This window comes from Microbulbifer aestuariivivens (genome assembly GCF_039545115.1).
GTDB classification, from domain to species: domain Bacteria; phylum Pseudomonadota; class Gammaproteobacteria; order Pseudomonadales; family Cellvibrionaceae; genus Microbulbifer; species Microbulbifer aestuariivivens.
This window is the reverse complement of sequence record NZ_BAABRT010000023.1, coordinates 1-56,108: the sequence shown is the minus strand read 5'-3', so window position 1 is coordinate 56,108 and position 56,108 is coordinate 1. Positions and strand designations below refer to the sequence as shown.

Annotated in this window: 50 protein-coding genes, 7 tRNA genes and 1 pseudogene (1 of these 58 running past the window's edge); 19 read left to right on the top strand and 39 right to left on the bottom strand. The window is 60.7% G+C overall.

Features of this window, described 5'->3' with window-relative positions:
* Positions 1-427, bottom strand: the 5' portion of a protein-coding gene (locus ABEA58_RS12935) for a nitroreductase family protein (protein WP_345552121.1). 140 nt of this gene lie to the left of the window's left edge; the window shows 427 of its 567 coding nt (coding positions 1-427); its start codon is at positions 425-427; the stop codon falls past the left edge of the window.
* Between the two features lie 249 nt (positions 428-676).
* Here ABEA58_RS12935 and ABEA58_RS12930 point away from each other — a divergent pair, with 249 nt between their 5' ends.
* Entirely contained in the window at positions 677-2,071 is a 1,395-nt protein-coding gene (locus ABEA58_RS12930) for an adenylate/guanylate cyclase domain-containing protein (RefSeq protein WP_345552120.1), read from the top strand.
* Positions 2,072-2,263: 192 nt separating this feature from the next.
* Here the strand turns inward: ABEA58_RS12930 and ABEA58_RS12925 are convergent, their stop codons facing one another.
* The 12 genes from ABEA58_RS12925 to msrB all read right to left on the bottom strand — a co-directional run bounded on the left by ABEA58_RS12925 (position 2,264) and on the right by msrB (position 8,216).
* Positions 2,264-2,800: an HdeD family acid-resistance protein gene (locus tag ABEA58_RS12925; protein WP_345552118.1), complete on the bottom strand. Its 537-nt coding sequence runs from the start codon at positions 2,798-2,800 to the stop codon at positions 2,264-2,266.
* A 198-nt stretch (positions 2,801-2,998) separates the two neighbouring features.
* Positions 2,999-3,826: an NADPH-dependent 7-cyano-7-deazaguanine reductase QueF gene (gene queF / locus ABEA58_RS12920; protein ID WP_345552116.1), complete on the bottom strand. Its 828-nt coding sequence runs from the start codon at positions 3,824-3,826 to the stop codon at positions 2,999-3,001.
* 12 nt (positions 3,827-3,838) lie between these two features.
* Positions 3,839-4,612, bottom strand: a complete 774-nt coding sequence (locus tag ABEA58_RS12915) for an ABC transporter permease (RefSeq protein WP_345552114.1) — start codon at positions 4,610-4,612, stop codon at positions 3,839-3,841.
* Positions 4,612-5,544, bottom strand: coding sequence for an ABC transporter ATP-binding protein (locus ABEA58_RS12910; RefSeq protein WP_345552112.1), 933 nt, complete (start codon positions 5,542-5,544; stop codon positions 4,612-4,614). Before ABEA58_RS12910 ends, ABEA58_RS12915 begins: the two co-directional genes overlap by 1 nt.
* Positions 5,545-6,009: 465 nt before the next feature.
* Positions 6,010-6,085 (bottom strand) — tRNA-Gly (locus tag ABEA58_RS12905).
* 40 nt (positions 6,086-6,125) lie between these two features.
* A tRNA-Glu gene (locus tag ABEA58_RS12900) sits at positions 6,126-6,201 on the bottom strand.
* Between the two features lie 127 nt (positions 6,202-6,328).
* Positions 6,329-6,404: transfer RNA gene (locus ABEA58_RS12895), tRNA-Gly, on the bottom strand.
* 40 nt (positions 6,405-6,444) lie between these two features.
* Positions 6,445-6,520: transfer RNA gene (locus ABEA58_RS12890), tRNA-Glu, on the bottom strand.
* Positions 6,521-6,645: 125 nt separating this feature from the next.
* Positions 6,646-6,721, bottom strand: a tRNA-Gly gene (locus ABEA58_RS12885).
* A 2-nt stretch (positions 6,722-6,723) separates the two neighbouring features.
* Positions 6,724-6,799, bottom strand: a tRNA-Glu gene (locus ABEA58_RS12880).
* Between the two features lie 184 nt (positions 6,800-6,983).
* On the bottom strand, positions 6,984-7,736 hold the full coding sequence (locus ABEA58_RS12875) for a DUF1499 domain-containing protein (protein WP_345552111.1): 753 nt from the start codon (positions 7,734-7,736) through the stop codon (positions 6,984-6,986).
* A gap of 54 nt (positions 7,737-7,790) precedes the next feature.
* Positions 7,791-8,216: a peptide-methionine (R)-S-oxide reductase MsrB gene (gene msrB, locus ABEA58_RS12870; protein ID WP_345552110.1), complete on the bottom strand. Its 426-nt coding sequence runs from the start codon at positions 8,214-8,216 to the stop codon at positions 7,791-7,793.
* Between the two features lie 83 nt (positions 8,217-8,299).
* Between msrB and ABEA58_RS12865 the strand changes: the two genes are divergently transcribed.
* Both ABEA58_RS12865 and ABEA58_RS12860 read left to right on the top strand, forming a co-directional pair.
* Positions 8,300-9,514: a pyridoxal phosphate-dependent aminotransferase gene (locus ABEA58_RS12865; protein WP_345552109.1), complete on the top strand. Its 1,215-nt coding sequence runs from the start codon at positions 8,300-8,302 to the stop codon at positions 9,512-9,514.
* Positions 9,515-9,574: 60 nt separating this feature from the next.
* A complete protein-coding gene (locus tag ABEA58_RS12860) occupies positions 9,575-9,994 on the top strand; it encodes a hypothetical protein (protein WP_345552107.1) in 420 nt (139 codons plus the stop codon).
* 66 nt (positions 9,995-10,060) lie between these two features.
* Here the strand turns inward: ABEA58_RS12860 and ABEA58_RS12855 are convergent, their stop codons facing one another.
* The 5 genes from ABEA58_RS12855 to ABEA58_RS12835 form a co-directional block, all read right to left on the bottom strand.
* Positions 10,061-10,996: a class I SAM-dependent methyltransferase gene (locus ABEA58_RS12855; RefSeq protein WP_345552105.1), complete on the bottom strand. Its 936-nt coding sequence runs from the start codon at positions 10,994-10,996 to the stop codon at positions 10,061-10,063.
* Between the two features lie 70 nt (positions 10,997-11,066).
* The gene (locus ABEA58_RS12850) at positions 11,067-12,203 is read right to left on the bottom strand and encodes an ATP-NAD kinase family protein (protein WP_345552103.1); all 1,137 of its coding nucleotides are present in this window, start codon (positions 12,201-12,203) and stop codon (positions 11,067-11,069) included.
* The gene (locus ABEA58_RS12845; protein ID WP_345552102.1) at positions 12,194-13,363 is read right to left on the bottom strand and encodes a 4-phosphoerythronate dehydrogenase; all 1,170 of its coding nucleotides are present in this window, start codon (positions 13,361-13,363) and stop codon (positions 12,194-12,196) included. Before ABEA58_RS12845 ends, ABEA58_RS12850 begins: the two co-directional genes overlap by 10 nt.
* Positions 13,360-14,307, bottom strand: coding sequence for a 5'-3' exonuclease (locus ABEA58_RS12840; RefSeq protein WP_345552101.1), 948 nt, complete (start codon positions 14,305-14,307; stop codon positions 13,360-13,362). Before ABEA58_RS12840 ends, ABEA58_RS12845 begins: the two co-directional genes overlap by 4 nt.
* Complete coding sequence (locus ABEA58_RS12835) at positions 14,304-14,864, bottom strand: elongation factor P hydroxylase (protein ID WP_345552122.1); 561 nt, start codon at positions 14,862-14,864, stop codon at positions 14,304-14,306. The genes ABEA58_RS12840 and ABEA58_RS12835 overlap by 4 nt, the downstream gene beginning before the upstream one ends.
* A gap of 528 nt (positions 14,865-15,392) precedes the next feature.
* On the opposite strand from ABEA58_RS12835, the gene glsA reads away from it, so the two are divergent.
* The 3 genes from glsA to ABEA58_RS12820 all read left to right on the top strand — a co-directional run bounded on the left by glsA (position 15,393) and on the right by ABEA58_RS12820 (position 18,687).
* A complete protein-coding gene (gene glsA, locus ABEA58_RS12830; RefSeq protein ID WP_345552100.1) occupies positions 15,393-16,340 on the top strand; it encodes a glutaminase A in 948 nt (315 codons plus the stop codon).
* Positions 16,341-16,480: 140 nt separating this feature from the next.
* Positions 16,481-17,779 (top strand): APC family permease, encoded by a 1,299-nt coding sequence (locus ABEA58_RS12825; protein WP_345552099.1) that lies wholly within the window; start codon positions 16,481-16,483, stop codon positions 17,777-17,779.
* 221 nt (positions 17,780-18,000) lie between these two features.
* Positions 18,001-18,687 carry a hypothetical protein gene (locus tag ABEA58_RS12820; protein WP_345552098.1) on the top strand — a complete coding sequence of 229 codons (687 nt, stop codon included), beginning with the start codon at positions 18,001-18,003 and terminating at the stop codon, positions 18,685-18,687.
* A gap of 48 nt (positions 18,688-18,735) precedes the next feature.
* On the opposite strand, the gene tusA is transcribed toward ABEA58_RS12820, so the two are convergent.
* On the bottom strand, positions 18,736-18,969 hold the full coding sequence (gene tusA, locus ABEA58_RS12815) for a sulfurtransferase TusA (protein ID WP_345552097.1): 234 nt from the start codon (positions 18,967-18,969) through the stop codon (positions 18,736-18,738).
* Positions 18,970-19,121: 152 nt separating this feature from the next.
* Between tusA and ABEA58_RS12810 the strand changes: the two genes are divergently transcribed.
* Positions 19,122-19,412 (top strand): antibiotic biosynthesis monooxygenase family protein, encoded by a 291-nt coding sequence (locus ABEA58_RS12810; protein ID WP_345552096.1) that lies wholly within the window; start codon positions 19,122-19,124, stop codon positions 19,410-19,412.
* Here ABEA58_RS12810 and ABEA58_RS12805 read toward each other — a convergent pair.
* The 3 genes from ABEA58_RS12805 to ABEA58_RS12795 form a co-directional block, all read right to left on the bottom strand.
* On the bottom strand, positions 19,384-20,037 hold the full coding sequence (locus ABEA58_RS12805; protein ID WP_345552095.1) for an alpha/beta family hydrolase: 654 nt from the start codon (positions 20,035-20,037) through the stop codon (positions 19,384-19,386). The two genes, ABEA58_RS12810 and ABEA58_RS12805, sit on opposite strands and share 29 nt — an antisense overlap.
* Positions 20,030-20,254: a YheU family protein gene (locus tag ABEA58_RS12800; protein WP_345552094.1), complete on the bottom strand. Its 225-nt coding sequence runs from the start codon at positions 20,252-20,254 to the stop codon at positions 20,030-20,032. Before ABEA58_RS12800 ends, ABEA58_RS12805 begins: the two co-directional genes overlap by 8 nt.
* An 84-nt stretch (positions 20,255-20,338) precedes the next feature.
* Positions 20,339-21,316, bottom strand: coding sequence for a class I SAM-dependent methyltransferase (locus tag ABEA58_RS12795; protein ID WP_345552093.1), 978 nt, complete (start codon positions 21,314-21,316; stop codon positions 20,339-20,341).
* Between the two features lie 507 nt (positions 21,317-21,823).
* Between ABEA58_RS12795 and ABEA58_RS12790 the strand changes: the two genes are divergently transcribed.
* From ABEA58_RS12790 to mnmC, 4 genes are all read left to right on the top strand, one after another.
* Positions 21,824-22,354, top strand: a complete 531-nt coding sequence (locus ABEA58_RS12790; RefSeq protein ID WP_345552091.1) for a glycine cleavage system transcriptional repressor — start codon at positions 21,824-21,826, stop codon at positions 22,352-22,354.
* 156 nt (positions 22,355-22,510) lie between these two features.
* Positions 22,511-22,981: a tRNA (uridine(34)/cytosine(34)/5-carboxymethylaminomethyluridine(34)-2'-O)-methyltransferase TrmL gene (trmL, locus tag ABEA58_RS12785; RefSeq protein WP_345552089.1), complete on the top strand. Its 471-nt coding sequence runs from the start codon at positions 22,511-22,513 to the stop codon at positions 22,979-22,981.
* Between the two features lie 54 nt (positions 22,982-23,035).
* On the top strand, positions 23,036-23,560 hold the full coding sequence (gene fldB / locus ABEA58_RS12780) for a flavodoxin FldB (protein ID WP_345552087.1): 525 nt from the start codon (positions 23,036-23,038) through the stop codon (positions 23,558-23,560).
* Between the two features lie 26 nt (positions 23,561-23,586).
* Complete coding sequence (mnmC, locus tag ABEA58_RS12775; RefSeq protein WP_345552085.1) at positions 23,587-25,629, top strand: bifunctional tRNA (5-methylaminomethyl-2-thiouridine)(34)-methyltransferase MnmC2/FAD-dependent 5-carboxymethylaminomethyl-2-thiouridine(34) oxidoreductase MnmC1; 2,043 nt, start codon at positions 23,587-23,589, stop codon at positions 25,627-25,629.
* A gap of 10 nt (positions 25,630-25,639) precedes the next feature.
* On the opposite strand, the gene ABEA58_RS12770 is transcribed toward mnmC, so the two are convergent.
* Positions 25,640-26,272 carry a DUF502 domain-containing protein gene (locus ABEA58_RS12770; protein ID WP_345552083.1) on the bottom strand — a complete coding sequence of 211 codons (633 nt, stop codon included), beginning with the start codon at positions 26,270-26,272 and terminating at the stop codon, positions 25,640-25,642.
* A gap of 10 nt (positions 26,273-26,282) precedes the next feature.
* Here ABEA58_RS12770 and ABEA58_RS12765 point away from each other — a divergent pair, with 10 nt between their 5' ends.
* Positions 26,283-27,173 (top strand): glutaminyl-peptide cyclotransferase, encoded by an 891-nt coding sequence (locus tag ABEA58_RS12765; RefSeq protein WP_345552081.1) that lies wholly within the window; start codon positions 26,283-26,285, stop codon positions 27,171-27,173.
* Here ABEA58_RS12765 and ABEA58_RS12760 read toward each other — a convergent pair whose 3' ends face one another.
* The gene (locus tag ABEA58_RS12760; RefSeq protein ID WP_345552079.1) at positions 27,174-27,602 is read right to left on the bottom strand and encodes a hypothetical protein; all 429 of its coding nucleotides are present in this window, start codon (positions 27,600-27,602) and stop codon (positions 27,174-27,176) included.
* A 178-nt stretch (positions 27,603-27,780) separates the two neighbouring features.
* Here ABEA58_RS12760 and recQ point away from each other — a divergent pair, with 178 nt between their 5' ends.
* Complete coding sequence (gene recQ / locus ABEA58_RS12755) at positions 27,781-29,628, top strand: DNA helicase RecQ (protein WP_425563535.1); 1,848 nt, start codon at positions 27,781-27,783, stop codon at positions 29,626-29,628.
* A 527-nt stretch (positions 29,629-30,155) separates the two neighbouring features.
* A complete protein-coding gene (locus ABEA58_RS12750) occupies positions 30,156-31,652 on the top strand; it encodes a CoA-acylating methylmalonate-semialdehyde dehydrogenase (protein WP_345552075.1) in 1,497 nt (498 codons plus the stop codon).
* Between the two features lie 162 nt (positions 31,653-31,814).
* Here ABEA58_RS12750 and ABEA58_RS12745 read toward each other — a convergent pair whose 3' ends face one another.
* The 6 genes from ABEA58_RS12745 to ABEA58_RS12720 form a co-directional block, all read right to left on the bottom strand.
* Positions 31,815-32,639, bottom strand: coding sequence for an OmpW/AlkL family protein (locus ABEA58_RS12745; protein ID WP_345552074.1), 825 nt, complete (start codon positions 32,637-32,639; stop codon positions 31,815-31,817).
* A gap of 640 nt (positions 32,640-33,279) precedes the next feature.
* The gene (locus ABEA58_RS12740) at positions 33,280-33,588 is read right to left on the bottom strand and encodes a BolA family protein (protein ID WP_345552073.1); all 309 of its coding nucleotides are present in this window, start codon (positions 33,586-33,588) and stop codon (positions 33,280-33,282) included.
* Between the two features lie 144 nt (positions 33,589-33,732).
* The gene (gene djlA, locus ABEA58_RS12735; RefSeq protein WP_345552071.1) at positions 33,733-34,515 is read right to left on the bottom strand and encodes a co-chaperone DjlA; all 783 of its coding nucleotides are present in this window, start codon (positions 34,513-34,515) and stop codon (positions 33,733-33,735) included.
* A 236-nt stretch (positions 34,516-34,751) separates the two neighbouring features.
* Positions 34,752-36,065 (bottom strand): sodium ion-translocating decarboxylase subunit beta, encoded by a 1,314-nt coding sequence (locus tag ABEA58_RS12730; protein WP_345552069.1) that lies wholly within the window; start codon positions 36,063-36,065, stop codon positions 34,752-34,754.
* Positions 36,066-36,086: 21 nt separating this feature from the next.
* Positions 36,087-37,877: a sodium-extruding oxaloacetate decarboxylase subunit alpha gene (oadA, locus tag ABEA58_RS12725; protein ID WP_345552067.1), complete on the bottom strand. Its 1,791-nt coding sequence runs from the start codon at positions 37,875-37,877 to the stop codon at positions 36,087-36,089.
* Between the two features lie 65 nt (positions 37,878-37,942).
* Positions 37,943-38,179, bottom strand: a complete 237-nt coding sequence (locus ABEA58_RS12720; protein ID WP_345552065.1) for an OadG family protein — start codon at positions 38,177-38,179, stop codon at positions 37,943-37,945.
* Positions 38,180-38,454: 275 nt separating this feature from the next.
* On the opposite strand from ABEA58_RS12720, the gene ABEA58_RS12715 reads away from it, so the two are divergent.
* The 4 genes from ABEA58_RS12715 to ABEA58_RS12700 all read left to right on the top strand — a co-directional run bounded on the left by ABEA58_RS12715 (position 38,455) and on the right by ABEA58_RS12700 (position 41,247).
* Positions 38,455-39,408 (top strand): tRNA dihydrouridine synthase, encoded by a 954-nt coding sequence (locus tag ABEA58_RS12715; RefSeq protein ID WP_345552063.1) that lies wholly within the window; start codon positions 38,455-38,457, stop codon positions 39,406-39,408.
* Between the two features lie 101 nt (positions 39,409-39,509).
* The gene (locus ABEA58_RS12710; protein WP_345552061.1) at positions 39,510-39,710 is read left to right on the top strand and encodes a hypothetical protein; all 201 of its coding nucleotides are present in this window, start codon (positions 39,510-39,512) and stop codon (positions 39,708-39,710) included.
* Positions 39,711-39,751: 41 nt separating this feature from the next.
* A tRNA-Arg gene (locus ABEA58_RS12705) sits at positions 39,752-39,828 on the top strand.
* Between the two features lie 546 nt (positions 39,829-40,374).
* Positions 40,375-41,247, top strand: a complete 873-nt coding sequence (locus ABEA58_RS12700; protein ID WP_345552059.1) for a M90 family metallopeptidase — start codon at positions 40,375-40,377, stop codon at positions 41,245-41,247.
* Positions 41,248-41,299: 52 nt separating this feature from the next.
* Here ABEA58_RS12700 and ABEA58_RS12695 read toward each other — a convergent pair.
* The 5 genes and pseudogenes from ABEA58_RS12695 to ABEA58_RS12675 form a co-directional block, all read right to left on the bottom strand.
* Positions 41,300-41,794: pseudogene (locus ABEA58_RS12695) on the bottom strand (nucleotidyltransferase family protein); the annotation flags it as partial.
* Between the two features lie 126 nt (positions 41,795-41,920).
* Positions 41,921-45,745: a translocation/assembly module TamB domain-containing protein gene (locus ABEA58_RS12690; RefSeq protein ID WP_345552057.1), complete on the bottom strand. Its 3,825-nt coding sequence runs from the start codon at positions 45,743-45,745 to the stop codon at positions 41,921-41,923.
* 325 nt (positions 45,746-46,070) lie between these two features.
* The gene (locus tag ABEA58_RS12685) at positions 46,071-47,852 is read right to left on the bottom strand and encodes an autotransporter assembly complex protein TamA (protein WP_345552055.1); all 1,782 of its coding nucleotides are present in this window, start codon (positions 47,850-47,852) and stop codon (positions 46,071-46,073) included.
* Positions 47,853-48,050: 198 nt separating this feature from the next.
* The gene (locus ABEA58_RS12680; RefSeq protein ID WP_345552053.1) at positions 48,051-48,422 is read right to left on the bottom strand and encodes a hypothetical protein; all 372 of its coding nucleotides are present in this window, start codon (positions 48,420-48,422) and stop codon (positions 48,051-48,053) included.
* A gap of 232 nt (positions 48,423-48,654) precedes the next feature.
* Complete coding sequence (locus tag ABEA58_RS12675) at positions 48,655-50,628, bottom strand: acetoacetate--CoA ligase (RefSeq protein WP_345552051.1); 1,974 nt, start codon at positions 50,626-50,628, stop codon at positions 48,655-48,657.
* A 163-nt stretch (positions 50,629-50,791) separates the two neighbouring features.
* Here ABEA58_RS12675 and ABEA58_RS12670 point away from each other — a divergent pair, with 163 nt between their 5' ends.
* Positions 50,792-51,673: a LysR family transcriptional regulator gene (locus ABEA58_RS12670; protein WP_345552049.1), complete on the top strand. Its 882-nt coding sequence runs from the start codon at positions 50,792-50,794 to the stop codon at positions 51,671-51,673.
* A gap of 10 nt (positions 51,674-51,683) precedes the next feature.
* Here the strand turns inward: ABEA58_RS12670 and ABEA58_RS12665 are convergent, their stop codons facing one another.
* The 4 genes from ABEA58_RS12665 to ABEA58_RS12650 form a co-directional block, all read right to left on the bottom strand.
* Positions 51,684-52,160, bottom strand: coding sequence for a Dps family protein (locus ABEA58_RS12665; protein WP_345552047.1), 477 nt, complete (start codon positions 52,158-52,160; stop codon positions 51,684-51,686).
* A gap of 295 nt (positions 52,161-52,455) precedes the next feature.
* Entirely contained in the window at positions 52,456-52,872 is a 417-nt protein-coding gene (locus ABEA58_RS12660) for a c-type cytochrome (protein WP_345552045.1), read from the bottom strand.
* Positions 52,873-53,491: 619 nt separating this feature from the next.
* Entirely contained in the window at positions 53,492-54,859 is a 1,368-nt protein-coding gene (gene safD / locus ABEA58_RS12655; protein ID WP_345552043.1) for a sulfoacetaldehyde dehydrogenase SafD, read from the bottom strand.
* A 5-nt stretch (positions 54,860-54,864) separates the two neighbouring features.
* On the bottom strand, positions 54,865-55,632 hold the full coding sequence (locus ABEA58_RS12650; RefSeq protein ID WP_345552042.1) for a TSUP family transporter: 768 nt from the start codon (positions 55,630-55,632) through the stop codon (positions 54,865-54,867).
* Positions 55,633-56,108: the final 476 nt, after the last annotated feature.

Sequence of the window (56,108 nt, the reverse complement as noted above, 5' to 3'; positions counted from 1 at the left end):
GATTGTAGGCGAGCGGGCCGGTGCGCCAGTAGGCGCCGATGCCCTGGGCATAGGCGGCGGTGAGCATGGCCTGCACTGCGCCGGCGGTGGACAGGTGCTGTTCGTGGTGGGGGACCTTGGGGTGGCTCTGCAGCCGGGTGATGGCCACCAGCACCAGGGGCGCCCGCAGGGGCATGGCGAGGGTTTTGTCGCGCTTGGCTTCATCCAGCGCGCCGCCCTGCTCGGTTTCCGCTGCCCGCAGGAGGAGTTCCCCCAGGTGGCGGCGTGCCTCGGCCTCGATTTGCAGGAAGCGCCAGGGGCGCAGACCGGCGTGGTCGGCGGCGCGCAGGGCGGCGCGGAAGATATTTTCGCGCTGGCTCTCGCTGGGGGCCGGTTCCGTCAGCTTGCCCACGGATACGCGGTTATGAAGAGCTTCCAGTGCATCCATTGGTCCTGTCCTCCGGCCTCATATGCTGGTTATCAGGGGCGGCATTCTAACCCATGGGCGCGCCACCCTCATCGCCCTGCCCGCTTTGGGACTGAGCGTCCAAGCTGTCGCATTATCATCCCGCCAGGAGTAGACTGGTACGGAATTGTCTGTGAAGAGCGCCACAAGAATAAATCGGGGTGTGACCCCACCGAAGGCGCCAGACGTCCATCAATCGCCGTACTTACTCTTGGACAAGCTATCAAGCCCATGCAGGACCATCCAGAGCAATCTTCCGAGTGGGATATCGACTCCCGTTACCCTTCGTATTTTCGCGCTCTTGTCTGCTTTACTGCGGCGAGCACCCTTGTCAATGGCGCTAACTGGTCTGCTCCCTGGGGAGATCTGAGCAAGTCCTTGCCCCTGGGCGCGGCCTTGCTGCTGCTTTGTTACCTCGGCATCGCTTTCCTGGTTTCCAGCCGCGCCACAGAGGAGCAAGAGGCGCCGCTACAGCGCAGGCTCTCTTTTATCGACGCGACGCTGATCGGTGTGGCCATCGCGCTGACCAATTTCAGCCTTCTGCCTACCCTGCTGCTTGTGACCATGGTGCAGTTCAATGCCCTGGCTGTGGGTGGCGGCAAGCGCTGGTTTGAACACAACACCGGCCTGCTGCTGGGAGTCGGCGTCGGCTACATGATCCACAAACCGGCCCTGATGGTGAATGTGGACCTGAGCATCAGCGCGGCGAGTCTGATCGGCGTATTCACCTATTTCTGCGCTTATGTCTTTTATACCCACAAGCAGGTGGCAAAGCTCAGGGCGGAGAATCAGGCCCTGGCGGCCAAACAGCATGTCCACAAGATGCGCACTTATACGCTGTCCAAGTACCTGCCCCAGCGCCTGTGGCGGGCGGTAACCAACGGTAAAGAGAATAAGCTGGTCACGGAGAGAAAGCTGCTGACAGTATTCTTTTCCGACATCAAGGATTTCAGCCAGCTGACCGAGGAGCTGGAGGCCGATACCTTTACCGAGCTGCTGAATGGCTACCTGTCGGAGATGGCCCGAATCGCCGGCCAGTATGGCGGCACCATCGATAAGTTTATTGGCGATGCGGTGATGGTGGTTTTCGGCGATGACGAGAGCAAGGGGCCAAAATCAGACGCCCTGCGCTGTGCCGCCATGGCTCTGGCGATGCGCCAGCGTGTGCGGGAGATGCAGCAGGAGTGGGTTAGCAAAGGCATTACCCGCACCCTGGAAGTCCGCATGGGCATCAATACCGGCTACTGCACCGTGGGGATTTTCGGCACGGTCAACTACAAGTCCTACACGGTGATGGGCACCCATGTGAATCTGGCCGCGCGCCTCGAAGGGGCGGCCGACCCCGGGGAGATTCTGATCAGCCACGAGACCTGGTCGCTGATTCAGCATTCCGTCATGTGCCGGGACCGCGGCCTGGTCAACCTGAAGGGGGTCAGCACCCCGGTGAAGGTGTACCAGATTACTGACCTGCGCAAGAACCTGAGCGGGCAAGGCACTTACCTGGAGGAGCACGCGCAGGGCTTTTCCATGCATGTGGACCTGGAGAAAATCCGCAATTACGACCGGGAAAAGGTGTTGCGCTCACTGGAAAAGGCTGTTGATCGCGTCAAGCGGAAGGTGATGTAACTAGGAAGGTGATGCAACCAGGGAGGTGATGTAAGCGCCGTCCCCTTCTCCTTCCGCTCTACTCCTGCACCGACCCGACCCGCCCCGGCATCATGGCCGGGAGCGCCCAGCGCTCCCATCTGTACAGAGCCATTACCAAACTCCGACCACCTTTCACGTTCGGGAAAACGGAGCTGCGGACAGCCCTGTGCCTCAGGCCCGCAGCGCTCTGCCGCCGGCAATCATGATCATGCCGACAAAAAAGAGCTTGATGCCGAACAGGATGCCCAGCGCCCAGATACCGGAAAAGGGGAACTGCATCCACAGCATCACACCGAGCAGGATGGAGACCACACCGCCAAACAGCAGCCAGCCCCGCCCCCCGGAACTAGCGCCAGTAGTACCAAAGCCGGCCGCCAGCTCGGCGATACCGTCGACGATGAAATAGAGCGCGAGCACAACCGTCAACACCCCGGACAGCAGCACCGGGTTAAACAGCAGAACCAACCCCGCGAGGATGGTCAGCAGGCCCAGCCCTGCCCCCAGCAGCCCCTTGCCGAAACTGCCCGCCTGCAATGCCCAGAACAGCCTGAAAACGCCCCCGGCCAGCACCAGCATGCCGATCAGCAGCGCGATCGAAAAGCCGGTGAGGTTCGGCACCAACAGGGCGAAAATCCCCAGAATGATCGTGACCGCGCCAAGGATGGTCATGGTTTTTCCGGAAGCCTTTGCCGACTTTGCCTTCGCCATTAGCGTCACCTCGTATGCAAACTACAACTGCTGTCTTTTACAAGCCTAGTCGCTGCGGCGCCGGGAGCGATGCGCCGGGGGATTAAGCGGCAAGGGCCAGCGGCGGTTGATGGGGGAGCAGATGAGGCCAGCGCGGAGAGATTGACGGGGCGGCGGAAAGGAAAAGCCAGCGCCTGACAGGCGCCGGCTCGCTACCGGCTACTGGCGGGCGAAGCGGGGCGGCAGCCCCATGTTTTTGCCAGTGGTTCGCAGCGGGTTGATATCCAGGCCACCGCGCCGGGTGTAACGGGCGCAGACAGTCAATTCCCCAAAGGTGGCCAGCTTCTGCAGGTCACAGAAGATCCGCTCGACACAGTGCTCGTGAAAGTCCTGATGCTCGCGGAAGGAAATGACATAGGCGAGCAGCGCCTCGCGGTCCAGCGCGGGGCCGCGATAATCGATGCACACCGTGGCCCAGTCCGGCTGCCCGGTCACCGGGCAGTTACTGCGCAGCAGGTGGCTGTAGAGCTGCTCGGCCACCTCGCCGCCGGCGGGGGCCAGTTTCAGCAGCGAGGCATCCGGCTGGTACTGGCGCGCCTCGATATCCAGCTGGTCGAGACAGAAACCCTGCGGCTTCTGCACCGCCAGCGCGGCGTCCTCGACGCCATAGAGCGCCACGGACACAGGCCCACCCGCAGCCGCGCTGAGATCCCGCTGCAACATGCCGCGCACTGTCTCCCAGTCGGCAAATTGCGTCTGGTTGAGCGAGTTCAGGTAGAGCTTGAAGGATTTCGACTCCACCATCGCCGGACTGCTGTGGGGGAAGGTAAAGCGGCCAACGGCCACCTGCGGCACGCCTTTGGGGTTGAGCCAGGAGAGTTCAAAGCCCCACCACTCGTCCACGCCGGCAAACGGCAGGCTGTCGCCCAGCCCCAGATGCGCCCGCGAAATGGCACGGGGAATAGGCTGCAACAGGGCGGGGTTGTAGTTAAATTCGTACTCGGTCTCCTGCCCCAGGGGCAGGCCCTTCCAGTCGTCACGTTCCATCAGGATTTCCGCTCAGTGGCGCAGGCGCTTGCCGTGGCTCATCAGGTGCAACCCCCAGCCCGACAGCAGCGCAATAAAGACCAACACGCCCACAAAGGCCCAGGCGACGTTGATATCCGAAACACCCAGTACGCCATAGCGGAAGGCATTCACCATATACAGCACCGGGTTGAGCTTGGAGAGCCCCTGCCAGAAGGGCGACAGCAGCTCAATGGAGTAAAACACCCCACCGAGGTAGGTGAGCGGCGTCAGCACAAACGTGGGGATAATGGAAATATCATCGAAGCTGTTGGCGAATATGGCATTGATAAAGCCCGCCAGGGAAAACAACACCGCCGCCAGGAAGACGATCGCGATGGTCAGAGCCAGGTGCTGCACCTCCAGGGCGGTGAAAAGCAGTGCGATGATCGTCACCACAAAGCCCACAATCAGCCCCCGGGCCACACCGCCCAGTACATAGCCGGCCATGATGACCCAGTTGGGGATTGGGGCTACCAGCAGCTCCTCGATATTGCGCTGGAATTTGGCGCTGTAAAAAGACGACGCCACATTGGAATAGGAGTTGGTGATGACCGCCATCATGATCAGGCCCGGCACCACGAACTCCATATAGGAGAAGCCGCCCATCTCACCGATGCGCCGGCCAATCAGTGAACCGAAGATCACAAAATACAGGGACATGGTGATCACCGGCGGCACCAGCGTCTGCGGCCAGATACGGGTAAAGCGGCGGACCTCGCGGCGGAAGATCGTGCTGAACGCAATCCAGAGTGTGCTCGGGCTCATCACTTATCCCCCTCTTTCTTGGCGTCGGCCAGCAGGGAGACAAACAGCTCCTCCAGCCTGTTGGCGCGATTGCGCATGCTCACCACCGCAACCCCCTGCTCGCCGAGACGGGTAAACAGGTCGTTGAGGGACTGCCCTTTCTCCACGGTCACTTCGAGGCTGTTTTCATCCACCAGGCGGCCGTCAAAACGCCCCAGGTCCGGGCAGGACTGCAGCGCATCCCGCACATCGAGAATAAACACCTCCCGGTTCAGGGTTTTCAGCAGCGAGCGGATGGAGGTGTTCTCGATAATGTCGCCCTTGTCGATGATGGCGATATTGCGACACAGGCTCTCCGCCTCTTCCAGATAATGGGTGGTCAGGATAATGGTGGTGCCCTGGCGGTTGATCTCCTCCAGGAAAGTCCACATGGAGCGGCGCAGCTCAATATCCACCCCGGCGGTAGGCTCGTCGAGAATCAACAGTTTCGGCTCGTGAATCAGCGCCCGGGCGATCATCAGGCGGCGCTTCATTCCGCCGGACAGCATACGCGCCTGTACAGCGCGCTTGTCCCACAGACCCAGCTGCTTGAGGTACTTCTCGGTGCGCTCCTCCGCCAGCTTGCGGGGCATGCCGTAGAAACCACCCTGGGTGGCAACGATATCGAAGACTTTCTCGAACTGGCTGAAATTGAATTCCTGCGGCACCACGCCCAGCATCTGCTTGGCGGCGGCAAAGTCCCGGTCGATATCGATCCCGAAAATCGACACACTGCCGCCGGTCTTGCGCACCAGTGAGCAGATAACACCGATGGTGGTGGATTTGCCGGCGCCATTGGGGCCCAGCAGGGCAAAGAAGTCCCCGGGCTGCACCTCAAAACTGATGCCTTTCAATGCCTGGAAACCGTTCTCGTAAGTTTTCTGCAGGTTGCTGATGGAAAGCGCTGCTGTCATCTCTTCCTCCGGAGTTGAGGCCGCATATTCAACGCGCTTGCCCCCCATATTGCAACCGGACAAATCATGGGGATTACCGACCCCCTCTGAGCGCCCCCTGTATGGCTCCAGCTCCAGCCCGGCGTAGAGAGGCCACTTAATCCAAGCTCCGGCCGCGGTAACCGGCCAATACCGACAACGCCCTTGCTAACAAGCTGCGATCGTCCGGCGGCCTGGATGCGGCGGTAAGTATAGGTGGGCACGGCCTCCCCATAGGGTAACTCTCGCGCAGCAAGCGAGCGACAAATCACCGCCCAAGCCCAAAGCCGGTGAGTAATCGTGCGGAAAGGTGTTGAAAGGCGGAGAGAGACAGAGAAGTAGTGAGCAACGCCGGCAGCAAACTAGAAGGCGCGGGGAGAAAGCTCTGGCGGCACGGGAAAAGCCACCGAAAATAAAAAAGCCGCTCGGTTGAGCGGCTTTTTTATTTGGAGCGGGAAACCAGGTTCGAACTGGCGACCTCAACCTTGGCAAGGTTGCGCTCTACCAACTGAGCTATTCCCGCGATCCGGTGTCGCCGGGCTGCCGGAGCAACCCCGCTACATTGGCATCCCCAAGGGGAGTCGAACCCCTGTTACCGCCGTGAAAGGGCGGTGTCCTAGGCCTCTAGACGATGGGGACAGAAAACTTGCTCTGGTCTCTAGGCATAAAACCATGGACCAGTGGCTGCCACACTGCCGTGGCATAAGCGCGAATCGCAGCAGTCGATTCGCACTAAAAAAGCCGCTCCTGCGAGCGGCTTCTCGTTTGGAGCGGGAAACCGGGTTCGAACCGGCGACCTCAACCTTGGCAAGGTTGCGCTCTACCAACTGAGCTATTCCCGCGATCCTTTGTCGCGGGGCCGCCGAAGCAACCCCGCTGCATTGGCATCCCCAAGGGGAGTCGAACCCCTGTTACCGCCGTGAAAGGGCGGTGTCCTAGGCCTCTAGACGATGGGGACAGAAAACTTGCTCTGGCCTCTAGGCATAAAACCATGGACCAGTGGCTGCCACACTGCCGTGGCATTGCCTCGGGTTACCCCTCGGCGCTTCGTATCGAAACCGTATACGGCTCGCGACGAAAAATTGGAGCGGGAAACCGGGTTCGAACCGGCGACCTCAACCTTGGCAAGGTTGCGCTCTACCAACTGAGCTATTCCCGCAGTGGCGTCCCCTAGGGGAGTCGAACCCCTGTTACCGCCGTGAAAGGGCGGTGTCCTAGGCCTCTAGACGAAGGGGACCCAGATTTACTTCCTCAGATTTCGCTGGCGCTGCATAGCTCCGCTCTGCGTCAGAAGTGGGGCGCATTCTATGTAGCACCCGGGAGGCTGTCAACACCTGCCCATTAACTTTTTACTTATTTTTTTCTTTTATAGTCAGGCACTTACCCCATTCCCAGCGGGGCCTCGACAATGCTGCCACGCCCTACCCCGGCTGCCCCACACGGGCCTCCAGATCTGTCAGAAACTGGCGGATGCGCTCGGCATTTTTACCCAGATCGCTGATGCCGACCCGGGAGCTGGAACGCACATCGACCCGCGAGCCATTTTCAGTCGCAGTCACTCTTACCACCACGTCGTCGCTGAAACCCAGCAACGGGGTGCGATCCACCGCCTCCAGATGTCCGGCGCCATCGTCGCGGGCGACGATCCGCCAGCCCAGGTCTTCGGCCACGGCTGCGGCCATAGCGGTCGCCCGCTCCACCGGAACCTCCAGGATCAACGGCTGGATATCGGCGTAGATGTCGGCTTGCCGCTGCTGTGCCGCCACCGCCTCGCCATCGTACTCGGCACTGTTGTCATCCGCTGCGCGGAGTGCCTCCACCGCGCGATACTGGGGAGGGTTATTGAGGTCGGTGGAAATATCGTGAATCGGCGGCACATTGAAATTATCCGGCCCCACCGTCAGCAGTGGCACCGCCACCGGCAGCAGTCCGAGCAAGGTGCCCCAGATGGCCGCCCGCCGGGTATCGGCATGGCGCTTCACCAGCCCCCAGATAAACACCAGAATACTGACAAGGGCCACCGCAATCGCCGTCAGTCCTGCATATTGGAAGATGGTAAACACGCTGCGGAAATGCAGCAGCTCCAGCCGCAAGGCCAGCGCCGCCAGAAAAATCACCAGCAGCAACACCCCCTGGGTACGGTAGAGCCAACGACTCCAGTGTCTTTCGTTCATCCTTCCCCCACCATTATTCCTGTTGTTCCTTTTTATTCCCCTGTTATTCCTCTGTTATTCCTCTGCCGGGTCTTTATGGTCATCAGGGCCGGCGGCCTGATCCAGTTTTACTGATAGTGAATTAACACAGTAGCGCAATCCGGTTTCGGTGGGGCCATCGGGGAATACATGGCCGAGGTGGCAACCGCAGCTGGCACAGAGTATCTCGGTCCGCTGCATGCCGTGACTGTTGTCCGGCCGTTCGGCAACCACGCCGGGGCTGGCCTCGGCATCGAAGCTCGGCCAGCCGCAACCGGCATCGAATTTGGAATCCGAACTGAACAGCGGCTCACCACAGCAGCGACAGCGGTAGATACCATCCTCGAAGCAATTCCAATACTCACCGCTGAACGGACGCTCTGTGCCCGCCAGCCGACATACGTCAAATTCTTGCGGGGTTAGCCTGTCGCGCCAGTAGTTATCGTCTTTTTCTTTTGACATACTCCATCCTCCAAATCGCCAAGCTGTAGGAGCCACCTTCGGGCTTATACGCAGCACAAGCCCCCGAGGGTTACCGCCATACCATGAAGGAAATTCACAAGTCAGAAAAGCTTCACGGCGTCTGCTACGAGATTCGCGGCCCGGTGATGGAGCAAGCCTCCCGCATGGAAGAGGAAGGCCACCGTATTCTGAAGCTCAATATCGGCAACCCCACGCCATTTGGGTTTAACGCGCCGGATGAAATCATCCAGGACGTTATTCACAATCTGGCCGAGGCGCAGGGCTATGTGGAGTCCAAAGGGCTGTTTGCTGCGCGCAAAGCCATTATGCAGGAATGCCAGACCCTGGGCATCAAAGGGGTGGATATCGACGATATCTATCTGGGCAACGGCGTTTCCGAGCTGATTTCCATGTCCACCCAGGCGCTGCTCAACAACGGCGACGAGCTGCTGCTGCCGATGCCCAACTATCCCCTGTGGACGGCGGCCACCAATCTGACCGGCGCCCATCCGGTGCTGTACCGCTGTGATGAACAGGCGGGCTGGCTGCCGGATATCGATGACATCAAGGCCAAGATCACCCCGCGCACCCGCGGTATTGTGGTGATTAACCCCAACAACCCCACCGGGGCCGTGTATCCGCGCGAACTGCTGGAGCAGATCGTGGAGGTGGCGCGGGTCAACGACCTGGTGATCTTTGCCGACGAAATTTACAGCAAGATCCTCTATGACGATGCCGAGTTCACCCCCTTGGGCCGACTGGCAGAGGATGTGCTGTGCCTGAGCTTCAACGGGCTATCCAAATCCTATCGCCTGGCGGGGTTCCGTTCCGGCTGGATGGTGATCAGCGGAGCCAAACAGCGGGCCAAGGGCTTTATCGAAGGCATGGACATCCTCGCTTCCATGCGGCTTTGCGGCAATGTGCCCGCCATGTTTGCGGTACAGACCGCCCTCGGCGGCTATCAGAGTATTCAGGACCTGGTATTACCCGGCGGGCGCCTGCGCCAGCAGCGGGACCTGGCCTACCGTATGCTGAACGAGATTCCCGGAGTGAGCTGTGTTAAACCCGAGGGGTCCATCTATCTTTTCCCGCGGCTGAATCTGGACCAGCATAAAATCCACAGCGATGAGAAGCTGGTGCTGGATTTCCTGCGCGAGGAAAAAATCCTGCTGGTGCAGGGAACCGCCTTCCACTGGGATGCTCCGGACCATCTGCGCATCGTGTTTCTGCCCCGCGCCGATGAGCTGTCGCATGCCATCACGCGACTGGGCGCCTTCCTCGAACGCTACTCTGGTTAAAATTACTGTGCTTGAAATTACTCTGCCTGAAGCTGTAAACGCCTGAAGTGAAGTAACACCATGCTGGACGATCTGCACATTCACGATTTCTACCGCGATGCCGGGAGAATACTGTTGGCGCTGTTCAACAGTTTCCCGGCTCCCAGCACCGTGTATGTGGAAGATATCGCCGGACCAGACACCCCGGATGAGTTTGGCCTGCACTCCCCCCGGCACCTGGCATGTCTCGGCGCCATGACCTGGCTGCGCCAGTCCGGCTATATCCAGTTTTCGCAACTGGTGCGCGAGGAAGCCATTGAGGAAGCCACCCTCACCCATCACAGTTTCCTGCTGCTGGTGACCCGCAACAGCGATGGCATCAGTAATGCGCGGCGCCTTAACGACGCGGTGAGAAACGGCTCTTCGCCACAACTGGAAGCCCTGATGGTGGAGCTGATGCAGCAGGCGGGCGACGCTCGGCAATCGGTGCCGGTCAGCTGACTTCTTTGCCCGCGTTTCTATTTTTCCCTGCCTGTATTTACCGCCGGTTTTACCCCCTCACCGCGCTTAACCGGCATCCTCAAAGCGCACATGCAGCATTTTCAGCGCCGCGTCCGGGTCCCGGTCCGGGAAGTCCGAGTTCTGCGGCAGGCGCGCGAGCACCCGGTAGCGGCTGTCGGCACCCTCGATCAGCTCGCGGAAATGTTCCTCGCTGTGCGCCGGTGAATTGAGCACCATCAGCAGATCGGCGCCGGGGGCCAGGCAGGCGGGCAGCAACTGCAGCAGCTTCTCGTAATTCTCGCTCACATCGAAGCGGCCTTTCTGGCGCGTGGGCGGATCGACCACCGCCAGCTGGAAAGGCCCACGGCGGTCAAAGCGTTTGAATTCCCGCAGGGCATCGAACTGCAGAAACTTGATGCCTTTGAGCGGCAGGCCATTGCAGAGATGGTTCTCGCGGCCGCGGTTCAGCACCCCGCGATTCACATCGATATTCAGCACCTGAACTTCGCCAGCGGCCCGCGCCACCACCGAGAATGCGCAGGTAAACGCAAACAGGTTCAGCAGTTTCAGGGATTCACCCGCGTCTATACGCTCCCGCACCCGCTCTTCCAGCCAGCGGCGGCCGGGCTCGATATCGAGAAAGAAACCCACATTCTGCCGGGCAAAGGTGAGCGGGAACTTCAAATTACCGCGCCGGGCCTGCGGCGCCGCTACCGGCGTACCCGCCGGCCATTCCACCGGCGCCCCCTGCAGGTAGCGCCGCTGTGCCGCGACGCCGGTATATCCGTGGGGCTCGGCCATCTGCCACAGTTGCCGGCAGAGATCGTCCTCGCCTTCATAGGGCTCAAAAAAGGTGACCAAGAGGGCCGGGTGAAAGCTGTCCACGCAGACCTGCTCCAGCCCCTCGTAGCAGCGGCCGCGACCGTGAAAAAAACGGCGGCTGTCGGTGCCGCCTTCTTCGAGCTTGCTCTGTACCTGTTCCAGCAGGGCTTTCCAGATCATCAACACTTCCAACTGTATATGGCGGTCAATCCGTATCAACCGCTGTGATTAACCGTCGCTATCTAACGCGTTATAAATCGCCATTACTTAAAGGGTACAGGATCGCATCGCGATAGCCGGTAATTACCGGGATAAAGCCGCTCCACTGCCGGTCCAGCTCCGCATCGCCGCTGTCCACCAGCAGCGGCCTGCCGCCAAGTTCGGTGATCTTGGTCTTGGTGGCCAGCACGATCAGGTTGTCGCGGCCAACGGCGCGCAGCACCGCCGGTGACAACTGCTGGTTGCCGCGCCCGAGCAGATGCCCCTGACCGCCGATGGCGGTGAGAATAATCCTGGCCGGGCCCTTGTGGTCCGCCAGCGCTGTTTCTATCTCGCGGGCGCTGACATCTTTCGCCTGCAGCTGGCCGTCCAGCAGCAGGTCCACCCCCAGCAGGGTGCCATCGCAGCCCAGCGCCTTCAGCACCGCCAGGGTGGTGGAGCCGGGGCCGACAATATAAAGGGTTTGGGGGTCGATCTCTTCCACGACTTCCGCGGCGATATCAGCCACCGCCAGTTCCTCCACCTCGCGGCCGGCATTTTTCACCGCCTGCACGAAGTGCCCCTCTTCCGGCACCAGCAGCTCCCCGTAGTAGCGGGTACTCACCCGCCCTTCGCGGAAGGACTTCTCGTCGATATCCCGCACCTCGTGTGCGCGCAGGTCCACCAGTTCTGCCGCCAGCAGGCGCCGCAGCACTTCGCCGGCGGCCCTGGGGGAGATGGCGAAGCAGGCGGAGTGCATTTTCACCCCGGCGGGAATGCCCAGCACCGGAAAATCCGCCCCGAGGGCATTGACCATATTGCGGGCGGTGCCATCACCGCCGACGAACACAATCAGGTCCGCGCCGGCGGCACGGATTTCGCGCGCCGCGCGCTCGCTGTCCTCCGGCGTCGACGGCTCGGCACTTGCGGCACCGATCACAGCGACTTTAAAGCCGGCAGCGCGGGCGGCATCCTCGCCCATATCGCCGGCAAAGCAGAGAATCTCTACCCGGTCGCGGAATACCTGTATGGCCTCCAGCGCGACGGCGGCGCGCTGCTGTGCCCGCGGCGCCACACCCGCCTGCAGGGCCCGGCGCACGGTTTCGGCACCATCGCTGCCCTTGAGGCCGGCGGGGCCGCCGATACCGGCCCAGGGGTTGATCACCAGTCCGAGTTTCTTCAGTTCCACTTGAGCCCCAGGATTTCCAGTTGCCGGCGGGATTCGCTGTCCAGGCCCGCTGCCCCGGCGCGATAGTGGGAAAATTCCAGCCGGCGCGGATATTCCCGGCGCAGCCGGTCAAAGCCCTGGGCCAGCGGTAATTGCGCCTCCGCCGCGGCGCGCAGGCGGCGATCATCCGCCCGCGGGTCGTACATCTGCAGCAGCAGATCCGCCATTTGGGCAAGGTCGCCTGTGGAATCCTTGCCGCTCGCCGGCGGCGACAGGGTAAGCGGGCCCCGCTTCGTCGCAGCCTCCCCGGCGCCGGCAACTTCCGCCCACCCGCTGTCTGGCAGAGCCGGCAGGCCCAGCGCGCGGGAGAGCGCCTCGCGCACCATGCGGGTGCCGGCGAGTTTGCCGTCATGGCTGTAGCCGGCAATGTGCGGGGTGCCGATATCCACTTTGGCCAGCAGCGCGGTATTAATAGCCGGCTCATTTTCCCAGACATCCAATACCGTGGTGAGCGGCTTGCCCCCTTCGAGCAGGGCCAGCAGCGCGCTGTTGTCCACCACGGCGCCGCGCCCGGCACTGATCAGCACCGCGCCATCTTGCATGGCACCAAGATGGGCGGCATCGATCATATGCCGGGTGGGATGGGGGCCACCCTTCACCAGTGGCGCGTGCAGGCAGACCACATCCTGGGCCATGACCTCCTCCAGCGTGGCCAGATCCGCGTTGGCCTGCTGCCAGGGATCATAAACCCGGCACGCATTGCCCAGCCCGTGCAGGCGCCGCTGCAGCAGGCCGCCAACGTTGCCGCAGCCGACGATGCCGAACCGCTGCCCGCGCCAGTCCCGCCCCAGGGCGGCGAGGGCGCAGAACACATACTCCACCACCGAGTTGGCGTTGCAGCCCGGCGCCGCGCTCCAGGGGATGGCCTGGCTGTCGAGCCAGTGGGTATCCAGATGATCCGTGCCGATGGTGCAGCTGCCGACAAAGGCCACCCGCGTGCCTTCGAGCAGCGCCCGGTCTACCTGGGTGACTGAGCGCACCAGCAGGACATCGGCGTCCTGCAGCTGCGCGCGGGTCATGGTGCGCCCCGGCAGGCGCTGGATACTGCCCAGATCACCAAAATACTGCTCCACCGCCGGAATATTCTCGTCGGCTACAATCCTGATCCTGCCTGCTTTCACACGTCCTCCGCCGGCGGTGCCGCCTGCATCGTCAATACCCGTTCGATTTTAGACTTGAGCCCGCCGATACCGAACTCGTCCGCCAGCGCCCGGGCCAGCTCCGGCTCACTGGCTACCCAGCGCAACCCATCCGCTTCGACGCCGAGGGGCACCCCTTCTTCGAGGCTGGCCAGCTGTTTGGCCAGCCGTATCTGCTCGGCATACTCCCCGAGCTTGCCGGCCAGCCCCCGCGCCCCACGAATCGCGAGTCCGGCGACGGCGGCCGGGTCCGCCAGCAGGGCTTCCACGGAGTCAAAAGTCTGCAGGAGGGCGGCGGCGGTTTTGGGGCCGATCCCGGGCACACCTGGGATGTCATCGCTGCTGTCGCCAACCAGCGCCAGATAGTCGGGAATCTGTGCGGGCTGCACGCCAAAACGCGCGCGCACAGCATCGGGGTCGGTATGGCGGTCGGCGGCGAAGTCCCACAGCGAGACCGCGCCGCGCTCGAGGAGCTGCCCGAGATCCTTGTCGCGAGTGATGATGATTGGCCCACGGCCTTTCAATACACGGGTCAGGGTGGCCAGAATATCGTCGGCCTCGTAACGCTCACTGGCGAAGCTGGCGATACCCAGCGCCTCGGCCATGGTGCGACAGGCGGCCAGTTGAAACGCCAGCGCCTCATCGGGCAGTGCGCGGCTGCATTTGTAGTCCGGGTAAAGCGCATTGCGAAAACAGCTGCCCAGGGACTCGTCGAAGGCGCAGGCGATATGGGATGGGCGCCGCTGCAGCAGGTCGAGCAGGAAATTGGTGAACCCGTAAACCGCCTCGGTGGAATAGCCACTGCGGCTTTCCCAGTTGGGCGGCAGGGCGAAGTAGTAGCGGAAGATATACACCGAGGCATCCACCAGCAGTGCCGGTCCCTCGCTGTTGTCGGTGGTCACGCCCCTGCTCACGCCTCCTCTCATGCCAGATCCGCCAGCCGATAGCGCGATTCGCAGAAGGGCTGCGGGCGCCCGAACTCCGCGGCCAGAGCAGCGGCAAACTGCCGCGCGCGGCCGGGCAGTCCCTGCCGGCAATAGCTCCGCACCTGGGCAAAAATAGCGGCCTTGAAGTCATCGCTCGGCCCCAGTCCCAACGCCAGATTGTCCGCACTGACCCGGAACCTGAGGCCACAGGCCCGCGAGAAGATCCACTCCAGCGCCTGGGGTTTTACCTCCACCTGTTCGAACAGGCGCTGCTGCTCCTCACTGCGGCCATCCGGGGCATACCAGTAGCCGTAGTCCGGCTGCTGGCGGCGCGCGTCGCCCGCCACACACCAATGGGCCGCCTCGTGCAGGGCGCTGGCCGGGTAATCGCGGGTGAATTCGACCCGGTGAAAAGGGTACTGCTCCCCAGCCGGGCGGTAATAGGGTTCCATATGCCCACCGCAGAGCCGGGTATTCAGACCGTCGGCAGCGGCAAAGCAGCGATCAAACACGACCGAAATGCGGGTTGCGGTTTCCGCTTCGGTTGGTGACGTCACGGCATCGGCAGGGCTCAACAAAGCGGGGCTCCAGGATATCGGCGGCGACTTCAGGATCAGAATCAAGCGCGTGAAAGGCGCGCACTATAGCAATGCCTCCCGGGAGTGCAAATCCACGCCGCGATGACCACTACCCTGCACCTACCCCACGAACAGCCCAGTTCAAAAAAAGAGACTAACGCGGCGCAGTCCAGGGTCGAAGAGAGGCCAATAGGGGCAAAAAGTTGCTGTGCAAAGGGAAGCAGAGTCACAGGGCGCAGCCACGGTGCCCCTCTAAGCGCCACGCTTGCACCCGCGGCCATTACTGCCCCGCCATTAGTCACCCATCAGCCTCCCACTGTCTTTTCGTTACTTTCTGCGGGGCTTCGGCAGCTCTCAGGCGGGAGGCAAATTGATGAACCCCACAGGCTCGGTGTTGCGCCGGAGTTCGCCGGCGAGTTCGCCCTTTACGGAGGATTGAACTATAAAAAATGAAGCTTACTCGCTGGAATTTACCGCCGTTCCCCGGCCCAGGTTGGTCCCTTCACTATGAATTCTGCGCCCCCACTGGACAAAGATCACATCACGGCACTGCTTGAGAAAGCGCACAGTACTTACGCCACCAATACAACCGGAGCGAATGCCGATTACATCCCCTACCTTGCCAAAGTGCCCTCACAGCTCTTCGGCATCGCTGTCGCTTTCCCCGATGGCAGTGTGCTGGAAACTGGCGACACCGACTACGAGTTCGCCATTGAGTCCATCTCCAAGGTTTTCAATCTCGCCCTCGCCATCGAACAGGTCGGCCCGGAACAGCTGCGACAGAAGGTTGGCGCCGACGCCACCGGCCTGCCGTTCAACTCGGTCATGGCGCTGGCGTTGCACGATGAAAAGCCACTAAGCCCGCTGGTAAATGCCGGTGCCATGTCGACGGTCAGCCTCATCAAGGCCAAAGACGCCGAAGATCGCTGGCAGCAGGTGCTCGATATACAGAGCCGCTTTGCCGGCAGAAGCATTTCTCTGAGCGAGGAAGTCAATCAGTCCGAGCAGACCACCAATTTCCACAATCGCGGTATCGCCTGGATTCTCTACAGCGCCAACAGTCTCTACTGCGACCCCATGGAGGCCTGCGATGTCTACACCAGAGGCTGCTCTACACTGGTGACCGCCAGGGATCTGGCACTGATGGGCGCGACACTGGCCAACGGCGGCGTTCACCCACTGACAAAAGAGCAGGTGGTCAGCCCGCAAAACGTGCCCCGCATTCTGTCGGAAATGGTCATGGAGGGCCTGTACACGGCGTCAGGGGATTGGCTCTACTCCGTCGGCCTGCCCGGCAAGAGCGGCGTGGGCGGCGGCATTCTGGCGGTGGCCCCGGGCAAGCTGGCGATCAGTGTGTTTTCCCCCCCTCTCGACAAAGCCGGAAACAGTGTCAGAGGGCAACTCGTGGCGGAATACATTTGCCGGGAGCTCGGCTTAAGCATTTTTAGCCCATGAGCCGACACCCCTGGCACCGACCGCTGCTTTTATTGCGAATACGCCAGAGACAGTCATGTTCACAGGGGTTTTACCGGTGAGTCTCAACCCCACAGTGAAGGCGGATGCGAAGCGGCCCCCAATCATGAGCAGTGTTTTCCATGCGGAAGAAAGGCAAGTCCAGCATCAGCTTTCTGGCCATCGTCTCCATTGGCATAGGGTCAATGGTTGGTGCGGGCATATTCGCCCTGATGGGAATCGTCGGTGAGAAAATTGGTGCCGCCGCGATTTTGTCTTTTGCCATCTCCGGAATTGTAGCGGCGCTGGCCGCGTATTCTTACGCAAAAATGGGCGCCCGCTTTCCATCCAATGGCGGCATTGTCGAATTTCTTGTGCAGGGTTTCGGCGGCGGCACGCTGGCGGGCACGCTCTCGCTGATGTATTACGTAACGCTTCTGGTCGCCTCGGCACTGGTCGCCAAGACCTTTGGGCATTACGCCAGCGATCTGGCGACCGGTTCCGGGGCACCGGGGCTCTGGGTCAATGTGTTTGCCTCCTCCTGCGTGCTCGGCCTGGCACTGGTGAATGCGGTCAGCGCACACAGTGTCGGCAGGCTTGAGACCGTTATTGTCTTAATCAAAATGTCGATTCTGGTCATTTTCACCCTGGCGATAGTCCCGGGTATTGACCCGGCACTGCTTGACGGCGCTCACAAGAATGAATTCAGCCCTCTGATGATCGGCACTCTGGGACTGACGTTTCTCGCCTATGCGGGTTTCGGCATTATGACCAATGCCGGCGAGGATGTAGCCAACCCATCCCGCACCATTCCCTTCGCAATGTTCACCGCCATCGGTATTGTCATCGCGCTTTATATTGCCATCGGCGTTGCGGTTTTTGGCAGCATGTCAGCAGGCGATATCATCAAGTACAAGGAAACCGTCCTCGCCCACGCTGCGGAACCGCTCTTCGGGCATATGGGTTTCGTTTTCGTCTCGATCGCCGCGCTTCTGGCTACCGCCTCCGCTTTAAATTCCAACCTGTTTGGCGAACTCAACACATCCTATATGCAGGCAACACTGGGACAGCTTCCGGAGGGTTTCAACCGCAACCTCTGGCACAATGCCACCCTGAGTTTTGTCGGTTCGATTACCATCATACTGCTCCTGGTCAACTACCTGTCACTGCACGCCATTGCCAGCATCAATGGCGCTACTTTTCTTTTGTGCTACCTAGCGGTGCAAATCGCCCATTACCGGGTTGCAGAAAAAACCAACGCTTCCCGTGTTGTCATCCTGCTGGGTATTATCGCCCTTGCCCTGGTGACAATTGCCTTCCTGATCGAGACCACCCTGTACCAACCCACCTCCGCGATTCTGTTTTTTTCTTTTCTACTGGCGTGCTGGCTTATTGAAAGGTGGTATTTGTCCAGCAGGCGGCGATTGCGGCCAACACGGTAACAGCAGCACCAGCGATAACTGGGCAGATAAGCGACCGATCACCACAGACGCAGAGGGGAAATTAGCGGGGAATCGAGAGTTGTATTTCGCCGGGGCAACATATACCTTTAGGTTCAGGGACGCCGGTATAGGGGCCTAGCCCTGTTACCCGGTTTCCCCCAGGGGGGATAAGCAGTACAACACCCTCCTGCACCACAACCGGCCCTGCAAGGAGGTGCTCCATGACCGACCACCGCTACAGCAATGTGGTTGACCTCTTCACCGGCAAGCCGATCGAAACTTCAGCGAGCAGGCGCTTCATCCGCCTGTCGCCGGAGTTGGATGGCTTGGAAATGCTTTACTCCAACAGCTCCAGTGGAGCCGACCTCTATAGCCTCAAGATATTGTGCTGGGGCCTGCGCGCCAACGGCGAGATTGTAGGTCTCGTGCCCTGGCTAAACTCCATCGTCCCCTGCTGTGAGATCAAAGACCCCCTCGACGGCCGCTTCGAGGGCTACTACGACCCGGGTATCGAAGAGATTTTTCGGGAACCCCCTATCCACAAAATCGTCGAACTGGAAACAGCGGCGGAATATTTCGAGTACGAAAGCAACAAGGCAGACGAAGTGCTGCAGGAAATTCCGGATACCATCGGCACCCATGCGGTATTTATGGACGCAGACCGGGAAAACCTGACCCTCACCGAGGTGGTAAGCTGGCGGCTCTACGCCTCCGGGGAAATCCACGGCATGCTGATCGATCACGATCACGTGGAGACCACGCCGGTACTGCCGGGTGACCTGTGCCTCTATCCGGCGCAGGAATCGGGGGAGTTCCGCTATTTCTTCCAGCACCATATCGCCAACAAGATCAAATCCGAGGACCCGGAAGCACTCGCGGCCATTGCCGCGCTAGTCACCGCCCCCTGAACCAAGCAGCCAAAGCCAACAGCCCGGCGGCGGGGGCATGCCCCCGCCCTAGGCGCCGCCTCTTCTGATCCAGTACACGAATTCGTCGCCCTCCTGCCGATGCTCCACCAGCTCATGACCGAGGAACTGGCAGAACTTGGGGACGTCCCTCTGGGTCGAGGGATCGGTGGCCAGCATCTGCAATATCTCCCCGGGAGCGACTTTGCGCACCGCGGTGTGCAGCATCATAACGGGTTCCGGGCACAGCAGGCCGCGGGCATCGAGGGTGTGATCTGGTTTCATGGCGCTATTGTCCGGCAATTGCCCAAAATCGTCACCTGCGACTTTCGCCTCAACTTCATCTGCAACTTTGCCAAGTCACACGGCCAATTCGCCGCTGACGGGAGCGAGACTCCACGCTAGAATCGAGTCAATCAGTGACTAAAGAGTAGAAAATGATTTACGTTTTGATTGAGCGGGAGATCGCTCCCGACATGCAGTCCAATTATGAGCAGGCGGCGCGTAAATTACTGAACCACGCCTATCGAACCGTAGGGTTCATCGAGGGCCAGACCTATGCAGCCAAGGAAAATAAGCTGCGCCGGTTTACCCTGTCCAAGTGGCAGTCCGAGCTGCACTGGCAACACTGGTATACCAGTGAGGAGCGCCGCGGCCAGATGGCCCTGCTGAAGCCCATGCTTCAGGACGACGAGCGCATTACGATTCTCGAAGCCGCCACTGAATAAACCCGGCCACCAGTTCCGCCGCCCGGGCCCAGTGGTCTTCGCGCTTGAAGCCACTGGCCCTGCGCGGCTTGAAGTCATGGTCGCCATCTTCCAGCCACTGCAGACCGATGCTGTCGGACAGGCTGTAGCCGGGCACTTCTTCCGCGTCGCCGAGCGGGTCCCGGGTGCCCTGGACAATCAGCGCCGGGCACTGCAGTTCCGCCAGGTGTTCGGTGCGCAGGCGCTCGGGCTTGCCGCGAGGGTGAAACGGGTAGCCCAAACAAACCAGCCCGCCGATGCCGCCCGCGGCAAAACGCGCATCCGCCAGCAGGCTGGCCACCCGCCCCCCCATTGATTTGCCGCCGATAAACAGCGGCAGCCCATCGCCCTCATTCAGCCAGTGCTCGATCTGCGCGGCAAAGGCCTCCTGCAGCTGTGGCATGGGGTTCGGCGGGCGCCGTTTACCGGTCTCGCGGCGCTCGGCCATATAGGGAAACTCAAAGCGCACCACCTCGATACCGCTGGCGGCCACAGCGGCCGCCAGAAACGCCATGAATTCGCTGTCCATCGGCGCCCCGGCGCCATGGGCAAAAAGAAAACGCGCTTGCGGATTGCCGACACTGAGATCGATCAGCCAGTCACTCATAACCGGCCAGATCCTCCGCCAGCACCAGGTTGACGGACTCTTCTCCCGGCTCAAACCAGATAACGACGTCGCCAGACTGCAGCTGCCGGCGCAGGCTGGCGACCTTGTCGGTAAGACTCACTTCCCGCTCACCGTAGTCGGTGCCATCGCGGGTGGCATACTCCTCCAGCAGGCTTTGCAGGGTGTCGGGGTCGAGTTGGTTGTGGGGAATGCGCATGGTGGGTACTGCGTTCGGGTGGCCGTAAATCAGAAACGGGATTCTAACCCGCGACCACCCGCACGCTCATCTCCAATCTCGCTATCAGTCTGTACTCGCCGCATCCGCCGGCTTGCGGAAACGCAAAGTCATGCGGTCGCTCTCGCCAATAGCGAGATACTTGTCCCGATCCTCCTCACCGAGGCGCAGGGAGGGCGGCAGGGTCCAGACCCCCTTCGGGTGATCGGCACTGTCTTTAGGGTTGGCGTTGATCTCGCTGGCTGCATCCAGCTCGAAGCCGGCCTGCTCGGCCACCTGGATCACATAATCCTGGGTGACATAGCCGCTGCTGATCATGTCCTCGCGGCTGGTACCGGGTTTCGCGCGGTGTTCGACCACACCCAGCACACCGCCGGGCTTGAGCGCGGCAAAGAAGTTCTCGAACGCCTGCTGTTCGTTTTCGCCGCGCATCCAGTTATGTACATTGCGGAAAGTCACCACCACGTCAGCGGTGCCCGCCGGGGCAATTTCACTTGCGGAAGCCGGATCGAACTCCGTCAGGATCACCTCGCCGTAACTTGCCTCATCCGCGGCCAGTTTGTCTTTATAGGCCTGCAGGGAGCGCTGGTAGTACTCGGCCTCGCTGTCTGCGGGGAAATGGGCCGCATAAAAAGTGCCAGCGTCTTTCAGGTAGGGCGCCAGTATCTCGGTATACCAGCCGCCACCGGGGGCAACCTCAACCACCGTCATATCCGGCTCGATACCGATAAACTCGATGGTCTCCGCCGGGTGGCGGTACTGGTCACGCTGGGCGTATTCAGGCGTGCGTTGGTCGCCGGCAATAACAGCCTGCAAGGTGTTGGCCGCGCCCTGCTCGGTGCCACTCGCCACGGCATCCGCCCCCTGCCTCTCCACCGCGGTGTCCTGCACTTGCACCTCTTCAACGGCAGCGGCGGATGTTTCCGTTGCGCCCTGGTCTATTGTGCTCTGGTCTATTGCACTCTGGTCTTTCTCCGCACATCCAGCTGCCGCCAGTACCAATGCTGCGGACGCCAGCCCCGTGGTTAGCATTTTTAGTTTCATACGTGTCCCCCTCCTGAGAGTTATCGGTTACTGATCCAGTTTCGACATGACACTGTCGATTTTATTCTGCAGAGACCGCTCACGATCTGTTCGGGTTCCCAGCTTGAGCGTGGCAGCGATACATTTTCATTGCGCTGCCTGCAGTGATGATTGCCGCTCATTCACCTTGCCAGCTTCATTCATCTTTATTCAACTTTATTCACTTTCACTCACCTTGAACCGTCCGCCACGGCACGCAAACGCCGATGCTGGAGCGCATCGCCGATTTCTTAGCAGCAATAGCAGACTGTTACCTGGCGATAGCCTGTGTGGATCAGATTCGGCTGCTGTTCACGGTGGTTAAGCCAGGGGCTGCTTTGGCTCCCACTGGTAATCGACCCGGGGCTGTTATCGGCTCACGGCTGTTTAGGCTCAGGGCTGTTGTCGGCTCAGGGCTGTTATCAGAAGCGGCGCCAGTGGCTACAATGCAAGTCAGTGTAACCCTGTTCTGCAGCTAAGGAATACCACATGCAACAGCACCTCGTGATTTCACTGATCAGCGATGACAAGCCCGGAATCGTGGAGAAGCTCTCCGCCGTCATCGCCGACAATAGCGGCAACTGGGAAGACAGTCGCATGGAGCATTTCGCCGGAAAGTTTGCCGGCATCTTGCGGGTCAGTGTTGCCGGGGAAAGCGCCCAGGGCCTGAAGGATGGGCTGGCCGCGCTGGCCTCTCAGGGCTTCAAGCTACAGGTGGAAGATGCCAGCGCGGTCGCGGCCGAGCAGCTGCACACGGTGCAACTGAAACTGATCGGCAATGATCGCCCCGGTATCGTACGGGAGATTTCCCGTGCTCTGGCGGCACGGCAACTCAATCTGGAGCAGCTGGAAACCGGCTTCGACAGCACACCCTGGAGCGGCGAGCCGCTGTTTACCGCCAACTGCACCATCAGCGTGTCCGAAAGTCTCGATCTGGACGAGCTGCAGGAAGAGCTGGATGCCATTGCCGATGAACTGGGGGTTGAGATCGACTGCGAGGAAATCGCTTCAGCCTCCTAACTGTGGAATAATCCGCGCCGCATACGGGGTGACGCCACGGCGCCGCCCTCTAACTCTACAGAAAGCCCCAGAGCTCTCTAGATCGCCCTAGAAAGACCTAGTAAGAACTAGCAAGCACTGAAGACCACCGCCCAGACGGGCAGTGCTGCGGACAGCATGTTCAAAATCGTACTCTACCAACCGGAAATCGCCCCCAATACCGGCAATATCATCCGGCTGTGTGCCAACACCGGCGCCGAGCTGCACCTGATTGAGCCCCTGGGGTTCGAGATGGACGACAAGCGCCTGCGCCGTGCGGGGCTGGATTACGGGGAGTACAGCCGCGTCAGTCGCCACCACAACTGGGCCGCCTTCGTTGAGTCGGAACAGCCCCGGCGGGTGCTGGCTCTCTCCACCCGCGGCAAGCGCAGCCATGCTGCGGTTATCTATCACCCGGGGGACGCCATCGTGTTTGGCCCGGAAACCCGCGGTCTGCCGCAGGAGTTTCTCGACCTGCTCGGCGAGGAGCACACCCTGCGCATCCCCATGCGCCCGGACAGCCGCAGCATGAACCTCTCCAATGCGGTGGCGGTGGTGACCTATGAGGCCTGGCGCCAGCTGGATTTTGCCGGCGCCAAGCCCCAGTAACCCGCAACAACACACGACTCGCAATCACCGACAGTAACCACTGACTGACAAGCTATGCTCGCACCGATCGGACTCTTTTACGGCTCAAGCACCTGCTATACGGAGATGACAGCGGAGAAAATCCGCGACCGACTCGGCGATGAATGGGTCGATATCCACAATGTGGCGGAAGACGATATCGCGCTGGCGCAGCAATACGATTTCCTTATTTTCGGTATCCCCACCTGGGATTACGGCGAGCTGCAGGAAGACTGGGAAAATGTCTGGGACCAGCTGGCCGCGCTGGACCTGTCCGGCAAAACCGTCGCCCTGTTCGGGCTGGGTGACCAGGAGGGCTACCCCCAGTGGTTTCAGGATGCCCTCGGCTACCTGCACGCGCAGCTGATCGCCCTCGGTGCCCGCGCGGTGGGTTACTGGCCGGCGGAAGGCTACCAGTTCGAGCAGTCGAAAGGACTGAGCAAAGATGGCAGCCATTTCGTCGGGCTGGCTCTGGATGAGGAAAACGAGTTCGACCTCAGCGACGAGCGCCTGGACCGCTGGTGCGCGCAAGTGCTGCGCGAATTCGGCCTGCGGGAATAGAGACCCAGGGTATGGAGGCCTAAGCGATGGAGAGTGAACACCCCCACGCGGATATTCACTGGCGGGAGGATGGCCAGCCCCTCTCCCGCGCCTTCGACGATGTCTACTTTTCCCGCGAGTCCGGTCTGGAGGAGACGCGCCATGTCTTCCTGCAACACAACCAGCTGGCGGAACGCTGGGCAGGGCTTGCGGCCGGTGAGCGCTTTACCATCGGCGAAACCGGCTTTGGCACCGGACTGAACTTTCTCGCCGCCTGGCAGCTGTGGCGGGAAGCCGCACCCGACGGAGCGCAACTGCACTTTATCTCGGTGGAGAAGTATCCGCTGCGCGCCGCTGACCTCTGCCGCGCCCTGGCCCTCTGGCCCGCCCTGCAATCGCTATCCGCCCAGCTGCTTGAGGCCTACCCGCCCCTGCTCGCCGCCGGTGTGCACCGGCTGCAATTCCCACAGGTCACCCTGACACTGGTGATCGGGGAAGCCAGTGAAGGCTTCGCCGCCCTGCGGCTGGGGGACGATTCCCGCGATCGACAGGTCAATGCCTGGTTTCTCGATGGTTTCGCGCCATCCAAGAACCCGGCCATGTGGACCGACGCGCTGTTTCGCAATATCGCCGCCCTCAGTGCAGAGGGAGCCACCTTTGCCACCTTCACCTGCGCCGGCCTGGTGCGGCGCGGGCTGCGGGAAGCCGGATTCACGCTGGAAAAAGTGCCGGGCTTTGGCCGCAAGCGGGAGATGCTGCGCGGCCGGCTCGCTGCACTGACCGCCCCGCCGGTATCGACAACCCCCTGGCATCTGCCAGAGCATCTGTCCGGCCACCATACCCCCAGCCCCAATCCCAACACCGAGCCCAAGCCCGAGCCCGAGCCCCGCAACCGGGTGATCGCGGTCATCGGCGCCGGTATCGCCGGAGCCACCACCGCCCGCGCACTTGCCGAACGCGGTTATTCGGTCATGGTCTTCGAGCGCGGCGCCGCGCCCGGCAATGGCGGCTCGGGCAACCGGCAGGGCATTCTCTATGCGAAGCTTTCCCACCGCCCCGGCCCCAACGGGGACTTCAACCTGCACGCGCTGCTGTTTGCCCTGCGCTATTACCCGCGCTTGTGCCCGCAGCTTTTCCACGCCTGTGGGTTGCTCCAGCTCGCCCAGGGCCATAAAGAGGAAACGCTGCAGGCGCAGCTGCGTGAGTGGCTGGCGCCCCTGGATGCCGATGCGCTGGCTCAGCCGGTGGACCCGGCCGGCGCCTCGGCCCTTGCCGGTATTCCCCTGCCCTTTGCGGGACTCTATTTTCCGCGCAGCGGCTGGCTGGAACCGGCCAATGTGTGCGCGGCGCTTCTGCATCACGACAATATCCAGTTGCATTGCCATACAAGTATCGAACAGTTGCGACAGAATGATGCCGGCTGGCAGCTGCAGGGGTCTGCGTCCGCCCATTACCGGGCCGACGCGGTGGTGATCTGCTGTGCGGAAAGCAGCCCCGGGTTTTCCCAGAGCTCTGAATTGCCGTTAATACCGATTCGCGGTCAGGTCTCCATTGCCGAGGCCACAGAGAGTTCCTCCCAGCTGCGCATGGCCGTGTGTGGCGATGGGTATGTGGCACCGCCTTGGCGGGGGCGGCAGAGCTTCGGCGCGACCTTCAAACTGAGGCAGACAGGCACCGACCTGCGCGAAGTCGAACAGCGGGAAAATCTGGAAATGCTGGCGCAGCTGATGCCGCAGGCGGCGGACGAGTTCGGCAGCCAGACACTGTCCGGTCGCGCCGCCCTGCGCGCCGCCACACCGGACTACCTGCCCATGTCCGGCCCGCTGCCGGACTGGGCGTCCCTGCGCGGTACCTACAGTTTCCTGCGCCGCAACCGCAAGGCGCTGATCCCCGAGCGCTGCCAGTACCCCGCCGGCCTTTTTGCCCTGTGCGGGCTCGGCTCCCGCGGCTTTACCTATGCTCCGCTGGCGGCGGAAGTGCTGGCCAGCTGGATCAGTGGCGAATACATGCCGGTAACCGAAACCCTGGCGCGGGCACTGCACCCGGCCCGCTTTGCCATTCGCGATCTGGGCAAGAACCGCCAGCGGTAAACCCAGCGGGTCAGCCCGCCACGGTTTCCCCAGCGGGTCGGGCCAACAGGCGCCCGCTGCCACTGCCACAGGCAACAATCGATTTCATCGCCGCCTCCACCGAGACATGGGGCAGGATTTCCACGCACTCTGCCGTCACGTGATAGACAAAGCCGGAGGTGGGCACCGGCGCCGTGGGCACGTAAACGGTGAAATCGCCGTTGTCGTGCCGCGAGGTCACGATGGCCGTCACCGTGAGGGGGTTGTCGAGGCCGAGAATCTTCACCCGCGCCACCGGCCCCGCAAGCACTCCCTCGCCGGCACCACCGCCAATAAATTGCAGCACCAGATCCTTGATGGTGTTGTAGCCCGGTGCCAGCCGCCCCAGCCAGTGGTCCATATGGCGGTGCAGCCAGCCACCGACGCCGGTCTTCACCAGCAGGCCGATCAGGAAGCAACTGCCCAGAATCAGGGCTATCACCGCCAGGCGCGCAACGGTATTCTTGAAGCCGGTCTGGGCCTCGAACCAGTGCACCGCCGGCGCCACCAGCTCGCTGACCTGGCCGAACAGCCACTGGAACAGCAAGATAAAAATGGCGATAGGCAACACCACCGCCAGCCCCCCCAGCAGGGTCAAGGTCACAAATGTTTTTATTCTGGTCATAAAGCCTGAAATGCCTGATTTGGAATTCTGCCGCCGCGCTCGCCGGATGATCGCCGCCATGGCAAATCACCGGCGGCCTCTCGTGCGCCTCCCCGTGCCAGCGCTGGCGCCGCTTCTCTTCCTGTTTCTCGCTCTGCCGCCGGTAACGCTGGCCAATACCGGGCAACCGGTGCCCCGCCTCGACTACGAATTACTGGAACAGCGTGCAAGGCCCGGCGACCACTTTACCCAGGGACTCTTTTTCGACGGCGAGCGCTGGTGGGAAAGCAGCGGCCTGTTCGGCCGCTCTTGGTTAGCCGAGTATACCGATCCCACCGCGCGGCCCGTAAGACGCAAATGGCTGGCCAGTGACCGCTTTGCCGAGGGACTCACCGTGCTCGACGGGCAGATTTACCTGCTGACTTACAAAGCCGGTGAACTACAGCGCTACCGGCGCGAGGATATGAGCCCTCTGGGCAGGCACTATTACACGGGCGAGGGCTGGGGCCTCACCAGTGACGGGGATCAGCTGATTATGAGCAATGGCAGCGACACCCTGACTTTCCGCGACCCGGACAGTTTCAAAGTGCTGCGCGAACTCAAAGTCACCGGTGGCGGTGAGCAGTGGACCCTGCTCAATGAGCTGGAATATGCCCACGGGCTGATATGGGCCAATATCTGGCATGACACGCGCATTATCGCCATTGACCCGCAGAGCGGTGCGGTGCGCGGAAGTGTGGATTTGCAGCGGCTGGACCCGGGTTCCCAGCACCCGGATATGGTCGCCAATGGCATCGCCTGGGATAAGGCGCGCAACGGCCTCTGGGTGACGGGCAAGTTCTGGCCCCGCCTCTACCTGATCCGCCCGCAGGGGTTGGGGTTTGGCGCCCCTGCGGGCCAGTCCGGGCCGGGCCGCAGCTGATCAGCTGCGGTAGAAGTCCACCACCGTCAGCTGACCGCCCACGCGTACCCGCTCCAGTGCCGGCCCTTCAATCAGCAAGGCGAAGCCGCGGCGGCGCTGTTCCAGCGTCACCCCCGGTTCGCCGACGCCGCCGGAATACAGCATGGCCTTGTCACCATCATCTCCCAGCCACTGCACCCCCTCCACCCGCTGCATGGCGGGCAGATACAGGGTCACCCGGTTGAGATTCTGCGGCAGCTTGTCCAGCACCAGGCGGGCGATGCCACTTGTTGTGGCAACCGAGTAGGCGAGCTGGTTTTCCGGCGCCTGCTTCCAGCCCAGGTGGGTATCGGCGCGATCCGATTGCAAGAGATTGTGCGGGGTGCCGGTCGCGCATCCAGCGAGACCAATCACGAGCAGCCACGACACCATCCTTATCAGGGCACACATAGCCTTATCCTTGTCCATGTCGGTGGTGGCAGGATTATAGGCACTACCACCCCCATCAGGTTCGAAGCAGCGGATAAGGGGCGCCAGATTTTGCCCTTAACAGTCACAATCAATCCCCCGCAGTACCACCGTGCAAAATCCGAAGCGGGTATACTGCGCCCCTATGAACTCTGCAACGATGAACTCCCCACAGCCGAATCCCTTACAATTGAATTCCCCACACTCAAATTCCCCCCAGTCCATACTCGAACACACATTCGGCTATACGCACTTCCGCGGGTCGCAGCAGGAAATCATCGATACCGTTGTCGGCGGTGACGATGCGCTGGTGCTGATGCCCACCGGCGGTGGCAAGTCCCTCTGTTATCAGATTCCGGCGCTGGCGCGGGAAGGTTGCGGGGTGGTGATCTCACCGCTGATCGCCCTGATGCAGGACCAGGTGGAAGCCCTGCGCGCGGCGGGCGTGCGCGCCGCCTTCCTGAACTCCTCGCTGCCACCGGAACAGGCCCAGCAGATTGAGCAGGCGTTGCTGGGAGAGCAGCTGGACCTCCTCTACCTGGCCCCTGAACGCCTTCTGCAACCCCGCACCCTGGACCTGCTGCACCGGGTACCGCTGTCGCTGTTTGCCATCGACGAGGCCCACTGTGTCTCCCAGTGGGGGCACGATTTCCGCGCCGACTACCTGCACCTCAACTGCCTGCACGAGCAGTTTCCCTCGGTGCCGCGCATCGCCCTCACCGCCACCGCCGACCGCCGCACCCGGGCTGAAATCACCCAGCGCCTCGACCTGTCGGAAGCGCGGCATTTCGTCAGCAGCTTTGACCGCCCCAACATCCGCTATCGAATCGCACAGAAAGACAATCCCCGCCGGCAGCTGCTGGACTTCATCCGCAACGGGCATCAGGACCATTCCGGCATCGTCTACTGTCTCTCCCGCAACAAGGTGGAGAGCACCGCCGACTGGCTGTGCCAGCAGGGCTTCAACGCCCTGCCCTACCACGCCGGATTGCCAGCGGACCTGCGCGCAGAACACCAGCGCCGCTTCCTGCGCGAGGACGGCGTGATCGTGGTGGCCACCATCGCTTTCGGCATGGGTATCGACAAGCCCGACGTCCGCTTCGTCGCCCACCTGGACCTGCCCAAGAGTATCGAGGCATATTACCAGGAGACCGGCCGCGCCGGGCGCGACGGCGACCCGGCCACAGCCCTGCTGCTGTATGGACTGGAAGATGTGGTCAAGCTGGGACAAATGGCGGCCAACTCCGAGGGCAGCGAGGAACACCGCCGCCAGGAGCGCAGCCGCCTCAATGCCATGCTGGGACTCTGTGAGATCACCAGCTGCCGCCGCCAGGCGCTGCTGCGCTACTTCGCCGAGGAGTTGCCCGAAGCCTGTGGCAACTGCGATACCTGTCTGGAGCCGCCACAGACCTGGGATGGCACCGAAGCCACCGCCAAGCTGCTGTCCTGTGTCTACCGCACCGGTCAGCGCTTTGGAGCCTCCCATGTGATCGATGTCCTGCGCGGCAGCCGCAGTGAGAAGGTGCTGAAGTTTGGCCACGACCAGCTCTCCACCTACGGCATCGGCGCCGACAGGAGCACCGCCGAGTGGCGCGGTATCCTGCGCCAACTGGTGGTGCGGGGCTATCTCGAGGTCAACAGCGAGGCTTTTGGCGCCCTGCAACTCACCGAAGCCTGCCGGCCGCTGCTGCGCGGCGAGGAACAGATCGAGCTGCGCAAGCTGCCCGCACCCGCTCGGCGAGCGGAATCCGGCGCCAGCAGGGCCGCCGCCGATATCGCGCCGGAGCATGCCCCACTGTGGGAGGCCCTGCGGGCCTGCCGCAAGCAGCTGGCGGACGAAAAAGGGGTGCCGCCCTATGTGGTTTTCCACGACGCCACCCTGCGCGAAATGCTCGCCGCACGGCCGCAAACTGAAGAAGCCCTGCTATCCATCTCCGGTGTCGGCGACAGCAAGCTGCAGCGCTTTGGCGATGCCTTCCTGGCAGTGTTGCGGGATTTCCCCCACTAGAACCCCGGGCAGAGCCGGCTTCCCGGCCTGCCCAGCGGCCGCAGGCCCCGGCTCCAATACTCCCCAAGCCCTCCCAAAACCCGGAACTCGAGTGCCCAAGCCCTCACCGCGGCTTATTGGCGCGTCACCCCGCATCCACCAATCCACAAGCCCTGATACAGTCGTATTGCGTAAGTGGGCCAACACTAAAGTCCAGCAAGGGCGACGCGGTTTTGCGCAAACCCCTGATCTCTGCGGGCGCCGCAAGAGGCCATTAGACCTGGGATAGGACAAGGCCGCACTAATGAAAACTGCAGAGAGACGGTAGAAAGAAGGGGTAGAAAGAAGCGGTAGAAAGAAACGTCAGAAACAGACGGTAAAAAAGCCATCAAAACGGGGCAACGCAAGAAGCCAAACGAAGGAAGCCAAATAAAGGAAACCAGAAGAAAGAGGGCTGACGAAATAAGCCAAACGAAAGCCCCCACAACCATCACAGCGCAAGGACACCGGCCGCCGGCTGCGGATGCCGGCCATTGGAGGGAACCACCATGCAAACTATCGGGCATCTGATCAACGGCGAACGCGTCGCCGAGGACACTCGAACCCAGGAAGTCATCAACCCATCCACCAACCAGCTCGAGGCAAGGGTCTGCCTGGCCAGCAAAGCCACAGTGGAAACGGCCATTGCCGCTGCCGAGGCCGCCTACCCCGCCTGGCGCGCGGTGCCACCGATCAAGCGCGCCCGCATCATGTTCCGCCTCAAGGATCTCCTAGAGCAGAACGCCAACAAAATCTGCCACCTGCTCACCTGCGAGCATGGCAAGGTGTTGAACGACGCCATGGGAGAACTGCAGCGGGGTATCGAAAACGTCGAATATGTGTGCTCCCTGCCCGAGCTTTTAAAAGGGGAGCACTGCCGCGATGTGGGTCCGGCCATCGACTCATGGAGCGAATTTCAGCCGCTGGGGGTCTGTGCCGGAATCACCCCGTTTAATTTTCCCGCCATGGTGCCCCTGTGGATGTGGCCGATGGCGGTGGCCTGCGGTAACACCTTTGTGCTCAAGCCATCGGAGCGCGACCCCAGCGCCGCGCTGTTTATCGCCCAGTTGGGACTCGAGGCAGGCATTCCCGCCGGAGTTCTCAATGTGGTCAACGGCGACAAAGAAGCCGTGGACACCCTGCTCACCGACCCCAGGGTCCAGGCCGTCAGCTTTGTCGGCTCGACCCCGGTGGCTAAATATATTTATGCCACCGGCTGTGCCGCCGGCAAACGGGTGCAGGCCTTCGGCGGCGCCAAGAACCATGCGCTGATCATGCCCGATGCCGACCTGGACAACGCCGCCAGCGCACTGATGGGCGCAGCCTACGGCTCCTGCGGCGAGCGCTGCATGGCCATTTCCGTGGCCGTGGTGGTGGGCGAGCAAGCCGCCGATGCGCTGATCGATAAACTGAAAACCCAGATTGCCACACTCAAAGTGGGGGATGGGCGCGACACCGCCAACGATATGGGACCTCTGATCAGCAGTGCCCATCTGGAAAAGGTCACCGGCTATGTCACTCGCGGGGTCGAGGAAGGCGCGGAACTGGTGGTGGATGGGCGCGGTCTGGTGGTGGATGGCTTCGAGCAGGGCAACTATCTGGGAGCGAGCCTGTTCGACCGGGTAAAGCCCGGCATGGCGATTCATGCCGATGAAATCTTTGGCCCGGTGCTGTGTGTAATGCGTGTCGACACCATGGAACAGGCGATGGAGATCATCAACAACCACGAATACGGCAATGGCACCTGCATCTTTACCCGGGACGGCGAAGCCGCGCGCTACTTCGCCGATAACATTAAAGTCGGTATGGTGGGAATCAACGTGCCGTTACCGGTGCCGGTGGCTTACCACAGCTTCGGCGGCTGGAAGCAATCCCTGTTCGGGGATCTGCATGCCTATGGCCCCGACTCGGTGCGCTTCTACACCAAGCGCAAAACCATTACCCAGCGCTGGCCCGCCAGTGATGTGCGCGAAGGCGCCCAGTTCGCTTTTCCCAGCAATCGTTGAATCGCGGCCACTCACCTCATCGACTGCCTCGATGAACGGAGGTAGAAAAACCGGGTGAAAAGCGATCATTAACAGAGCGGATCAAGAGGGCTCGACAAGAAAAAAGGCGCCGAAGCGCCTTTTTTCTTGTCTGTGTTTCCATCCCTGGAAACGAGCGGGTTATCAGAACTTGTAACCCACACCGATAGTCCACACCCAGGGCTCGGGCTTAAACTCGGATCTGACCGCATTGTAGAAGTTGCGGGTTTCCTGCGGGTCACCCTGGGTCAAGCCTTCGACCGCATAGCTGAGTTGCGAATCCAGCTTGGTATCGTCGTAGCGCACAGCGGCGTTTACCAGCCAATTGCTCTCACGGCCGAGTACAACATCCACACCCACCTGGCCAGTCCAGGCCCAGCTATCACCGATGGTGAAACGGGCGGGACCAATGGCATCGGCATTGTCCGCCAGATACTCATTGATCAGTGCGCTGGTTTTTACACTGTCAAAGTCCGTATAGACAGTACCGACGCCGATATAGGGCTGAATCCAGGACTCCTTGCATACCGGGAACCAGTTCACGGTCAGCACTTGAGAGATTCTGTCCAGATCCTTGTTTTTAATCTTCTGGCTGAGGATTTCCTCGCCACCCTGATAAAAACGAATATCGTGGCTGTGGCTAGTCTCTCCGTCATACTGATACTCGATACCAAAGTGGTCAATCGGCATAAACATGGCACTGAACTGCCACGACCACTCGGAATCCACCTTGTATTTCAGCCCTTCAAACTCCGGGAAGATATCCGGGTTGCGAAGGTTGACTCTGGTGTCCTTCGGATCGACGAAGGCCGCACCCAGGCGTAACACGACTGTGCCGGCCTCATAGATAGGGGCCGGGCCCGAAGGCATGGGAGGCTCGTAACCGGAAGGTCCCGCCAATACCTGCTGCGCTCCAACCACGGTGGAAACAGCAAGAGCCAGAGGTGTCAGAATGCGCGTCATTTTCATCGGTAATACTCCATTGATATTCGGCAAATTGAACAGCAATTAACCCAATCTCCTTCAGCATAGACACGGAAAAATACGCTGTAGAAAAAATGACCAACCTCGCGGCACCACAGTGGAACTTTTACGCCTCATTGACGGTCTTTCATTTTTTTTGACGCAGAATTAATTTTTTTGGCGCCTTGATCCGCCAAATATTCAGGAATCAGAAAGGAAAAAAAGTCGCTCTTTTCATCCAAAATAAAGCCTCCACCGACAAGCGAAACTGCACTGGCCGCTGAAGAATGGCACCGACCTCTGTTCCCGCCCCCCTATAGAGCGATGGAAAAATCCATGAACTGTGGCGAGCCTGGGGCAACAGACCTGGGCACTGGCACCGCTGTGGAGAATCACACCGCCCGGTAGTGAGCGAAGCCGCGCTTTGCCGCATGCAAAGAAACGCTGCAGCCACGGGCCAACAAGCCCGCTGTGTTGCCTGCGCGGTAGCAATACAAGGTGAGATGGAAAGACATGCGCTGGAGCGACATATGACAGGAGAGCATGGGGGCGGCCGCAGCCTGAGAGAAAGCCCTGCTGAAGGGCTTCAGCTGTAATAAGAGCCGGCGGGCGGGGAGACTTAAAGCTGGCGAATCTGAGCGAAGCGTCAGGACTTCTTGCCGCCGCCCAGGCACTGAGGACTATCGGGAGCGCGCCCCTGCCACTCTCCGGGGCTGAAAAGATGCAAGGCCAGCGCGTGGACTGGACCTGCCATTTCTTCCGCCAGTACGCCGTAGACTTTCTGGTGACGCTGCACTTTGCGCAGTGGCGCAAACTGCTCGGAAACCAGCACCACCCGAAAATGCATTTCAGAGCCCGCGGGCACATTGTGCAGGTGGCTCTCACATTCCACCTCAATATGCTCGGGGGCAAACTCCGCCGAGAGTTTTTCTTCAATCTGTTTGGCAAGACTCATAGGGTTCTCTCTTACTGTCTTAGTGTCTTACTGTCTTACTGTCTTACTGTCTTACTGTCTTACTGTCTTACTGTCTTACTGTCTTACTGTCTTACTGCTGCCCACACCTGGCTTCATTACCTGCGGGCGCTAGCAAAATTACAATCAGGTCGTCGCGGATGAAGCGGCGCGCTTGCGTGCGGCAACGATGGTTTCGTAGGCCACTGTCACGCTCTTCATCTGGTCTTCCGCGTGGCGCAGGAATTCTTCCGGCAAACCCTTGGAGGCAATCTTGTCCGGGTGAAACTCCGCCGCCTTGCGGCGATAGGCCAGTTTTAATTCCCTGTCACTCACGTCTGCCGAACAACCCAATACGGCGTAGTGCTGCTCCAGAGTAATCGAAGAGCCGCCATGGCGGCGGTCAAACTCGCCCGCCATGGCGGCGAAAATGGATTCATGCAGCCCCAGATAAGACGGAATCTTTCGCAGAATCTCTTCTTCCGCGCGATGAAACTGGCCATCCGCATGGGCAACGGCAAATAACAGGCGATACACCACCTCGCGCATCGCCTGATTGCGAACCAGCTGGCTGTATTGCTGGGCATAGTCGTAAATGCTGTAGGAATCGCTCTTGGCATTCTGGAAGATACGGATGGCCTCCGCCCGCTCTTCGTCTCCAAGACGAAGGTTGTTGCGGATAAAGTCGTCAACCAGATCGATTTCCGCCCTGGAAACCTGCCCATCCGCCTTGGCCATTTTGGCCAGCATGGAAAACAGGGTGACGATAAAAACCGCCTGGGCACCATCGCGGTTGAGCTTGGCGGAAGCGCCCGCATTGCGCAGCCCGGAACCAAACGTGCTGCCGATCCAGGCGCCCAAGGCCGCGCCAATAGGCCCGCCGAAGACCATGCCAATACCGGCGCCGATACCCGCACCCAACCAGGACATTACCTCTCCTCCGGGCGACCGTTGGCGCCCCAGTAGACAAAAAACGCGGCCATGATACCACGCCGCTGAGAAGCTCCCGATGCTCTTCCGGCACCCCAGACCCACAGGTCAGCGCTTTGTCAGTACCGACGGGCGCAGACAATAAAAAAGCGGGCCAAAGCCCGCTTCTTTATGATGTAACCAGCAGTTCCGCTGCCGGGTTACCGGCCACCTGGTCACCAGCTAAATATAGCCGGTCAACCGGTCATGGCCCGCACCATGGTGATCATCACACCGGCGGCCACCGCGGAGCCGATCACACCCGCCACATTGGGCCCCATGGCGTGCATCAGCAGGAAGTTTTGCGGGTTGGCCTCAAGCCCAAGCTTGTTGGATACCCGGGCCGCCATGGGCACCGCCGAGACACCCGCTGAACCGATCAGGGGGTTCAGTTTGTGCTTGCTGAACAGGTTCATGAACTTGGCCATCAACACGCCAGTGGCGGTGCCAATCGCAAAGGCCACGATACCCAGCGCGAGGATTCCCAGGGTCTTGGGGTCCAGGAACTTGTCGGCCGCCAGCTTGGACCCCACAGATAAGCCCAGGAATATCGTGGTGATATTAATCAGGGCATTCTGGGCGGTATCCGAAAGACGCGACACCACGCCGCTTTCGCGCATCAGGTTGCCGAAGCAGAACATGCCCAGCAGCGGCGCCGCACTCGGTAGAAACAGCGCCACCAGTATCAGCAGCAGCAACGGGAAGGTGATCTTCTCGCGCTTGCTCACATGCCGCAGCTGCACCATTTCAATGCGGCGCTCCTCCGGCGAGGTCAGCGCGCGCATGATCGGCGGCTGAATCAGTGGCACCAGAGCCATATAGGAGTAGGCGGCAACCGCAATGGCGCCGAGAAGCTCCGGGGCCAACAGGCTGGAAACGTAGATGGCCGTGGGGCCGTCCGCACCGCCGATGATGCCAATGGCGGCGGCTTCGGCGATGGTGAAATCCATGATGCCGGCGGCGGACATACCCACCGCGCCCAGTACCGTGGCGAAGATACCGAACTGAGCGGCGGCGCCAAGGAACAGGGTGCGCGGATTGGCCAGCAGTGGGCCGAAGTCCGTCATCGCGCCCACCCCCATAAAGATCACCAGCGGCGCGACACCGGAGGCAATGGCAACACTATAGAAGTTGTACAGCATGCCGTTGCTATAGCCGGCGTCCTGGGCCAGCACCGCCGCCTGCGCCTGAATGGACGCGGGCGCATTGCCCAGCGCCTCTTTCATCGCAGTGGTGGAGGCGAGGTTCTCCAGTCCCAGAAGCTGGGCCAGCTGCAGCAGTACGCCGCTATCCCCGGCGACCACCGCGGCCTCCGCCGCAGACAGCGCCAGGTGTGCACCGGGAATATTGGCGAGCAGGCCGCCGAAACCAATCGGTACTAACAGCAGCGGTTCAAAGTTCTTGCGGATGGCCAAAAACAGCAGTCCAAGGCACACCAGCATCATGGCAAATTGACCGGAAGCCATTTGATAGGCTCCCGAGGATTGCCAGAGATTCAGAAGATTATCCACGAGCGACTCCTTTCATGGCCTTCAGGCGATCGACAGCAGGACATCGCCCACCGCCACGGAATCACCCTCTTTTGCGGTCACGGTAGTGACCGTACCGGCGCGGGGCGCACTGACCGCCGTCTCCATCTTCATCGCTTCGAGCACGACAATCGCCTGCCCTTCGGTGACCTGCTCACCGGGCTTCACCAGCACTTTGAAAATATTGCCGGCGAGCGGCGCGGGGACCGGTTCGCCACCGCTGGCCGGGGCCGCAGCGCCGGCTCCGGTACCGGCGGAAGGTGCCGCCGAGGCGGGTGCCATGGCGGTCACATCGCCTCCGTCGGCCACGGTGACGCTGTAGGTCTTGCCTTCGACAGTGACGGTGTAAACGCCTTCGCCCTTGTCATTGGTAACCGCGTGACCGTCGGCGCCGGTGGGCACCGGTTCGAAGGCATCCGGGTTATTGCGGTTTTTCAGGAACTTGAGGCCGATCTGCGGGAAGAGCGCGTAGGTGAGCACGTCGTCGATCGCTCGCTCGCCGCTTTCCAGATCGATGCTCTGTTCGCCGGCTTTTTCTGCCAGTTCTTTGCTGAGGTTGCCCAGCTCCGGGGCCAGCAGGTCGGCCGGGCGGCAGGTGACCGGCTCGGCGCCTTCCAGAACCTGCTGTTGCAGTTCCTTGTTCACTTCCGCCGGGGTTGCGCCGTACTCGCCCTTGAGGACCGCGGCGGTCTCTTTGGAGATCGACTTGTAACGCTCGCCGGTGAGTACATTCAGCACCGCCTGGGTGCCCACAATCTGTGAGGTGGGCGTCACCAGGGGCAGAAAGCCCAGGTCTTCGCGCACACGTGGAATTTCTTCCAGTACCTCGTCGAGACGGTCGGCAGCGCCCTGCTCGCGCAACTGGTTTTCCATATTGGTGAGCATGCCGCCGGGCACCTGCGCCACCAGGATGCGGGAATCCACACCGCGCAGCGAACCCTCGAACTTGGCGTACTTCTTGCGCACTTCGCGGAAGTAGGCCGCGATTTCTTCCAGCAGCTCAATATCGAGTCCGGTATCGCGATCGGTACCCTCGAGAATGGCTACCAGGGATTCGGTCGGGCTGTGACCGTAAGTCATCGACATGGAGGAAATGGCGGTATCCACATTGTCGATGCCGGCTTCGATGCATTTCAGTGCGGTGGCGGTGGAAAGCCCTGTGGTCGCGTGGCACTGCATATGGATGGGAATATCCACCGCGCTCTTCAGGCGCTTGACCAGTTCATAGCCCTCGTAGGGACGCAGCAGGCCGGCCATATCTTTAATGGCGATGGAGTCCGCACCCATATCCTCCAGCTGGCGGCCCAGGTCCACCCACAGGTCCATGGTGTGCACGGGGCTTACGGTATAAGAGATGGTGCCCTGGGCATGTTTGCCCTGCTTCTTAACCGCGCGCAACGCGGTCTGCAGGTTGCGCATGTCGTTCATGGCGTCGAACACGCGGAATACATCCACACCGTTTTCCGCCGCCCGCTCGACAAATTTTTCCACCACATCGTCGGCATAGTGACGGTAGCCGAGAATATTCTGCCCGCGGAACAGCATCTGCTGAGGCGTATTGGGCATGGCTTTCTTTAATTCGCGGATACGCTCCCAGGGGTCCTCGCCCAGGTAGCGGATACAGGCATCAAACGTGGCGCCGCCCCAGGATTCGAGGGACCAGAAACCCACCTTATCGAGTTTTTCTGCGATAGGTAGCATGTCGTCCAGTCGCATACGGGTAGCCAGAAGTGACTGATGCGCATCACGCAGGACCACATCGGTAATCCCCAAGGGCTTTTTAACCTCAGTCATGGGTCGTCTCTCTCGGTAATTTCTTGGAAGGACTGCTTTGCTTGCAATTGGCCACCGGCCGTCGTTTATTGACGGCGCTTACGGTGTTGCTCGATGGCGGCTTTGGCGATTGCGCGCAACCGCGCTTCGTCGCCCTGCGCACTCGGGCGCGTGGGGGCAACGGGCTCCGCCTCGGGAAAATTGCGAGCGATGATGCGGGACATGATGCCGGTGCCAATCACCAGCAGAAGCAGGAAGGAGAAGACAATCCCCATACCGAACAGCGTGATATCCAGTCCCTGTTGTAGTAGCGTCTCTTGCACTATTTTCCCCTATATCCGCAAAAGCGGCGCTATTATCCTTACAACAACTCTTTAAAATCAAACAGTTATTAGTTACAGGAGCAACGATAAAGGGCCGTTTCAATTGCAATGATTACTGTCGATACCATCCCCGAGCCGGATAGTTATAGATATTACGGCGCACACCCATGTGGTGTTAAAATAAACGCACCAACACCCCCAGCCCGCAATCCTCATCCCAACCCTTTATGACCCATAAGACACAACACCCAACCGTCCGAATCTATCAGGCGCCCATGGAAGGGGTTATCGATCACCATGTTCGCGCCCTGCTCTCCGAGATCGGCGGTATCGATGTGTGTGTAACCGAGTTTGTGCGGGTAACCCACACCCGCCTGCCGCGGCGGGTGTTCAAAAAGTTTTGCCCGGAACTGGATACCGATGCCCGTACTAAAGCGGGAACACCAGTGCGCCTGCAACTGCTGGGTGGCAATCCACAAGTCATGGCCGACAATGCCGCCCGCGCCGTTGCCGCGGGGGCCAGGGCCATCGACCTCAACTTCGGCTGCCCGGCCAAGTCCGTCAACAACAGTGACGGCGGCGCCTGCCTGCTGCAGAGCCCCCATCGTGTGGAGGCCATCATCAGCGCCGTGCGCGCCGCCGTGCCGGATGAACTGCCGGTGACGGCCAAGATCCGTCTCGGCTACCAGGACCGCACCAGCTACCTGGATAACGCCCGCGCCGCCGAGAACGGTGGAGCCAGCGAGCTGGCGGTTCACGCCCGCTCCAAGGTCGACGGATACCGCCCGCCCGCCTACTGGGAATACATCGGAGAGATTCGCCAGCAACTGTCGATACCGGTCATCGCCAACGGCGATATCTGGACGCTGAAGGAGTTTGCCCGCTGCCGCGAGGTTACCGGCTGTGAAGCCTTTATGTTCGGCCGCAGCCTGCTCGCCAGACCCGACCTGCCGCTGCAGATCAAAGCCTTCTGCAGCGGCGCAAGCTACACCCCCATGCCCTGGCAGCAAGTGGCCGCTCTGCTGTGGAACTACTACCTGACCACCCGCGAGGAGTATCCGGCCAAATACCTGGGTAACCGTATCAAGCAGTGGCTCGCCTATCTGAAGCTCGGCTACCCGGAAGCGCAGTTGTTTTTCGAAGAGATCAAGCGCCACCGGGAAGCACAACCCATCGAGGCCGCTTTCGCGCGCCAGCTGCAGGGTGAGAGCCCCACTGTGGCGGCCTGAACACCTTGCCTGAAGCCATAAGGTGCCATCTATCTGGCTGAGCCTGCCCCAGCCGTACCTGCACCTGCGCCCAGCCGTACCTGTAATAGCCCCAAGAACTGATGAAGAAGGCAACACGTCGATACCGGGAAAACGGCCATCGCAGAAAACAGGACTTGCAAAGCGCCCTAAGCCACGGCAGAATGCGCGCCCTATCGAGCTTCAGCGCCGCCGTCAGCACTGTCGCAGCAGGCGTGCAGAAACTCGGTAACTTGCGGATTTTTAAAGACTTTTCTCTTAAAAAGGCTTTAAAAAAGAGTTGACTCGACAAGGGCAACTCACTATAGTTCGCATCCACAACGACGCGCTCGTAGCTCAGCTGGATAGAGTACCTGGCTACGAACCAGGCGGTCGGAGGTTCGAATCCTCCCGAGCGCGCCATACAAACAAAGCCTCATCCGCAAGGATGGGGCTTTTTTGTATCTCGAATTTGGGCGGTGGACGAGCCTCCCGAGGCCGATTAACCCGGGCCCGATCAACACGCGGCCACGAGTTGAGCCCGCGCGCAGCGAGCCCCAGATGACGAACAAAACAGTGGCGAAACACGCCGACGCGAGTTTCGAATCCATCCTCCTCTGCAACCCACATGTACCCTCCTCACCTCACCACCCTTACGGACAATAATCAGCGGGGCGCTCCCCCTGAGCAAAAGCAACCTGCGCCCACCCCTCCACCCTCCCCCCCAACCCCCAGCCCCCACAACCTCAAATGCAATCAGTTTGCGAACAATTGATCCCCCTTCCCCGCGCCATCGCCACGACATACAGTGGTGTATCAAAAAGCGCACCGAACTATCGCAAGCCACCGAGTGCGAGCCCCGCAAAAGTACCGGGATGTGAGCCACTGCGAATCATTGACTGTGTGCGCTACTGACCCGGTAGTGAGAGACAGCAAAAACATCCGGCCCGGCGGGCGGGCTTTCAGGGAGTGAGTGACACTGTGCAAACCTTCTTCGCTATTGTCGCCATCGCCATACTGGTCTGGGTCCTGCCCTACCTGTGGCGCAGCTGGCGCTTTCGCCAGCTGCGTTCCCGAGCTCTCACCCGCGAGCAGAAGCTGCTGCTCCAAGAGGCGCTGCCCCTCTATCGTTATCTCCCGCCGGGACTGCGGGCGGAGCTCGAGAGCAATGTCAGCCTGATTGTGCAGGACAAGGAATTCGTCGGCTGCGAGGGGCTGGTGATCACCGAGCAAATCCGGGTCAGTATCGCCGCCTTCGCCGGCCTGCTGCTCCTGCAGAGGGAACACCGCTGCTATCCGGATCTGCGCACTATCCTCGTTTATCCCGAAACCTATATCGCCCGCGAAACCCATTTCGATGGCTATATCGAAACCAGCCACGACAGCGCGAGGGAAGGAGAAGCCCATTATCTCGGGCCTGTGGTGATTTCCTGGTCAGACCTGCAGCAGGATATGCGCCAGCCCGAGCACGGACACAATGTGGCGCTGCATGAATTTGCCCACAAGCTGGATGAGGAGGATGGGAGATTTGATGGCCGCCCGCTATTTACCCGCAGCGGCGAAGGGCGTCACTGGGCAGCGGTGTTTAGCCGGGAATACCAGAGGCTGCGGGCCATCCGCGAAGAGGTGGCGCACGGCGAGAAGGCCCACACGGTATTGGATCTGTATGGTGCCGAATCTCCAGCGGAGTTCTTCGCTGTCGCCACCGAGGCATTTTTTGTTACTCCTCACGCACTGCGAGCGCAGCATGCCGATCTCTACGGGGAACTTCGCAGTTTCTACCGGCTGGATCCGGCTCAGTTGCTGCCTGTAAATCCGCCGGCGAATCAATGGAGCGGATAAGCGTGCTGTCCTCCACCGGCTGGTAGCGGACACCCGCCCCATGGCTGCGCAACAGTTTTTTCACACCGTGGCGCACGGACAGTGAGCGCAGGTCGGCAAAAAATTCCGCGCCCACGGCAACCACTTCGCCGGGCTCGCCCAGATAGGCCGGAACGGTAATCGCCCCGCGCCGGCTCTGCCGCAACAGCGCGCTCAGGCTGTCTGGCCGCATGTATGGCAGGTCGGCGGGAACCACGACAATAACATCCAGCCCCGGATCGGCTCGCAGCAGGGCTTCGCTGCCCGCGGCAATACTGGCCCCGATACCAACCGGCCACGGCGGCGCGTGCACCCTGGCCACACCCCGCTGCGCCAGTAAGTGTTCCACCAGCGGATCGCGGGCGCGGATCACCACCCGCATCACCGACGCGGGGAATGCCGCCAGTGCCCGCTGTACCCGTGCAAGCGTAGCCGCCAGCATCGGCTCACCACCCACACTGGCGAGGCGCTTGTCACCCATAAAGCGCCGCGAGTAACCAGCTGCCGGAATCAGTACGCCGAGTCTCATCAATATGCCGCTCTCTATGCAACTCTCAATACCACCCTCAATGCCACCCTCAATGCCACTCTGCATGCCACTCACGCCTGGCCCATCGGCCGCTGCATGAATCAATACCCCTATTAACAGTCCTGTTTAATAGTCCTTTTTCCACTGCAGCTCCACACTGCCGGCGCCGCTTTCGTTTTCAGTGGCAGATTTGAACTGCAGGTTCAGGTTTTTGCGCAGCTCAATCTGCATCTTCGCCTCCCAGGGATTGAGCGGATCGGTACTGCGCTGCAACTCGATATAAATACGGCTGGTGATGTATTTGCCCAGACTGAGGGCGTACTGGTCTCCCTCGTCGGTTTCCTCTGTCTGCACATCGAGACTGTCCACCCCCAACAGCTCACGGGTTTTAGCCACGGGATCAAAGGCTGCGACGCCACCGCCCTGCAAGGTGCGAATCACACTGACCAGGCGCAGCGCCTGCAACGGCGAGATATCCTGCAGGGATTTGCCAAACAGCAGCTGTGCGAAGATTTCATCCTGCGCCGCGGGCGGCGTAGAGCTGAACTCGAACTCGATGTCGTCACCGCTGCCGGATATCTCGGCGATAATCTCGCCATCGGGATACTGGTAACGCCCTTTTACATAGATTGCCGCCACACTGTTTTCGAACTGGATCTGGCCTTCCTGCAATTCGAAACGCTTGCCCAACAAATCGAAGTTACCGCGGACAATCCGCAGGGCGCCCCCGGCATTGGGCTTCGCCGCGGTCCCGCCCACGTCGACGGTGCCCACCAGTTCCGAGTCCAGGCCGAGGCCGCGCACATAGGACTGCTGATCCAGCACCACCTGCACCGCCAGGCGGATACTCTCCAAGAGCGGGCGGGACTTCTCTTGCGGCGGGCCGTCCTCCTCCACCTCGACCACTTCAATCTCCGGCACACTGCTGCCCAGCAGTCGCTCAAACTGCACCGTCAATGGCCGCAACCGCAAACGTCCCGCCAGCAGTGAGTCTTCCGTGGTGCCAGTGAGGGTCAGGTCTCCGGAAATGACACCGCTCACCGCTGGCGTATTGATCAGGTGCGCCCGCTCCGCGCGCAGGCGGAAGTCCAGCTGCGGCGCCCCGCCGCCGGCAAGGCGCAGCGCGCCGCCCAAATTGATGCTGCCGTTTTCGCCATCCTCTGCCCGCGCACGCTCGATGACCCAGCGCTGTGGTGTAAGGAGGGCAAGAAAGTCGATTCGTCGCAGGCGCGTGTTGGTGGGCCGGTGCTCGTAGGCACCGCCCAGCAACTCTATCCGGCCGTCGAGGTTGGGGCTGGCGAGGGTGCCATTGGCAGCCACATTGAAATTGAGTTGCCCTGTCAGCGCGTGAATATCCGGATCGAAGAAAGCCGCCAGCACAGACAGGTCCGCCCGGGCACGACTCTGTAAGCGCAGTGGCAGCGGCGGCGCCGGCACGCCTTCCGCCCGCGGGCTGGTGAGCCGCCGCAGTATGGGAATCACCTCAAGCTCTGCACTGGCCTGCACCGCGCGCCGTCCGCCGTGGCTCGCGTCGAGAGTGACATCAAGAGTGGGGGCGAGGTTGCCCGCGCTGGTCTGCCAGCCCAACTGCAACTTGAGGGGCGCCCCGCCCGTGCGGCTCGTCTGCGCGCGGCGGCTGTCGAGACTGAACTCCCCGGCGATCTCGGGACTATCGGGACTGCCGGCGGCAGTCGCCCACAGATCGAAGGTGCCGTTGTCGCGGATATCCGCCGGCAGGTTGACAGGTAAATCCGCCAGCCGGCCGCGGCCCCGCAACTCCAGCGAAAGGCTTTTACCATCGATGAGCCCTTGGGCGGAGAGCTGATTGTCCGCCGCCCACACCAGTTCCACCGCCGACAGTTGCAGTGCGCCGGCGGTATAGCCCAGCTTGCCCTGCAGCTGCCAGGGCTCATTCAGGTAAAGACCGAGTGCCAGCAGGTTGGCGCTGCCTTGGGGTCTGGCCCATGGACCATTGAATTCACCGTCGAGGCTGACCTCTCCTTCGAGGGACGGCGGCAGCTTCACACCCGCCAGTTGCGCCAGGGAAACCGGAATATTGCGTCCGGCGACCTTCAGGTCCGCCCGCGCCTTGCGCGGCTCAATCACGCCTGCGACCTGCAGCCAGGCGGACCCGGCCCGGGCAAGACGCTGTGCCTCGGTTGCCAGCTGCGCCACCGCTTCGGGGTCTGAGGGATCACCGTCCGAGTGTCGCTGCTGAGGGGAAAGCAGTGATTGGGGGCCACGCAGTCGGGGTGGCTTTGTCTGCGCCGGCTCGTCGCTGGAAAGCTCCAACCGCAACTGCTCCAGCGCAACTTTTTCCAGGTCGCCGTCGGCGGCGCTCTGCAGGCGGTAGCGATAATGCTGGTAGCGCCCGGAGGAGGAAAGGTCGGTTTTAAGCCTCAGGTTTTGCCACGGGCCGCTGACACTGGCAGTGGCATCGAGGTCCATGACCAGCCCCCGCGCAGCTTTCACACCGAGGGCCTCCGCCGGGCTGAAATTATCGGCGCCTACCTCTAGTGTGAAATCCGCAGCCCGCCCCTCGATGGCCAGCTTGCCGGCGCCGCGAATGGACAGGCCGCGCCCCTGCAATTGCAGCGCCGAAACAGTCAGCCCCTTGAGGTCCCCCTCGGCACTGGCGGTCAAACGCGCAGGAAAAGCCTCGTAACGGGGCTGGGCCTGCAGCTCGGCGGTAAAACGGGGGTTCTTCCAGGGCCCGGCGGCAGAGACCCGCAGGCTCTCGATCGCGCCGGACAATGGTGTTGGCAGTGGCGGGGACTCCATGAATGCCGACAGTACACCCTTTAATTCGCCGACCGTCATGTCCGACAGCAGTCCGTCAATATCGAGGGTCTGCCGGCCCAGATCCACCTCGCCGCTGGCTGCAAAGCGGGCATCCGCAAAGTCCAGGCTCGCCGAGCGCAGCGTGATCACTCGCGCTTCTGTCTGCAGCTGCGCCTGCACGCGGAGGGGCTGCTGGCGAAACTGGGTGTCCAGCTCCAACTGGCCCGAGACCCCGGGCTGCGACAATGGGCCGCGCAGGCTGAGGTCGGCGGACAGCCAGCCCCCCTCAAGCACTGTCTGCCAGGGCCGCGAGACGGACACCGGCAGCCGGCGCAGCTGTACCTCCACATTGAGGCCGCGCTCTTCGCCGATACTGCCCGACAGGGAGTGACGGCTATCATCGATGGCCAGCGCAATACCGCTGGAGTCCACCTGCCAGGGTGACAGCGTCAGCTGCAGCGGTCCCGAAAGGGCGAAGTTGTGCGAAACCAGCGGAAAGGCAAAGTGCTCGATTTCCACGCCCCACTGCCCGCCGCTCCTTTGCCGCAGCCGCAGCCGCGCCTCGGCCCGCAGCGCCTGCCCCTGGGGAAGCTGCATCAGCCGGCCGAGAAAACCCCGCGCATCCTCCGACAGTGCCAGCGCCAGTTCCAGCTGCGCGGCGGCGGCACCGGACTCGCTCTCCGCAGCCGAAAGGTCCACTGCAAGATTGCCGCCGCCCGCCTCCCGCAGGCTAAACGCCACAGCCCCGGGGGCACCGGGCCACTTTAACGATGCACTGGCGTCCACGCTGAACGGGGGCAGGTCGGCGATGCGCCGATCGAGAATCTCCACACGACCGAGGGCGAGCTCGCCGAGGCGCACTGTGGGCAGTGACAGCGGCTTCGCCGCTCGCGGCGCTTTTTGCCGGCCAGGGGAGTTTTTCAGTAGTTGCCCGAGCGTGTCGTTATCGAAGCGCAGACTGTCCGCGCGGATAAAATCCACGCCGAAATGGCCACGCAATAACGCCCACAACTGAATGGACAGGGACAGGTTTTCCGCCTGCGTCAGGTTTTGTTCGCCGTAGTCCACCTGCAGGCGCGAGAAGTTCCACTCGCCCAGCGCAGGACTGCTCAGCCCCCCGGCCTCGATTTCGAGGCCGGACACCACCTTCTCCGCGGTTGTCAGCGCCATGCGTGTGAGGAAGACCCGCCCGGGCTCGGTGCCGAGCAGGAGAATCAGACTCAGCAGCAGGACGAAAAACAGGCTAAACAGCAGCGGCCCGCGCCCAAAGCTACGCCCTAAACCGCCCTCGGAGCTACTCCCAGAGCCACCCCCAGAGCCTCTCTCGGAGCCACTGCCGGAGCGATGCCCTGAACCATCTTTAGAATCATCAGCGCAGCTGTGCCCAAAAGTGCGCCCAGAATCGCGGCCGCTTAACCGCGCCCGCAGACTGACAGGCAGCGCAGCCAGAACCCTGAGATAACCGTTTAAGCGCGCCCCGAGTGACTTCCGCATCTCAGAATGCCTGCCCCAGACTCACGTAAACCTGAAAGCCATCATCCACGCCATCGCGCTTGTCCAGAGGAAAAGCGATATCCAGGCGCAGGGGGGCAAAGGAAGTCATGTAGCGAACACCAAAACCCACACCCCAGTACAGGTCGGAAAAGTTCGGACTCGGATCCGCATAGGCATTGCCGCCATCGACAAACAAAACGCCGCCCCAGGTTTTGGTAAAACGGAAGCGCCCCTCCACTGAAATCTCACTGAGCGCCCGGCCACCGCTCGGATCACCCAGTTTGACGGTGCCATCCGGCTCCTCCACCAGCGTGCGCGGCCCCAGCGACTCATAGGCATAGCCGCGCACCGAACCGCCGCCACCGGAATAAAAACGCTCATCGGCCGGAAGCTCGAAGCTGTCCAACCCCGAAATCACACCGGCCTTGAGCCGCAGTGCCAGGGTGGGGGTATAGCGCATCTGTTCGGCGGTCTTGTAACCGGTCAGCACCACCAAGGTTTTCACAAAGCGGGTTTCGCTATCGCCGACATCGACGAATGGCTTGAGCTCCAACGCGGCGGTGGCCCCGCGGCGGGCATCGAGGAGATTGTCGGTGGTATCCAGTTTCCAACCCAGGGGAAAATAGAGCAGCTGGTAATTCTCACTGCCGACTTCCTCCTCTTCTACCACCTGACTGAACTTGAGTTCAGCGCCGGCACTTGCGGTTCTGTGTTTGCTCAGGGTGCGCAACACCTTGGCGCCAACGGTCAGGGATTCCGCCGAGTAGGCGTCGCGCTCCTCATTGGACAGTTCCACCTTGCCGGCCAGACTCTGATCCTCACGCAAGAAGTACGGCAGCAGCAGCTCGGCCTTAAGGGTCTGTTGTGTCGGGTTGAGTTTGCTTTCGATTTCGAATTTCTCGCCACGGCCGAAAATATTGCGATGCTCCCAGCCCGCGGAAACACCGGCGCCCTCACTGGAGTAATACCCCACACCCAGCCGCACGGTGCGGTGGCGCCGCTCCCTGACGATAAAAGTGACATCGACCAGCCCCCCATAGGGCGCGGAAACTTCGCTGTTGACACTGTTGATCAGGTTAGTACGCAGTAGCTTCAGGCGACCGGCATCCAGCTTGGTCCGGCTGAAACAGTCGCCACTGGAAACCGGCAGCTTGTCCAGCAGAAACGCCTCATCGATGCTGGTCACGCCCTCAATGCGCACCTGCCCCACCGATACTTCCGGACTGGGCGCAACCCGATACACCAGTCTGGCCCGCGCCTCGTTGTGAATCGCCGTCACTTCATAGCTGACATCCACATTCAACAGGCAGGCATTCTGCTGCAGGAAATCCTCGATGGTTTTGACTCCATCGAGCACTTTCTGCGCCTCCAGCGCATCTCCAGCCGCGAGGGTCACACCCGGAAAATCACTGCGCAAATGCATGGGCATATCAACGGCGACGCTTTTAAGCAGATACTGCGGGCCCGGATTCACGCGATAAATGATGGTGCCGTCAACCAGCGCATGGCGGACACTGGCATCGTAATAACCGCGGGAGCGGAGCAGCTTTTCGAGGTCGCCCTGCTCGTAGCGGGCCACGTCACGGGGGTCTTCGTAAGTCTTGAGTGCGGGGCTGTCCTGGCGCAGCTTGTCCATTTCCTCGCGCAGCCACTGGCGCAACGCCCGCTCGCCATTCACGCGGATTTTGAAATCCGGCAGCTCATCAACGAAAGGCAGCGCCGCCAGACATCGAACCGGCAGAATGAAGGACAATACAATCAGGAAAGCGAGAATACGTCGCAAGGCTTCCTTCCGCTGGAAATGGGCAGATGATGGGCATCCGTGCCGCTTGCTGTTATTGGGCTATTGCGCGCATCGGGAAATCGGCGTCTCCGCCTGCGCTGTCTATACCAACTGATCAGACTTCGAGAATAGTGGAAAGTGCAGCGCTCATTTGGCCTGCGCGGCAGGACTCACCAATGCGCGCTGCGGCTGGATTCATCAGGGCTCTGCGGCGGCGCCTTTCAGGGGGTTGCAGTCGCGAATCAAAACGCGCCCTTCCAGCAGGTTACCTTTCGAATATTCGGAAAAAATGCAGGTATTGGTTTTCGGGTCGTAATTCTGAATCCAGAGGTTGTCCTCTTTCCAGGTGGCGCCCATATGCTGCTGCCCCTGCGGCACGGTAATGCGCATGACCCCGCCGAAACGCTTCACGAACACCTGCTCATAGTGAAAGAAATACGCCAGCCAGCCGATAAGGAAAACGATCCCGGCGGCAATCGCGCCATTTTTCAGGTTGCCGAGCCGGCTGCCGGCGAAGAGGCAGAGGACAACAAGGGCGATCACCGCCGCCCAGTAGAGATACGTAACCATGTGGATGCTTCCCTTATCTTATCGGTGCTTGGATGTGGGAAGGTTAGCGCAGATTGGCGGGCAACTGAATGACGCCAGTGGCTGCGGCGCACACGGGTGTCCGCTGAGAATAGACGAGGACAGGCTCGGACCTGCCTTGATGGCGTGCTGGCACGCGAGCTGAACAGGCGGGGCTAGACGGCGGGGAAGCCCCGCCGCTGCCGACCGCCGCTATATTTCGGCAGTGTCCCGCTTATGCCTCAGAAAGCTCGGGCAAGGCCTCGAACAGTTTCAATGCCTGCGGGTTGGCCAGCGCTTCCTGATTTTTTACCGGTTTGCCGTGCACCACGTTGCGCACCGCAAGCTCGACAATCTTGCCGCTGATCGTGCGGGGAATATCCGCCACCTGTATGACCTTGGCGGGCACATGCCGGGGCGTCGTGTTGGCGCGAATCGTTGCGCGGATTTTCTGCACCAGAGCGTCGTCCAGTGTCACCCCTTCACGCAGCACCACAAACAGGATTACCCGCACATCGTCCTGCCAATCCTGGCCGATGCAGATGCTGTCGAGCACCTCCTCCACCTTTTCCACCTGCCGGTAGATTTCCGCGGTACCAATGCGCACACCGCCGGGATTCAGCACCGCATCGGAGCGGCCGTAAATCACCACGCCGCCATGTGCGGTAATTTCCGCATAGTCGCCGTGGGCCCAGACGCCGGGCCAGTTTTCGAAATAGGCGCCGCGGTAACGGGAGCCATCCTCGTCGTTCCAGAAGCCAATAGGCATACAGGGGAAGGACTTGGTGCAGACCAGCTCGCCCTTCTCCTGTGCCACTGGCTGGCCATCGTCATTCCACACCTCCACCGCCATCCCCAGCCCGCGGCACTGGAGCTCACCGGCGTACACCGGCAATACCGGATTGCCCAGTGCGAAGCAGGAGACAATGTCTGTACCACCGGAAATGGACGACAGGCACAGATCGGCTTTGATATCGCGGTAGACGTAGCGGAAACCCTCGTGGGCCAGCGGTGAGCCGGTTGAGAGCACCGCGCGCAGCGGCTCCAGCTTGTGGGTCTCGCGCGGCTTACAACCGGCCTTCTCCAGCGCGGCAATATATTTGGCACTGGTACCGAACACGCTGATGCCCTCTTCATCCGCCATGTCCCAAAGGGATTGGGCTTCAGGGTAGAAGGGGGAGCCGTCGAAGAGCACCAGCGTGGCGCCACAGGCGAGGCCGCTCACCAGCCAGTTCCACATCATCCAGCCACAGGTGGTGAAGTAGAAGAGAGTGTCTTCGCGGCGGAGATCGCAGTGCAGCCGGTGCTCCTTCAGGTGCTGCAACAGGGTTCCGCCAACCCCGTGGACGATGCACTTGGGTACCCCGGTAGTACCGGAGGAGTACATGATATACAGCGGGTGATTGAACCCGGTCTGTGCAAAGCTGAGCGGTGTCTGCGGGGCGGACTCGACAAAGTCCTGCAGGGCGACCGCGCGATCCATAGCCGCCACGGCCTGGCGCGTATCTTCCGCCGTGCGGGCCACCGGTACCAGCACCAGCTTCTGCAGCGAATCTATGCGAGTCAGAATTTCCTGCAGACGCGGCACAGAATCGATGGTCTTGCCGTTGTAGAAGTACCCCTCACAGGCCACCAGTACCTTGGGGGCCACCTGACCGAAGCGATCCAGCACACCGTTGATGCCGAAGTCCGGGGAGCAGGAAGTCCAGATAGCGCCAATGCTGGTGGTGGCGAGCATCGCCACTACCGTGTCGATAATATTTGGCATAAAGCCGGCCACGCGATCCCCTGCGACCACACCCTGCTGACGGAGTCCGGCGGCAAAGCGCTCCACATGCTGGAAAAGCTCTCGGTAGGTGAGGCTGCGACGGCTGCCATTTTCCAGCCTTTCCACCAGTGCCACCTTGTCATCACGGTAGCGCAGCAGGTTCTCGGCAAAATTCAGCTTGGCATCGGGGAACCACTCGGCGCCGGGCATGCTGTCCTGCCCCAGGGTCCGCTGGCCGCGCTCACTGGCGATCACCTCACCGAAGTCCCAGAGGGTGCTCCAGAACGACTCCCGCTCGTCTACCGACCATTGGTACAGCGCGCTGTAATCGGCCAGTTCGAGGCTGAAGCGCTCGTTCACCTGCCGGCGAAATTGATCCATCTGGGTGGCGGTGATGGCCTCTGGTGTGGGCGTCCACAGGGGGGAAGGGGTATTGCTCATCTTGGCTGACCTCATCGGTTCCTTATTCTTGGATTCCCTCTGGCAGGGCGTGACAAAACGGTGTCCATCATGCCTTGGCCAAACGCTTAAATATAATTTAAACTTTTAATAGTTTGTTAAATTTTTCTTACATTAAGCCTGGATCACGCCAACCGGATAGCCTATGAACGCCACCATCAAGCAGTTGCGCGCCTTCGTCGCTGTCGCCAAAAGCCGCAGTCTCGCCCAGGCCAGTGAGCAGCTGCACGTTTCGCAGCCGGCGCTGTCGATTTCCATCCGCAACCTGGAAAGCTGTGCTGGTGGCCCGCTGTTCAGCCGTGACAGTCGCCAACTGACACTGACGCCGGAGGGCGCTGAATTCCTTGAGCGCGCCGAGCAACTGCTGCGCAGCTGGGATCAGTCGCTGGGTGCGCTGCAGGAGCGATTCCAGTTACAGCGCGGGCAGCTGGCTCTGGCGGTAATCCCCGCCTTCGCCCTCAACCGCCTGCCCCCACTGCTCGGCGCCTTTCACCGCACACACGGGCAGATCAACATTATTCTCGAGGATGTGGTGATGGAGCGTGTCGTCCAGTCGCTTCTCGAGGGGCGCGCGGAGCTGGGGATCAGCTTTCGGCCCGATGACCTGAGCGGTCTTGAGTTTATTCCCTTTGCCCGCGACCGGTTTGTTGCCGTTACCCCCGCCAGCCATCCACTTGCGACCACAGACAGCCTGCGCTGGGCTGAGCTGGCCACAGTGCCCTTCATTGCCATGAACCGCGGTTCGGCAGTCAGGCGCTGGACCGATGAGGCCTTCGCCAGTGCCGGGGAAAAGATGCAGCTTTTCTGCGAAGCCAGTCAGCTGAGCACGATCGGGCAAATGGTGCGGGAAGGGCTGGGCGTGAGCGTCGTTCCTGAACTGTGCGCCTCACAGATGCGGGAACTGGGACTTGAAGTGCGAAAGCTCGATGGGCCCGTGGTAAGCCAGCAAGTGGGAGCCTTGATACGTAACAGGGGCGGATTATCCGCCCCTGCGCGTGCATTTCTGCAGCTATTACAACCGGACTGAAATCACCGGATTAAGCTTTTTGAGAGGTGGCACGCAGCATCCAGGCGGTTTTCTCATGGACGCTCATGCGCTCTCCCACCAAAGCGACGGTGGACTCGTCCTCACCAGCCTGGGCCGCTTTGAGTACATTGCGGCAGGTTTTTACCACCTGCTCGTGGCCCTTGGTGAGGATTTCCACCATATTTTCCGCAGTGGGTACTTCCACCACCTCTTCCACAGAGGTCAGGCTGGCGAACGCTTGATAGGTACCCGGCGCATGCACATCCAGGGTGCGAATACGCTCGGCAATATCGTCCACGGCCCCGGCGAGTTCGGTGTACTGCTCCTCAAACATCAGGTGCAGCTCGCGGAACATCGGCCCTGTCACGTTCCAGTGAAAGTAATGGGTCTGTAGATACAGCGTGTAGCTATCCGCCAGAAGCCGCTTCAGGCCATCGGCAATATGCTCCCGATCCTTCTCGCCAATACCAATATCGATCTTGGTCATGCTGAATATCTCCTTTCTCTCGGACGTTTACGAAGTCTGCCGACTTCGATGTACACATACTAACGTGGTGAGAAACGCATGGAAATTTATATCCGGAATCCACCCTATAAGAAATAACTATAGGTGGAGTGCCGGTTGGGGGATACCGGCCGTGGAAAGTACCCGTGATGGAAAATTCCGAAGACAAAAACCAGAATGCATTTACCGTAGTAAAGCCCAGAAAATCCGCATCGGCACAAAAATCGATCAGGGCGGAGCAGGCGGGCTCTAGAGGCGAGCCCGCCGCACCTGCCAGTTAGGGCTGGCCCTCGTTGGATTCCTCGGCCATCAAGTGAATAAGGGCCGCGTATTCTTCATCGGAGCAATCAAAGCAGAGCCCTCTCGGTGGCATGGCCTGAAAGCCATTGCGGGCATTCTCCACCAAAGTATCCATGCCTTTTTCCATCCGCACAGCCCACACCGACTGATCGCCAGTACGCGGGGCGCCGTTGAGACCGTTACTGTGACAGCTGATACAGGTGCGCTGATAGAGCTGATTGATATCCCGGAGCTGCTTGGTCTCTGCCAGACTTGCCGGCTCTACACTGGAGGTCTCGGACTGGGAGGATTCAGGTTCGGGTGGGGAGCATGCAGACAGCAGGGCCACTGCCGCATAGAAAAAAAAGGCTCGGGAAATCGAGGCAGGGCCCAAGGCCCCATGAAATAGGCTCACTATCTGTCTCCTGTCATTTTTTATTACTTCCTTTTGTCGGCAGCCTTATTCGTGCAGTGTTGGTGCTGTGTAAGGCACACCCCCGACCTATACAGCCCCACGGTAGTAATACCCATCGAGCCGAATATGTGGAGGAAATTATTACCCCTTGCCCTCCATGGCCGCAAGCCTTTACTGGCAAGCACGGAAGGCAAGCCCTCCAACAAGCCGTTCAAAAATGGCAGGATCACCGTTGCATGCCATACGACAGGACAGGCCTGAGAGGGCAGGCCAGGCATAGTGAGGGCCTGGAAACAAAATAGGACCCAAAGGATACTCGATTGAATAGACGGCGCCGGTTGACCGATCAAGGGCATACCAGCGCCGAAATTTTTTTGGTGTTCGCGCTCTAGACTGGTCCTCTAGCCTGGCCCTCTAGAGAGTTTTCTAGAGTGGTTTTCCAGATTGCCCCTCGAGCTTACTCGCTGTGGAGTGCCGGTTTTGAAATACCCCTGCTGATGACCGCATTGTCTTCCTGAGCCGTTTTCCAAGTAGTTGCCTGACTAGCTGAACAGCTACCTGAACAGTTTCCTGAACAGTTGCCCGAGCAGTCCCCAGTAACACCAATGGACTATGCTACTTATATGACCAGAGTCTTCTGGTAGCTCATTTCGCGTATAGCGTAGCGCACACCCTCGCGCCCAATGCCGCTTTCCTTAACACCACCAAAGGGAAAGTGTTCAGCCCTGAAGCCCGGGCCGTCATTCAACGCCAACAGCCCAACTTCGAGACGGTTGAACAGCATTTTGGCCAGCCCAAGATGTTGGGTGAAGATACCGGCCTGCAAGCCAAAGGCCGAATTGTTGACCAGATCCACCACTTCTTCGATATTATCGAACCTTCGCAGGGGGATAACTGGTCCGAAAGTTTCTTCCACCACCAGCGCCGCATCGTCAGGCACATTCTCCAGCACTGTGGGCCAGAGGATATTTCCGGCTCGCTTATGGCCACACAGAACACGCGCCCCCGCTGCCACAGCCGCATTCACTCTCTGTTCTACCTGGTCAGCCGCCCCGGCATGAATGAGCGGCCCCACAAAGGTATCTTCCTCCATGGGGTCACCCACTTTCAGTGCTTCGGTTGCAGCGACCAGCTTGCGGGCGAAGTTGTCATAAACTGCTGCATGCACGTACAGGCGCTTGGCTGCGGTGCAACGCTGCCCCGCTGTGGCAAAACGCTGGTTGATGGCCGCGGCCACTGCGGCATCAAGATCTGCGTCGTGCATCACGATCAAGGGATCATTGCCCCCCAGTTCGAACAGAAGCTTTTTGTAACCAGCGCGCGCGGCTATCGCATTGGCAGCAGCGGTACCGCCAGTAAAGTTGATGGCATGCACCTGCGGATGCGCCACAGCCCAACTGGTTGCCTCGATATCCGCTATCACCATCTGCAACACGGTCTCGTGAATGCCCGCTTCATAACAGAGCTGAAGTAAACACTCCGCTGAACGCTTGTTCTGCGGTCCCGGTTTGAAAAGAATGGTATTGCCAGCGGCAAAGGCCGGACCGATTTTGTGAATCGCAATATTGATCGGGAAGTTGAAAGGCGTAATGCATAACACTGTACCCAGTGGCTTCCACATCACCACGCCAATGCGCTCACGCTGGGGCGGAAACGCATCAGAATCCAATGCCTCACCATGTACCCCCCTGGCCTCCATGGCACTGGCCAGTGCCGTGTTGTAGGCGCGTTCAATCTCGATACGGCTGTCCGAGATGGTTTTGCCGGTTTCTTCGGTTATTAACCTAGCCAGATGTTCCCTGTGCGCTCGCAGCAGGCTGGCCAAGCGCAACAAAATCTCTGAGCGTTCAAAGGCCGGCGTCACTTGCTGGATCTGCCTCCCCGCCACGAGCTTCCCCAGGGCAGCTTCCACCTCTGCCCGTCCCGCCAGCGAATACTCCTCGATCAGTTCGCCCGAAAAAGGATTGGTGATCTGGTAGTTGCTCATCGAAATTACCCCGCCGTCAGCTGATAAACGAGCCGCAGGCCGGCAAGCAGCAGTGCAGCGCGCATCAATTTAAAGAAAACTTCACCATCCAGCCGGTTTAACAGCGTCACACCGATACGCGTACCCACGAGTGCCGCTACTGCCAACAGCAGAATCAACCCCAGATGATCCGAAAATGTAAACCCAAGATAGATAAAGGCCGGCACCTTAAGTGCATGGCACCAGGCCTGCATCACGGATTTAGTTGCTACCACTTCTTGAGGCGACAAGTCTCGACGAACAAAAAATGGGGCTAGTAACGGATCCACTGCGCCCGCGAGAATACCGAAGCTACCGGTTACCAGTCCAAGCCAGCCATACTGGCGCGGAGTCAGGCGAATCTCCGGCAACCGCTTCGGCTTGAACACCGTATAGAAAATAAGCCCGGCCAGTAACGCGAGCGACACTTCCTGCCAGTCCAGTCGCGCCAGCCCCAGTGTCATCAGCAGCGCCCCGGCGGTACAGCCAATGAAGAAAGGAATACAGAAGGTCCAACGGATATGTTGTCTGACGTAGTAAATGCGGGCGATATTGTTAATGAACTGGACTACACCATGAATCGGTACCAGCAAGCGCAACGGAATAACCACATTCAGCGCCGCGAACATTAATATTCCGCCCGCCCCACCAGTGACCGTGGAAATAAACGCACTGACGGCACAGGCCAGAAGCAGCAGCAGAATGGTCAGATTGGTTAGGCCGGTTAGATTCGTTAAATAGAAAAGCTCGGCCAATTCCACCGTCAGCAGTCTCAGTATCGTTCTTGTTGTTAGCAGAGTTTACTGAACGACAGCCCTTTGGCCCGGTACTCACCGGCCTAGGTAAGGTTAAAAACGGACATCCGCACCCGTCCCTGTGGCATTCCGTGTTAGCTTTAAATACAAAAAAGGGCCACCCGGCAGGGTGGCCCTTTAATCGTGCTAACCGTGCTAATCGCGCTAATCGTTTAATGCGCTTTTGAAGACGCTGACCCTCAGGGCTGGGCCACTTGTCGTGAGCACTGAGACGCAGCCGAGAGTGGGACGAGTATTTGCCTCGCCCAGGTTATCCGCCCACGCATAAGGCCATGATCTGCCTTTATCGCAGCGGTTATGCATTTCCATTCAGCGTAAAAGAAGAAAGGCCGTACAGTTACCTGTACGGCCTTTCGGGTTTGAAGCCTGACGATGACCTACTCTCACATGGGGAAGCCCCACACTACCATCGGCGA

What these genes read in the sequence shown, in the direction of transcription:
- ABEA58_RS12930 (WP_345552120.1), top strand. Translation starts at nt 677, where the DNA reads ATGCAGGACCATCCAGAGCAATCTTCCGAGTGGGATATCGACTCCCGT.
- ABEA58_RS12925 (WP_345552118.1), bottom strand. Translation starts at nt 2,800, where the DNA reads ATGGCGAAGGCAAAGTCGGCAAAGGCTTCCGGAAAAACCATGACCATC.
- queF (WP_345552116.1), bottom strand. Translation starts at nt 3,826, where the DNA reads ATGGAACGTGACGACTGGAAGGGCCTGCCCCTGGGGCAGGAGACCGAG.
- ABEA58_RS12915 (WP_345552114.1), bottom strand. Translation starts at nt 4,612, where the DNA reads ATGAGCCCGAGCACACTCTGGATTGCGTTCAGCACGATCTTCCGCCGC.
- ABEA58_RS12910 (WP_345552112.1), bottom strand. Translation starts at nt 5,544, where the DNA reads ATGACAGCAGCGCTTTCCATCAGCAACCTGCAGAAAACTTACGAGAAC.
- ABEA58_RS12875 (WP_345552111.1), bottom strand. Translation starts at nt 7,736, where the DNA reads ATGAACGAAAGACACTGGAGTCGTTGGCTCTACCGTACCCAGGGGGTG.
- msrB (WP_345552110.1), bottom strand. Translation starts at nt 8,216, where the DNA reads ATGTCAAAAGAAAAAGACGATAACTACTGGCGCGACAGGCTAACCCCG.
- ABEA58_RS12865 (WP_345552109.1), top strand. Translation starts at nt 8,300, where the DNA reads ATGAAGGAAATTCACAAGTCAGAAAAGCTTCACGGCGTCTGCTACGAG.
- ABEA58_RS12860 (WP_345552107.1), top strand. Translation starts at nt 9,575, where the DNA reads ATGCTGGACGATCTGCACATTCACGATTTCTACCGCGATGCCGGGAGA.
- ABEA58_RS12855 (WP_345552105.1), bottom strand. Translation starts at nt 10,996, where the DNA reads ATGATCTGGAAAGCCCTGCTGGAACAGGTACAGAGCAAGCTCGAAGAA.
- ABEA58_RS12840 (WP_345552101.1), bottom strand. Translation starts at nt 14,307, where the DNA reads ATGAGAGGAGGCGTGAGCAGGGGCGTGACCACCGACAACAGCGAGGGA.
- glsA (WP_345552100.1), top strand. Translation starts at nt 15,393, where the DNA reads ATGAATTCTGCGCCCCCACTGGACAAAGATCACATCACGGCACTGCTT.
- ABEA58_RS12825 (WP_345552099.1), top strand. Translation starts at nt 16,481, where the DNA reads ATGCGGAAGAAAGGCAAGTCCAGCATCAGCTTTCTGGCCATCGTCTCC.
- ABEA58_RS12820 (WP_345552098.1), top strand. Translation starts at nt 18,001, where the DNA reads ATGACCGACCACCGCTACAGCAATGTGGTTGACCTCTTCACCGGCAAG.
- tusA (WP_345552097.1), bottom strand. Translation starts at nt 18,969, where the DNA reads ATGAAACCAGATCACACCCTCGATGCCCGCGGCCTGCTGTGCCCGGAA.
- ABEA58_RS12810 (WP_345552096.1), top strand. Translation starts at nt 19,122, where the DNA reads ATGATTTACGTTTTGATTGAGCGGGAGATCGCTCCCGACATGCAGTCC.
- ABEA58_RS12805 (WP_345552095.1), bottom strand. Translation starts at nt 20,037, where the DNA reads ATGAGTGACTGGCTGATCGATCTCAGTGTCGGCAATCCGCAAGCGCGT.
- ABEA58_RS12800 (WP_345552094.1), bottom strand. Translation starts at nt 20,254, where the DNA reads ATGCGCATTCCCCACAACCAACTCGACCCCGACACCCTGCAAAGCCTG.
- ABEA58_RS12795 (WP_345552093.1), bottom strand. Translation starts at nt 21,316, where the DNA reads ATGAAACTAAAAATGCTAACCACGGGGCTGGCGTCCGCAGCATTGGTA.
- ABEA58_RS12790 (WP_345552091.1), top strand. Translation starts at nt 21,824, where the DNA reads ATGCAACAGCACCTCGTGATTTCACTGATCAGCGATGACAAGCCCGGA.
- trmL (WP_345552089.1), top strand. Translation starts at nt 22,511, where the DNA reads ATGTTCAAAATCGTACTCTACCAACCGGAAATCGCCCCCAATACCGGC.
- fldB (WP_345552087.1), top strand. Translation starts at nt 23,036, where the DNA reads ATGCTCGCACCGATCGGACTCTTTTACGGCTCAAGCACCTGCTATACG.
- mnmC (WP_345552085.1), top strand. Translation starts at nt 23,587, where the DNA reads ATGGAGAGTGAACACCCCCACGCGGATATTCACTGGCGGGAGGATGGC.
- ABEA58_RS12770 (WP_345552083.1), bottom strand. Translation starts at nt 26,272, where the DNA reads ATGACCAGAATAAAAACATTTGTGACCTTGACCCTGCTGGGGGGGCTG.
- ABEA58_RS12765 (WP_345552081.1), top strand. Translation starts at nt 26,283, where the DNA reads ATGCCTGATTTGGAATTCTGCCGCCGCGCTCGCCGGATGATCGCCGCC.
- ABEA58_RS12760 (WP_345552079.1), bottom strand. Translation starts at nt 27,602, where the DNA reads ATGTGTGCCCTGATAAGGATGGTGTCGTGGCTGCTCGTGATTGGTCTC.
- recQ (WP_425563535.1), top strand. Translation starts at nt 27,781, where the DNA reads ATGAACTCCCCACAGCCGAATCCCTTACAATTGAATTCCCCACACTCA.
- ABEA58_RS12750 (WP_345552075.1), top strand. Translation starts at nt 30,156, where the DNA reads ATGCAAACTATCGGGCATCTGATCAACGGCGAACGCGTCGCCGAGGAC.
- ABEA58_RS12745 (WP_345552074.1), bottom strand. Translation starts at nt 32,639, where the DNA reads ATGAAAATGACGCGCATTCTGACACCTCTGGCTCTTGCTGTTTCCACC.
- ABEA58_RS12740 (WP_345552073.1), bottom strand. Translation starts at nt 33,588, where the DNA reads ATGAGTCTTGCCAAACAGATTGAAGAAAAACTCTCGGCGGAGTTTGCC.
- djlA (WP_345552071.1), bottom strand. Translation starts at nt 34,515, where the DNA reads ATGTCCTGGTTGGGTGCGGGTATCGGCGCCGGTATTGGCATGGTCTTC.
- oadA (WP_345552067.1), bottom strand. Translation starts at nt 37,877, where the DNA reads ATGACTGAGGTTAAAAAGCCCTTGGGGATTACCGATGTGGTCCTGCGT.
- ABEA58_RS12715 (WP_345552063.1), top strand. Translation starts at nt 38,455, where the DNA reads ATGGAAGGGGTTATCGATCACCATGTTCGCGCCCTGCTCTCCGAGATC.
- ABEA58_RS12710 (WP_345552061.1), top strand. Translation starts at nt 39,510, where the DNA reads ATGAAGAAGGCAACACGTCGATACCGGGAAAACGGCCATCGCAGAAAA.
- ABEA58_RS12690 (WP_345552057.1), bottom strand. Translation starts at nt 45,745, where the DNA reads ATGGCGCTGACAACCGCGGAGAAGGTGGTGTCCGGCCTCGAAATCGAG.
- ABEA58_RS12680 (WP_345552053.1), bottom strand. Translation starts at nt 48,422, where the DNA reads ATGGTTACGTATCTCTACTGGGCGGCGGTGATCGCCCTTGTTGTCCTC.
- ABEA58_RS12675 (WP_345552051.1), bottom strand. Translation starts at nt 50,628, where the DNA reads ATGAGCAATACCCCTTCCCCCCTGTGGACGCCCACACCAGAGGCCATC.
- ABEA58_RS12670 (WP_345552049.1), top strand. Translation starts at nt 50,792, where the DNA reads ATGAACGCCACCATCAAGCAGTTGCGCGCCTTCGTCGCTGTCGCCAAA.
- ABEA58_RS12665 (WP_345552047.1), bottom strand. Translation starts at nt 52,160, where the DNA reads ATGACCAAGATCGATATTGGTATTGGCGAGAAGGATCGGGAGCATATT.
- safD (WP_345552043.1), bottom strand. Translation starts at nt 54,859, where the DNA reads ATGAGCAACTACCAGATCACCAATCCTTTTTCGGGCGAACTGATCGAG.